We start from the raw sequence: 45,918 nt of genomic DNA, 5'->3' as shown, positions 1-45,918 counted from the left end.
CGCGACCTGGAGGGTGCACAGCCCGGCGCGAAGCCGGCCGCGGCGCCCGCACCGGCTGCGGCTGCTGCGGCCCCTGCGGCGGCGGCTCCCGCGCCCAAGGCGACGGCTGCTCTCACCGGTCCCACGGCGGATCAGGTGAAGGCCATGTTCGAGGCCGGCACCTACGAGGAAGTGCAGCTCGACGGCATGCGCAAGACCATCGCGCGTCGTCTGGTGGAGAGCGAGCAGCTCACCCCGCACTTCTACCTGACGGTGGATTGCGACCTCGACGACCTCATGGCCCTGCGCGAACAGGTCAATGCCAATGCGTCGAAGGACAAGGACGGCAAGCCGTCCTACCGCGTCTCGGTCAACGACTTCATCATCAAGGCGCTGGCGCTCGCGCTCCAGAAGGTGCCGGCGGCCAACGCCGTGTGGGCCGAGGACCGCATCCTGCGCATGAAGCACTCGGACGTGGGCGTCGCTGTCGCCATCGATGGCGGCCTCTATGCCCCCATCGTGAAGAAGGCGGAGCAGAAGACCCTCTCCACCATCTCCAACGAGATGCGCGACCTCGCCGCGCGTGCCCGCACCAAGAAGCTGAAGCCGGAGGAATATTCCGGCGGCTCCACCTCGGTGTCGAACCTCGGCATGATGGGGATGCGCAACTTCACCGCCATCATCAACGCGCCGCAGTCCTCCATCCTCGCGGTGGGTGCCTCGGAGCAGCGGGCGGTGGTGAAGGGCGGCGAAGTGAAGGTCGTCACCCAGATGACCGTCACCATGACCTGCGACCACCGGGTGATGGACGGCGCGCTCGGCGCGGAACTCCTCAGCGCGTTCAAGGGCTTCGTCGAGAAGCCCATGGCGATGCTGGTCTGAGGTCGCAGCTGACGCGACTTCGCCGGCGCGAGGCCTGCGCCTCCGCCGGCCGGACCGGGCTGCGGCAGATCAAATCCTGCCGCAGCGGAGCAGTGTAGCTGCGGGGCAGCGGCGCCTGGTGCCGTTCGACCCCAGAAAGGAAAAACAATGAGCCACACGCCCCACGAGCTCGCCGCCGACTTCCCGGAATATGCCGAGAAGATCCAGGCGCTGAAGCTCTCCGATGCTCATTTCGCCAAGCTCCACGAGGCCTATCACGAGGTGAACCGTCAGGTGCACCGGGCCGAGACCGACGTGGAGCCCACCGGCGACGAGGAGATGGAAGCCATGCGCCGCGAGCGCATGCGCCTCAAGGATGAGCTTTTCGCCATCCTCACCAAGTGAGGGGCTGAGGGGGCAGGGTTCCCGCCCCGGTGCAGCCTGACCCCTCTCCCGCTTGCGGGGGAGGGATCGAACGGGGAACGGAAGGACCAGCCCACCCGATGAAGCTCTATCTCGCCGGCCCGGAGGTGTTCCTCGACGATGCGCGCGAGATCGGCCGGCGCAAGGTGGAGTTGTGTGCCCGCCACGGGTTCACAGGCCTGTTTCCCCTCGATGGCGAGATCGCCCTCGATGCGACGGGCGGGATTTCCGCCACCGCGATCTTCTCCGCCAATGTGAGCATGATGCGGACCGCCGATGCGGTGCTCGCCAACCTCACGCCCTTTCGCGGCATTAGTGCCGATCCCGGCACGGCCTTCGAGGTGGGTTTCGCCTTCGCCCTCGGCAAGCCGGTGGCTGCCTATTCCAATCATCCCGGCGAGCTGAAGCACCGCGCCCGCGCCACCATCGGCGCCGCGCCGGAGGGGCCGGACAGCCTGATGGCGGATGGCCTCCATGTGGAAGACTTCGGCCATTTCGACAATCTCATGCTGGCCGAGGCGCTCCATGCCTGCTGCCTGCCGGTGATCCAGGCCGACGCCCCGGCCGAGGATCCCTTCCGCGACCTTTCCCTGTTCGAGGAGGCGCTTTTGCGCCTCGCCGAAGCCCACGCCGGCGGCCGCCTCGGGACGCCCCGATCCCCATCACGACCAGAGCCCGCCGCAACAGCGCGCGGCGAGGAGACCTTCCATGGCTGATACCTACGACATCATCGTCATCGGCGGCGGGCCGGGCGGCTATGTGGCCGCCATCCGCGCGGCGCAGCTCGGCTTCAAGACCGCGGTGGTGGAGAAGAGCCACCTCGGCGGCATCTGCCTGAACTGGGGCTGCATCCCCACCAAGGCGCTGCTGCGCTCCGCCGAGATCTACCACTACATGGAGCACGCCAAGGACTACGGCCTCTCCGCCGAGAAGATCGGCTTCGATGCGGCGGCCGTGGTGAAGCGCTCGCGCGGCGTCTCCTCCCAGCTCGCCACCGGCGTCGGCTTCCTGCTCAACAAGAACAAGGTGGACGTGATCTGGGGCAAGGCCACCTTCACTGCCCCCGGCAAGCTCAAGGTCGAGGCCAGCCCGAGCCCGCCCAAGAACGCCAAGGGCGGCGGCGACTACACCGCCAAGCACATCATCGTCGCCACCGGCGCCCGCCCGCGCGCGCTGCCGGGCCTCGAGCCCGACAAGAAGCTGATCTGGACCTATTTCGAGGCCATGGTGCCCGAGAAGATGCCCAAGAGCCTGCTGGTCATGGGCTCCGGCGCCATCGGCATCGAGTTCGCTTCCTTCTACCGCACCATGGGCGTGGACGTGACAGTGGTGGAGGTGCTGCCGCAAATCCTCCCCGTGGAGGACGAGGAAATCGCCGCCATCGCCCGCAAGCGCTTCGAGAAGCTGGGCATGAAGATCATGTCCGGCGCCAAGGTCACGGGTGTGACCAAGCACGCCGACAGCCTCACAGCCCATGTGGAGGATTCCAAGGGCGCCAAGCACGACATCACCGTGGACCGGATGATCTCGGCCGTGGGCGTGGTGGGCAACGTGGAGGGCCTCGGACTGGAGGCCATCGGCGTGAAGATCGAGCGCGGCATCATCGTCGCGGACGGCTATGGCCGCACCAGCGTGCCCGGCGTCTATGCCATCGGCGACATCGCCGGCCCGCCCATGCTGGCGCACAAGGCCGAGCATGAGGGCGTGATCTGCGTCGAGACCATCAAGGGACTCCACACCCACCCCATGGATAAGCTGAAGATCCCCGGCTGCACCTATTGCACGCCGCAGATCGCCTCCGTGGGCCTCACCGAGAAGAAGGCCAAGGAGGCCGGTCGCGAGATCAAGGTCGGCCGCTTCCCCTTCATCGGCAACGGCAAGGCCATCGCGCTCGGCGAGCCGGACGGCCTCGTGAAGACCATCTTCGATGCCAAGACCGGCGAACTGCTGGGCGCCCACATGGTGGGCGCGGAAGTGACCGAGCTGATCCAGGGCTTCGTCATCGCCATGAACCTCGAGACCACCGAGGAAGACCTCATCCACGCCGTGTTCCCGCACCCCACCCTGTCCGAGATGATGCACGAGAGCGTCATGGCGGCCTACGGGCGCGCGATCCACGTGTGAGGGAGTGTATCCCGGCCGAGCGCAACGGCACGTGAGTGCCGAGGAGCGAGAGCCGGGATCCAGCGCAAGGACTTCGCCGAAGGCGGCTCTTTCCTGCCGCCCACGCTTGTGTCCGCTGCGCGGGAGTCTTGCGCTGGACCCCGGCTCGGCGCTCCGGCTGCGCCGTCGCTGGTCCGGGGAACCGGAGCGGTACCGCTCGCCACGCGGAGCCGTTGGCGGCATGATCCAGACGCGCCCGCGCTTCTGCGGGCGTGTCCAAGGGGGCCATCATGGACCAGCAGACCTACGCGTTCCTGAGCCAGCCGGGCGTCGGCTTCTTCTCGCTCATCATCATCGGCATCATTGCCGGCTGGGTGGCGGAGCGGGTGACGGCCAGCAATCACGGCCTGCTGACGAACCTCCTCGTCGGCGTGGCCGGCGCCTTCATCGGCGACAAGCTGGCCGGCGTGCTGAACGTGCCGGTGCACGGCTTCTTCCGCACGCTGATTGCCGCCATCGGCGGCGCCATCATCCTTCTGTGGGTGTGGCGGGCGATCAGGTCGCGCTGACGAACGGCCCACGCCGGGGTATGCCGGCCCTGCGGCGGCCTCCCTTCCGGGGCGCCGCGCAGGATATTATGTTGCAGGATCGCAGGCACCGTCATGGCGCCCTGCCGGGTATGGAAGTTCGCACATGGTCACGGTGATCGACACGCGGGAACGGCCCCGCCATCCGGAGAAGGCGCATCGGCCGGAAACCGAGGTGCTGCGCAAGCCGGAGTGGATCCGGGTGAAGGCGCCGGGCTCGGCCGGCTGGTCGAAGACCGCCGGCATCGTGAAGGAGCACGGGCTCGTCACCGTGTGCGAGGAGGCGGGCTGCCCCAACATCGGTGAGTGCTGGGAGAAGAAGCACGCCACCTTCATGATCATGGGCGACACCTGCACCCGCGCCTGCGCCTTCTGCAACGTGCGCACCGGCCTGCCCGACGCCCTCGACCGGGACGAGCCGCAGAAGGTGGCGGATTCCATCGCCAAGCTGGGCCTCTCCCACGCCGTCATCACCTCGGTGGACCGGGACGACCTCGCCGACGGCGGTGCCGAGCATTTCGCCCGCACCATCGCCGCCATCCGCAAGGCGAGCCCGAAGACGACCATCGAGATCCTCACCCCCGACTTCCTGCGCAAGGACGGCGCGCTGGAGGTGGTGGTCGCCGCGCGGCCGGACGTGTTCAACCACAATCTGGAGACGGTGCCCTCGCGCTATCTCTCGGTGCGGCCGGGGGCGCGCTATTTCCATTCGCTGCGGCTGCTGCAGAAGGTGAAGGAGCTGGACCCGTCCATCTTCACCAAGTCCGGCATCATGGTCGGCCTCGGCGAGGAGCGGCCCGAGGTGCTCCAGCTGATGGACGACCTGCGCTCGGCGGACGTGGATTTCATCACCATCGGCCAGTATCTCCAGCCCACCCGCAAGCACCACAAGGTGGAGCGCTTCGTGACGCCGGACGAGTTCAAGGCCTATGAGACGGTGGCCTACGCGAAGGGCTTCCTGATGGTCTCGGCGAGCCCGCTCACCCGCTCGTCCCACCACGCGGGCGACGATTTCGAGAAGCTGCGCGTCAACCGCGCGGCGCGGCTCGGACGGGCCTGACGTGCCCTCCTTCTCCAACAGCCGTCGCGTCAGGCATTCCGCCGCAAACATGTTCGACCTGGTGGCGGACGTGGAGCACTATCCCGAGTTCGTGCCGCTCTGCCAGGCGCTCCGCGTGAAGCGCCGTACCAAGTCGGACGAGGGCGTGGAAATCCTCGTGGCGGACATGACGGTCGCCTACAAGCTCATCCGCGAGACCTTCACCTCGCGCGTGACGCTGGACCGGCCCCGCCTCGTCATCCACGTGGAATATCTCGACGGCCCCTTCAGCCGCCTCGACAACCGCTGGGAGTTCGTGCCCCAGGGCGACGGCGCGTGCGACGTGAAGTTCTTCATCTCCTACGAATTCCGCTCGCGCACGCTGGGCATGCTCATGGGCGCCATGTTCGACGCGGCCTTCCGCCGCTTCGCCGATGCGTTCGAGAAGCGGGCGGACGAGGTCTACAGGACGGTCGGGTAGGCGGACGGCGCCTCCAACGGCGCACCGGCCTCGCGCAACGCCTTGAAGCCGCCTTCCACATGGGCGACCGGCTTCAGCCCCATGTCCTGCGCCGTCGCGGCCGAGAGCGCGGAGCGCCAGCCGCCGGCGCAGAAGAAGACGAACGCCCGGTCCTCGCCGAACACCGGCTTGAAATAGGGGCTTTCCGGGTCGATCCAGAATTCCAGCATGCCGCGCGGGCAATGGAAGGCGCCCGGCACGCGGCCCTCGCGCTCCAGCTCGCGCGGGTCGCGCAGGTCCACCAGCAGCGCGCCCTCGGCGGCGCGGCGCAGCGCCTCCTGCGGCGTCACCGTCTCCACCTTCGCATTCGCCTCGGCGAGGAGGGCCTTGTAGCCGCGGGTGATGGTCTGGGGCATGGGCGTCCTCCGGCTAAGTCCCGCACGGCGTGTTCCCCTCTCCCCTCGCGGGAGAGGGGCCGGGGGTGAGGGGGAGGGGGCTCACCGCCCCCTCATCCGGCGCGCGGCATGCACCGCGATCCACCTTCTCCCGCGAGGGAAGAAGGGAGCAGGCGGCCTACAGCTCGCTGTAGCCGCCGTCCTTCCACTCATAGACCACGAAGTCGGGCTTGGTGATATCGCCCTTCTTGTCGAAGGAGAGCGGGCCAAGCACCGTCTGGAAGGTCATGCCGGTGTGGATCTGCGCGGCCACCTTCTGCGGGTCGAGGGATTTCGCCGCCTCGGCCGCCTGCTTGATGACCTGCATGGCGGCATAGGAATAGAGCACGTATCCCTCGGCATCGATGCCCTTCGCGGTCATGGCTGCCACGATGCCCTTAGCCGCCGGGTTCTTGCGCGGATCGGGGCCGAAGGTCATCAGCGTTCCGGTGCCGCCGGTACCGGCGATGGACCAGAATTCCTTGTCGGCCAGCGCGTCGCCGCCCATCAGCACGGTCTTCAGGCCCTGGTCGCGCATCTGGCGGACGATCAGCCCGGCCTCGGGGTGCAGGCCGCCGTAGTAGATCACGTCGACGCCGGCCGCCTTCATCTTGGAGACGAGGGCCGAATAGTCCTTCTCGCCGGGGTTGACGCCCTCATACATCACTTCCTTCACGCCGGCCTTGTTGAGGGCCTTCTGGGTCTCGTCGGCGAGGCCCTTTCCGTAGGGCGACTTGTCGTGGACGATGGCGATCTTGCCGCTCTTGAACTTCTCGGCGAGGAAGGCGCCCGCCACCGGCCCCTGCTGATCGTCGCGGCCGGCAGTGCGGAACGTGTTCCACAGCTTGCGCTCGGTGTAGGCGGGATTGGTGGAGGCGGGGCTGATCTGCAGCACGCCGGCATCGGCATAATCCGATGACGCGGCAATGGAGATGCCGGAATTGACGTGGCCGATGACGAAGGTCGCGCCGTCGGTGATGAGCTTGTTGGCCGCCGCCACGCCCTGCTCGGGTTTGCCGCCGTCGTCGGCCACCAGAAGCTCGATCTTCTGCCCGTTGATGCCGCCGGCGGCGTTGATGTCGTTCACCGCCTGCTCGACGCCGGTCTTCATCTGCGCGCCGAAGGCGGCGATGGAGCCGGTGAGCGGCCCGGCGGCCGCGATCTTCACATCGGCCCGCGCGGCGGGCGCGAGGACGAGGCCGGCGCAGACGGCAAGCGCGGCGAAGGAAAGCCTGTTCATCCCGATCCCCTCGAAATGAGTGTGAAAGTCTGGCGCGGGGCCGTTGATCCGGCCTTCGCACGCCGGGCTTCGGGCGCATGGGACGCGCCTTGCCCTTGTGGCAACATGATTGCCAAAGCGGGGTCCGAAGACAAGCGCGCCACGGAACGGCGCGATGCCGAAGTTTGGCTCAAACGAAGAAGCCTGCGCCAGGGGGGCGCAGGCTTCGGATTTTTCACGCGTCGATTGAAGTACAGGGCATCACAGCTCGCTGTAGGTGCCGTCCTTCCAGACGTAGACCACATAATCGAGCTTGGTGATGTCGCCCTTCTTGTCGAAGGTGAGCGGGCCGAGCACGGTGTCGAACTTCATGCCCGAGTGGATCTTCTCGGCCACCTTCTTGGGGTCGAGGGACTTGGCCGCCTCGGCCGCCTGCTTGATGACCTGCACGCCGGCGTAGGAGTAGAGCACGTAGCCCTCGGGATCGATGCCCTTGGCCTTGAACTTGTCCACGATGGCCTTGGCCGCCGGGTTCTTGCGCGGGTCGGGACCGAAGGTGGTCAGGGTGCCGGTGGCGCCGTCGCCGGCGATGGACCAGAACTCCTTGTCGATCATGCCGTCGCCGCCCATGAGGACGGTCTTCATGCCCTGGTCGCGCATCTGGCGCACGATCAGGCCGGCTTCCGGATAGAGGCCGCCGAAATAGACGAGGTCGGCGCCGGTCGCCTTGATCTTGGAGACCAGGGCCGAATAGTCCTTCTCCTTCGGGTTGATGCCCTCGTAGAGAACTTCCTTCATGCCGCCCTTGTTGAGGGCCTTCTGGGTCTCGTCGGCGAGGCCCTTGCCGTAGGGCGTCTTGTCGTGGACGACGGCGATCTTCTTGCCCTTGAAGTTCTTCAGGATGTAGGCGCCGGCCACCGCGCCCTGCTGGTCGTCGCGACCGCAAGTGCGGAAGGTGTTCCACATCTTGCGCTCGGTGAAGGTCGGGTTGGTGGAGGCGGGGCTGATCTGCAGCACCCCGGCCTCTTCATAGTCCTGCGAGGTCGGGATCGAGACGCCGGAATTGTAGTGGCCGATGACGAACTTGGCGCCGTCGGTGATCAGCTTGTTGGCCGCCGACTTGCCCTGCTCCGGCTTGCCGCCGTCGTCACCCACCAGGAACTCGATCTTCTGGCCGAGGATGCCGCCGGACGCGTTGATGTCGACGATGGCCTGCTCGGTGCCGTTCTTCAGCTGGGCGCCCACGGCGGCGAGATCGCCGGTGATGGGGCCGGCGACGGCGATCTTCACCTGCGCCTGGGCCGGCGCCGCCAGGGCGAGGCCGGCGCCGAGCGCCAGCGACGCCATCAAAAGCTTCTTCATGCCTTGTCTCCCCTTCTGCACCCTGCCGGCGTCACGACCGGCCGGGGTGAATCCGTTGGCGGCGCATTGTGCCGCAATCACGGGTCGAGTCGATCCCTCTCACGAGGGTAACCGCGCCCGCCGTTCAGTCTCCGTCAGGCCGGCGTGGACGCCACGCCACATGGCCCTCGCGCTCGTACATCCAGCCGTATTGCACCGTCATCTGCCGCTGCCGCATGGCGCGGAAGCCGAGCGTCGCGATGGAGGCGAGCAGCACGAATTCCACCACCAGCGGCTCCAGATCGAACAGCGTCGCCTGGAACAGCGCGAAGTGGCAGAAGCGCACCGCGCAGGCGAGCAAGGCGCAATAGGCGACGAGATGGACGTAGGATTCCCAGGAGCGCGCCACCGCCTTGCCGGTGAGCCACGCCGCCCCGCCGCCGAGGAACAGCGTCACCAGCAGGAAGTCGCCCAGCGAGGCGCCGATCAACTCGTGGGGCCAGATGAACAGGGCCGCCAGCAGCACCACCAAGGCCACCAGAGGGCCGATGAGCATGGGGGAGGTGATGCGGCCGGGATCGCGCGCGGCGTCTTGTGCGGTCACGTCAGCGCCCCCCTTCCAGATAGGCGGCGCGCACCTCCGGCCGGGCGAGCAGCTCCGCGCCGGTGCCGGACATGGTGACGAGGCCGTTCACCATCACATAGCCGCGGTGGGCGAGCTTCAGCGCGTGGAAGGCGTTCTGCTCCACCAGGAACACGGTCAGCCCCTCGGTGCGGTTGAGCATGCGGATGGCATCGAAGATCTGCCGCACCACCAAGGGCGCGAGGCCGAGGGAGGGCTCGTCCAGCAGCAGTAGGCGCGGCCGGCTCATGAGGGCGCGGGCGATGGCCAGCATCTGCTGCTCGCCGCCGGAGAGCGTGCCGCCGCGCTGCTCGATGCGCTCCTTGAGGCGCGGGAACAGCGTGAACATGCGCTCCAGATCCTCGGCGAAATGGGCGTTGCCGTCGATGGCGGCGCCCATCTGCAAATTCTCGTAGACGGTCATGCGCGGAAAGATGCGCCGACCTTCCGGAGACTGGGCGATCTTGAGCCGCATGATCTCGTGGGTTGGCAGGCTGGTGATGTCCCGTCCGGCATAGACGATACGGCCATCGCGGGCGCGGGGGCTGCCGCAGATGGTCATCATCAGGGTGGACTTGCCGGCCCCGTTGGCACCGATGAGGGTGACGATCTCCCCCTCGTTCACATCGATGTCCACGCCCTTGAGCGCGATGATGTTGCCGTAATAGGCGGTGACGCCGGACACGCTCAAGAGCGGCGCCTTGCGCGCGGCGGGAGCGGGGGCGGCGGCGGTTTCCGTGGCTGTCTGCGCGCTCATGCCCCGGCCTCCACCACGGCGACGGCCTCTTCCTCGTCCTCGACGCCGAGATAGGAGGCGATAACGCGCGGATCGTTGCGCACCTCGTCGGGCGTGCCGTCGGCGATCTTGGAGCCGTATTCCAGCACGACCACGTGGTCCGAGATTTCCATCACCACCGACATGTCATGCTCGATGAGCAGGATGGACGCCTGGTGCTCGCGCCGGATGGACAGCAGCAGCTCGTTCAGCGCCGCGGATTCGCGCGGGTTGAGGCCGGCGGCGGGTTCGTCGAGGCAGAGCAGCACCGGGTCCGTGCACATGGCACGGGCGATCTCGAGGCGCCGCTGGTCGCCATAGGGCAGGTCGCCGGCCGGATCGTCGGCGCGGTCGACGAGGCCGATCTTGTTGAGCCAGTAGAGCGCGCGGTCGACGGCGCCCTTCTGCTTCCGCTGCCAGGACGGCAGGTTCAGGATGGCGACGGGATTCATGAGGCCGGAGGTGGTCAGCGACATGTGCTGCGCCACCAGCAGGTTTTCGAGGATGGTCATGCCCGAGAACAGGCGGATGTTCTGGAAGGTGCGCGCCACCCGTGCCCAGGAGGCGACCTTGTGGTCCGGCAGGCGCTCCAGCAGATAGAGCGCGCCGGCCTGCGACTTGCCCCAGGGAAGGCCCGAGGCGGTGACGCCGTCCACTTCCGCCCCGCTCGCCGGGCCGCCATGGAACAAGGCGAGGCGGCCGGTGGTGGGTTTGTAGAAGCCGGTGATGCAATTGAAGACCGTGGTCTTGCCCGCGCCGTTGGGGCCGATCACCGCCGTCACCTCGCCGCGCCCGGCGACGAAGGAGACGTCGTTGACCGCGACGAGGCCGCCGAAGCGCATGGAGAGGTGATCGACCCTCAGGATCTGGTTGGTTTCCCAGGTCCGCGCCGGGGAGAGGGGCTCGCCGACCATCAGCCGTGCCCTTCCTTCACCAGCGACCCCGATACCGCCTTGCGCTGCTTCAGGAAAACGGTGGGCATGCGGCTGGAGACGAGGCCGCGCGGACGCCACACCATCACCGCCACCATGGCGAAGCCGAAGATGAGCATGCGGTAGAGGGAGGGGTCGAAGTCCGGACCGAACAGGAAGTCGGCCTTGAGGAAGGAGAGGTTGCGCAGAAGCTCCATGCCACCGATGAGCAGGATCGCCGCGCCGGCGACCCCCATCTGCGATCCCATGCCGCCCAGCACCACGATGGCGAGGATCACGGCCGATTCCATGAAGGTGAAGCTCTCGGGCGAGACGAAGCGGATGCGCACCGCGAAGAAGGCGCCGGCGAAGCCGCCGAACATGGCGCCGGTGGCGAAGGCGGTAAGCTTGGTCAGCGTGGTGTTGATGCCGAGCGAGCGGCAGGCGATCTCATCCTCGCGCAGCGCTTCCCACGCCCGGCCCACCGGCATCTTCCGGAGGCGGATGGTGACGACGGCGGTGAGCGCCGCGAGGCCCAGGATGACGAAATAGAGGAAGATCATCCGGTGCATGGAGTTGAACTCCAGCCCGAAAATGCTCGCGAACCCGGTGTCGGAGGAATCGAACGGCACGCCGAAGAAGGTGATGGGCGGGATGGAGGAGATGCCCGCGCCGCCGTTGGTCAGCGACACCCAGTTGATGAGCACGAGGCGGATGATCTCGCCGAAGGCCAAAGTGACGATGGCGAGATAGTCGCCCCGCAGCCGCAGCACCGGGAAGCCGAGAATGACGCCCCACATGGCGGCGAGGATGCCGGAGAGGGGCAGGCAGATCCAGAACGCCCAGGCGGTCCAGAATCCGTCGCCCAGCGTGCCGGCGAAGAAGTCGTTGATGGGCACGCTGGTGGAGAGCAAGGCGAAGGTGTAGGCGCCCACCGCATAGAAGGCGACGTAGCCAAGGTCGAGCAGGCCTGCGAGGCCCACCACGATGTTGAGGCCCCAGCCGAGCATCACGTAGGTGAGCACATAGATGCCGAGGTCCACCCAGTAGCGGCTTGGGCTCAGCCCGCCGGCCATGAGGATGGACAGGAACGGGTAGAGGATGGCGAAGCTGAAGAACACCGGCTTCACCGCCGGCGCCGCCAGAGCGCCGATCCGGGCCATGGCGCCGGGCGTGGTGGAGACGCGGCGGGGCGGGCGGTTCGGGTTCCACACCGTGACCATGAGCAGGAAACGGCCCACCATCACGATGCCGGCGAAGATGGCGACGAGGCCGAACCGGTAGGTGAGGACCAGCGAGCCGGTGCCCGATTCGCTGGCGCGAAAGCCCACCAGCGGGGTCAGCAGGAGCGCTGTCAGCAGGCCGCTGACGATGGCGTCCTTGAGGGCGCCGGTCACAGCGGAGGGGCGCGCGTCCGCAGGCGGCGCGGTGGTTTCGGCGGCCGGATCGGACGCCATCACACCTTCTCCACTTCCGGCCGGCCGAGCAGGCCCTGCGGCAGGAAGATGAGCGTGACCACAAGGATGGAGAACGCCGCCACATCCTTGTATTCAATGGAGAAATAGGCGGACCAGAAGGTCTCGATGAGGCCGATGAGGATGCCCCCCAACACCGCGCCCGGCAGCGAGCCGATGCCGCCCAGAACCGCGGCGGTGAAGGCCTTCACGCCCGGCACGAAGCCGTCCGCGAAGTTCACGACGCCGTAGTACATGAGGTACATCACGCCCGCGACGGCAGCGAGGGCGGCGCCGATGACGAAGGTGAGGGCGATGGTCTGGTCCACGTTCACGCCCAGGAGCGCCGCCATCTTGCGGTCCTGTTCGCAGGCGCGCTGGGCGCGGCCGAGGGAGGTCTTCTGGACGAGATACCAGAAGCCCGCCAGCAGCACCGCCGTCACCACCATGATGATGATCTGCTTGTAGGCGAGCGTGACCTGATAGCCGTCGTTCTCCATGACGACGATCACGTCCGTCACCATGGGCGGCAGCGGCTTGTTGCGCGGGCCCTGCGCCACCTGCACGAAATTGGAGAGCAGGATGGACATGCCGATGGCCGAGATCATCGGCGCCAGCCGGAACGAGCCGCGCAGCGGCCGGTAGGCCACCCGCTCGATGGTCCAGCTCACGAGGCCGGTGAACAGCATCGCCACCACGAGGGTGATGGCGAGAATGACGAAGATGGAACTCAGCCCGACGAGGGTGGTCAGCACCAGAACGCAGATGAGCGCGATGAAGGCGCTGACCATGAACACGTCGCCGTGGGCGAAGTTCACCATTCCGATGATGCCGAAGACCATCGTGTAGCCGATGGCGATCAGTCCGTAGATCGACCCCAGGGTCAATCCGTTGATGAGCTGCTGGAGGAAGACATCCATCCGCCGCTTGAACCCCTCTGTTCGGGCGCCTCTTATCTCATCGTGCCCGATGATTGTGCGCTGCCGTATTTGAGAGTCATAACCCGGCCCCTCGGCCGACACAATTGCGTCGCGAAGCCCGTCAACGGGAGCTTTCTGCCAAGCTTCGTCTGCCTTTATTTCGCTCTTGCAGGGGCGGGCGCAGGCAGATACCTTTCTGGTATATTGTCGACACCAAGATCGGCGCAGCCGTAGCCGGGCATCTCGGATGCTTAGGTGGCGGAAGAAGCGGAGCCTTTCCGCGCCTCAGGCGCAGCGGGTTCCGATGGGGACGGGAAGCGGCCGCGGGGAGGGGACATCATCCCCACGCCTCGTCACATGGCTCATGTTGTCACGACTGAAGCTCGATCCCTTTCTCGTCGCCCTCGCCACCACCGTCGTCCTTGCCCTCGCCTGGCCTAAACCCGGCGTCACCGGCGGCATCCTCCACGCCGACAAGGCGGCGACGTGGGGCGTGGCGGTCATCTTCCTGCTCTACGGCGTCTCGCTGTCTCCACGGCGACTGATCGAGAGCGCCGCGCGCTGGGACCTGCACCTTGTGGTGCAGGCCACAACCTTCCTCGTCTTCCCGGCCGTAGTGGCGGGCGCGCTGGCGCTGGCCGGCGGGCTGTTTCCCGAGCCGCTCGCCATCGGCTTCTTCTTCCTCGCGGCGTTGCCCTCCACGGTGTCATCCTCGGTGGCGATGACCTCGCTGGCGCGGGGCAACGTGCCGGTGGCGATCTTCAACGCCTCCATCTCCAGCCTCATCGGCGTGTTCGCCACCCCGGCCCTGATGGCGTGGTATCTCCACGCGGTGGGGGGCGGGATGGATCTCGGCGCGGTCATCCTGAAGCTGGTGACGCTGGTTCTCCTGCCGCTGGCCATCGGTCAGGCGTTGCGCCCGCTCCTGCTCAAGACGGTGGAGCGCCACCGGGCTTTCGTGAAGGCGGCGGACCGGGTGGTGATCCTCGCCATCGTCTACAACTCGTTCTGCGACAGCGTGGTCTCCGGCGTGTGGAACGGACTTAGCCCGCTGCTGCTGGCCGAAGTGATCGTCGCCGTCGTCGGCCTGTTCGCGGTGGTCTATGCGCTGACACGCGGCGTCTGCCATCTGATGGGCTTTTCCGCGCCGGACACGGTGGCGGTGGCCTTCTGCGCCTCCAAGAAGTCGCTGGCGACGGGCCTGCCCATGGCGCACGTGATGTTCGGCGCGGCGCCGGCGCTGTCGCTCATCATCACGCCCATCATGCTCTACCACTTCCTCCAGCTAGTCATTGTCGGCGTCATCGCCAACCGCTTCGCCTCCCGGACCGATGCGCTGGCGATGATCGAGGCCGAGGAGAGCGAGCCCTCGCTGATCGCCGAGGACGACGCCTTGCCCCTGCCGGAGCCCGCGCGCACGAGAGCGTGACGGGTTCCCCATCGGAGCACCCCCGTCTTGACCGCGTCACCGGCGCGGTCCCACATTGGAGGAATGAAAAACGGCCGGCCGCCGTGATAGCCGGACGCGGGGACGAACCCCGCGCCGGAGAGGCGCCGGCTCAGGGAGGTGAGGCATGTCCGAGGCGACGACCATCGTTCGCGTCCCCGTCCGTCTGACCGTGAACGGCAAGTCCGTCTCAGCCGAGATCGATCCGCGCATTCTCCTGGTGCAGTTCCTGCGCGAGACGCTGGACCTGACGGGAACGCACGTGGGCTGCGACACCAGCCAGTGCGGGGCCTGCGTCGTGCATCTCGACGGGGTGGCGGTGAAGTCCTGCACCACGCTCGCCGTGCAGGCGGACGGCGCGTCCGTCACCACCATCGAGGGGCTGGCGACCGGCGGAAAGCTGCACCCCATGCAGGAAGCCTTCCGCGAAAACCATGGCCTGCAGTGCGGCTTCTGCACGCCGGGCATGATCATGAGCGCGGTGGATCTCGTGGCCCGCTTCGGCCCGAACCTCGACGAGGCGACCATCCGCGAGAACCTCGACGGCAATATCTGCCGCTGCACGGGCTATCACAACATCGTCAAGTCGGTGGCCGCGGGCGCCGCCGCCATGGGCTCCGCCGAGGCGCCGCGCGCCGCCGAATAGGCGGCTGCCGCGCCCCGTCCGCCACGCATTTCGCAGACATTGCGCGCCCGCAAAAGGGCGGCGCCGGGAGGATCCCGATGAACGCCAGCGTTTCCAGCTCCGTCACGCCCATCGGCGCCGCGGTCCGGCGCAAGGAAGATCACCGCTTCATCACCGGCAAGGGCCGCTACACGGACGACATGGATCGTCCCGGGCAGGCCTACGCCTATTTCATCCGCTCGCCCTACGCCCACGCCCGCATCCGCCACATCGATGCCACCGCGGCCAAGGCCATGCCCGGCGTGGTGGACGTGCTGACCGGCGCTGACCTCGCGACCGACGGCCTCGGCGACCTCATCTGCGGCTGGATGATCCATTCCAAGGACGGCAGCCCCATGAAGATGGGCTCCCACCCCGCGCTGGCGAAGGAGAAGGTGCGCTATGTGGGCGACCATGTGGCCGTCGTCATCGCCGAGACGCTGAACCAGGCGAAGGACGCCGCGCTCGCGGTGGAGGTGGAATACGAGCTTCTCCCAGCCGTCGCGGACCTCGCCTCGGCCACGGACGGCGAGCAGATCCACGACTGCGCCCCGCGCAACACCGCCTTCGAGTGGGAGCTGGGCGACAAGGCCGCCACCGAGGCGGCGTTCGCCCGCGCGGCGAAGGTGACGAGTATCGACATCGTCAACAACCGCCTCGCCCCCAACGCCATCGAGCCGCGCGCGGCCATCGGCGAATATGATTCCGGCGACGAGGCCTTCACCCTCTGGACCACCAGCCAGAACCCGCACGTCGCCCGCCTCGTGCTCTCTGCCTTCGTCGGCATCGCGCCGGAGAACAAGCTGCGCGTCATCGCCCCCGATGTGGGCGGTGGCTTCGGCTCCAAGATCTTCATCTATGCGGAGGAGACGGTCTGCACCTGGGCGGCGAAGAAGGTGGGCCGGCCGGTGAAGTGGACGGGGGATCGCTCCGAGGCCTTCCTCTCCGATGCCCACGGCCGCGATCACATCACCCATGCCGAGCTGGCGATGGACGAGGCCGGGCACATCATCGGCTTCCGGGTGCACACCCGCGCCAACATGGGCGCCTATCTCTCCACCTTCGCCTCCTCCATCCCGACCTATCTCTACGCGACCCTCCTCTCGGGCCAGTACGCCATTCCCGCCATCTATTGTGAGGTGGATGCCGTCTACACCACCACCGCCCCGGTGGACGCCTATCGCGGCGCTGGGCGGCCGGAGGCGACGTTCCTTCTGGAGCGCATCGTGGAGAAGGCGGCACGCGAGCGCGGGGAGGACCCGGCCGAGTTCCGCCGCCGCAACTTCATCAAGTCCTTCCCGCACCAGACGCCCGTCATCATGTGCTACGACGCGGGCGATTACGTCGCCTCCCTCGACAAGGCGCTGGAGGTGGCGGACTATAAGGGCTTCCCGGCCCGCCGCGCGGAATCCGAGCGCAACGGCAAGCTGCGCGGCATCGGCCTGTCCGCTTATATCGAGGCCTGCGGCATCGCCCCCTCGGCAGCGGTGGGCTCGCTCGGCGCCGGTGTCGGCCTGTGGGAAAGCGCGGAAGTGCGCGTAAACCCCACGGGCAATGTGGAGGTGCTCACCGGCTCCCACAGCCACGGGCAGGGGCACGAGACCACCTTCGCCCAGCTCGTCTCCGCCCGCCTCGGCATCCCCATCGATCAGGTGAGCGTGGTGCACGGCGACACCGACAAGGTGCAGTTCGGCATGGGCACCTACGGCTCGCGCTCCGGCGCGGTGGGCATGTCGGCCATCGTGAAGGCGCTCGACAAGGTCGAGGCCAAGGCGAAGAAGATCGCCGCCCACATGCTGGAAGCGTCGGAAGGGGACATCGAGTTCAAGGACGGCAGGTTCACCGTCGCCGGCACGGACCGCTCGCTGGCCTTCGCCGAGGTGGCCCTCAACGCCTACGTGGCGCACAAATTCCCCACCTCCGAGATCGAGCCGGGGCTGAAGGAGGGGGCGTTCTACGACCCCACCAACTTCACCTTCCCCGCCGGCTGCCACATCTGCGAGCTGGAGGTGGACCCGGAGACCGGCGTCGTCGAGATCAAGTCCTTCGTCGCCATCGACGATTTCGGCGAGATCATCAATCCCATGATCGTGGAAGGACAGGTGCACGGCGGCATCGGGCAGGGCATCGGCCAGGCGCTGATGGAAGGCGTCACCTATGACGAAGACGGCCAGCTCGTGACTGGCTCCTACATGGACTACACCATGCCCCGCGCCGGCGACCTGCCCTCCTTCACCGTGGGCATGACGCAGACCCGCTGCCCCTCAAACCCGCTCGGCATCAAGGGCTGCGGCGAGGCCGGGGCCATCGGCGCGCCGCCCGCCGTCATCAACGCGCTCACCAACGCGCTCGGCACCGAGGACGTGCCCATGCCCGCGACACCCTCCAGGGTGTGGGCCATCGCGCAGGCGCGCGCTTCCCGTCTTGCTGCGGAATAGGAGGACGCCATGTACGCCTTCGACTATCAGCGTCCCGACGCCATCGCCGCCGCCGCCGCGCTGCTCTCCGCCGATCCGGAGGCCAAGGCGCTGGCCGGCGGGCAGACCCTGCTGCCGACCCTGAAGCAGCGCCTCGCCCAGCCGACCGCGCTGGTGGACCTCTCCCGCATCCCGGAGCTGTCCGGCATCTGCGCAACCACGGAAGGCGTCTCCATCGGCGCCATGACCCGCCATGCGGATGTCGCCGCTTCCGAACTGGTGCGGGCCGCCATTCCGGCGCTGGCTGACCTTGCCGGCATGATCGGCGACGTGGCGGTGCGCAACCGGGGCACCATCGGCGGTTCCCTCGCCAATGACGACCCGACCGCCGACTATCCCGCCGCCGTCCTCGCGCTCAACGCCACCGTGGTGACGGACCGCCGCTCCATCGGTGCGTCCGATTTCTTCCGCGGCCTGTTCGAGACGGCGCTGAGGGAGGGGGAGATCATCACCCGCGTGGACTTCCCCAAGGTGGAGAAGGCCGGCTACGCCAAGTTCCGCAACCCGGCTTCGCGCTATGCGATGGCCGGCGTGTTCGTGGCCAAGACGGCTGCCGAGGTGCGGGTGGCGGTGACCGGGGCCGGGCAGTCCGGCGTGTTCCTGTGGACCGAGGCGGGGGACATTCTCTCCTCCGATTTCTCGGTTCAGGCGGTGGTGGGCCTCGCGCTCGATCCGTCCAACCTCATGAGCGACCTTCACGGCAGCGCCGAATACCGGGCGCAGCTGGCGAAGGTGATGCTGAAGCGGGCGCTGGTCTCGATCACGGGGTGAGCGTGGCCGGCCCTATCGACGTCTGGCTGCCCAGAAGACGATAAATGCGGCGGCCGGAAGGGCTTTCGAGTAAAGCCAGCCCTGGGCGAAGCTCACGCCCTGGGCCCGCAGGTATTCGGCCTGGTTCTCGGTCTCCACACCCTCGGCGATGATCTGCAGTTTCAGTTCGTGCCCCATGGCGATGATATAGGGGGTCACGTCGCGCGTGGGCGCCTCTGTATTGATGGCGGTGATGAAGGACCGGTCGATCTTCAGAAGATCAATAGGCAGGTTCTGGACGTAGTTGAGGCCGGAATATCCGGTGCCGAAATCGTCGATCGCGGTCCTGTGGCCGCGGCGGCGCAGCTCCAGGAGCGTGGTGCGTGCGCCGTCCACATCGATGAAGCTGCGCTCCGTCGCTTCGAGCCATATCTGCCTCGGCTGAATGCCGGAGCCATCCAGCACACGCTCCAGCACCGGCAGGATGCGCCCGGTGGTGATGTCGGCGGCGCTGAGGTTGATGCTGACATGCGCGTGTGGATCATTGCGCAGCAGATCGCCGAGATCCTCGACGACTGCGGCGAGCATCCGGTCGGTCACGCGCCCGATCAGGCCGGTTTCCTCGGCGAGGGGGATGAACATGTCCGGTGGCGTCTGGCTGCCGTCCGCACGCGGCCAGCGCACCAGCGCCTCGGCGCCGATGCAGCGCCCCGTGGCCAGCTCGATGATGGGCTGATAGTGCGCGACCAGTTCGCCGTTCTTCAGCGCCCTCGCCAGTTCGCCGCGGGGAGAGCGTTGCTGGCGCAGCACCAGAAGCCCGGATGCGGCCGACAGCAGCGCGATCGCGGCCGAAAGGGGCAGGAGGACCGCCCGATTGGCCTGCAGATGGTCCTGGAATGTGATGCGCGGCTGACGGACGGTCACCGCCCAGTTGCGCGAGACCTTCTCGACGCTCGCATCCCCTGCCTCGGGCGGCGCGGGCCGGTCCTGGTCACGATAGCTCGCATAGATGGGCAGGCCGGCGCGGGTGCGGACGCCCGAGATCGTGTACGGGTTCGGGGTCTCCCACGCATTGAAGAACTGCCGCTGGTCCACGAGCACGCTGTAGCCATGGAGGCGCAGGATGAGGAGCGCCCGGTCGGTGCCGAAATTTGTCGGACGCCAGTTCAGGCTGAGGCCGATGCCATCCGGCTGCGCGACCTGGGTCTGGGCGCGCTCCAACCTGTAGGTCAGAGGCCCCCACGAATTGCACTCGACCACGTCTCCCGAGCCATAGCCGATGTTGACAACAGACAGCGCCTCTTCGGTGATCTGCAACATGGCGCTAATCTGCTGTGACGAGCAGGGCGGGAACGGCGTCGCAGCAATGGTCCGCAGCGCAGACTCGGCGTTGGCGTAGACCGCGTCGATATGATCAAGGACACGCAATGCATAGGCATCGAGTTGTTCTTGCTGCGCGGAAAGAGCAAGCCGCCATGAAACGTAGAGGGTCGGCGCGAGCGGCACCACCGTGCCGATAACGGTTGCAAGAACGACCAACGCCCAGGTCAACCGCCGGCTCATCTTGGCTGCCCAAAAATGTGCAGCAATCGTATCGACCAGAGAACTCCTGTCGGTATCGTGCTACATGCTCACATGATAAGAGGATTATCTTACGCCTACGCGTTGTGATTGTTTCAATAATGGCAAAATGTCATTGGCGCAAATGATGCCGACACGCGCATTTCGGGGCCATCCTGGGGCGTTGCGGCGGGTGAGACGCCCGATGACGACCGTTCCGCCCGGTCGAGTTTCCGCATGTGTCACGCCGGCGGCCCGGAGCACCTAGCATGCAACCCAGCGGCAGGAGCCTCTTCCCCAAGGCGCGCGTGGACGCCCTGAGCGACGGCATTTTCGCCTTCGCCATGACCCTGCTGGTGCTGGACATCCGCCTGCCGGACGATCTTCCGCTCACCTCGGCGGCGGACCTGACGGCGCATCTGGTCTCGCTGTCGCACCAGATGCTGACCTATGTGATTTCCTTCTTCGTCCTCGGCGCCTTCTGGCGCAGCGGCATCGAGATCCGGCCCTCAAGCGAGACCGTGGACCGGCACACGGTGCGCCTTGCGCTGCTGTTCCTGTTCTTCGTCACCACCGTGCCGTTCTCGTCGGGGCTGGTGGGGCGCTATGGCGGGCTGACGCCGGCGGTGGTGGTCTATGCGGGCAACATGACCATGCTGGCCGTGCTGACCATCGCCATCCGCTATCTGGACGTGGAGCCGCGCCGCCGTTCGCTGCGAAGTGCCGCCGGCGGGGTGCTGCCGCTGTTCATCGCGACCGCGATTCTCTCGGTGCTCATCAGTCTCGTCGCGCCGGGGCAGGGGATGTACGCCTACCTGCTCAACGCGCTGGCGCGGCTGCCCTTCTGGCCGCGCGGCGGTTACGGCGCACCGGACTGAGCACAAAAAGAAAGGCCGGCGCAGGGGATGCCCCGCGCCGGCCTCTCATTCAATCAATTGGCGATCACGTCACGCGCGGTCACTTGACGCCGATGACACCGCCCACGGCACCGCCGACTGCGCCGACAGCGCCACCGACCACCGCGCCCACGGGGCCGGCAGCCTTCTCGCCTTCCTTCGCGCCCTTCTCGGCGCCGGTGCCGGTGCCCTTGACGCCGCCGGCGACACCGCCCGCGACCGCACCGCCCACACCGCCGACCGTGCCGCCGACGCCGGCGCCCACCGGGCCAGCCGCCTTGTCACCGGCCGAAGCGCCGGCATTGGCGCCCTGCTCGGCACCCTTCACCACGCCCTGCGCGAAAGCGGCGGCGGGGGCCAGAGCCAGAGAGAGAGCGGTAGCGGCCAGAATGATCTTCTTCATGGCATTCCATCCTTCGGTTCGTCACTTCGACAGGCGACGGGAGCCGTTGCTTCCGCCGCCGAGCGCGCGACCGTGGGGCGTCGTGGTGCGCAGACCCGCCCCTACGATAATCCGCCGGTCGACCTCCCGCCAGACACGCTGACGGGAGCTTCGCCGCAGCGGTGGTATCAGGCGGTCTTGTCGAAAAGCTGGCGGCCGATGAGCATCCGCCGGATTTCGCTGGTGCCGGCGCCGATCTCGTAGAGCTTGGCGTCGCGCAGCAGGCGGCCGGTGGGATAATCGTTGATGTAGCCATTGCCGCCGAGGGTCTGGATGGCTTCGAGCGCCATCCAGGTGGCCTTTTCCGCCGCGTAGAGAATGGCGCCGGCCGCATCCTCGCGGGTGGTGGCGCCGCGGTCGCAGGCCTTGGCCACGGCATAGACGTAGGCCTTGGTGGCGTTCATGGTCACGTACATATCGGCGATCTTGCCCTGCATCAGCTGGAAGGTGCCGATGGGCTGACCGAACTGCTTGCGCTCGTGGACATAGGGCATCACCACGTCCATGCAGGCCTGCATGATGCCCGTGGGGCCACCCGCGAGGACCGCGCGCTCGTAATCGAGCCCGCTCATGAGCACGTTGACGCCCTTGCCCACGGCGCCAAGCACGTTCTCCTCCGGCACCTCGCAATCCTCGAACACCAGCTCGCCGGTGTCGGAGCCGCGCATGCCCAGCTTGTCGAGCTTCTGGGCGGTGGAGAAGCCCTTGAAGCCCTTCTCCACGAGGAAGGCCGTCATCCCCTTGGGGCCGGCGGCGGGGTCGGTCTTGGCGTAGACCACCAGCGTCTCGGCGATGGGGCCGTTGGTGATCCACATCTTCGAGCCGTTGAGGACGTAGCGGTCGCCCTTCTTCTCCGCGCGCGTGCGCATGGAGACGACATCCGAGCCCGCGCCCGGCTCGGACATGGCGAGCGCGCCCACATGCTCGCCGGAGATGAGCTTGGGCAGGTATTTCGCTTTCTGCTCCGGCGTGCCGTTGCGGCTGATCTGGTTGACGCAGAGATTGGAGTGCGCGCCGTAGGAGAGGCCCACCGAGGCGGAGGCGCGGGAAATCTCCTCCATGGCGATGACGTGCTCGAGATAGCCGAGGCCTGAGCCGCCATATTCTTCCTCCGCCGTGACGCCGAGCAGGCCCAGCGCGCCGAGCTTGGGCCACAGGTCGCGGGGGAAAAGGTTGCTCTTGTCGATCTCGGCGGCGCGCGGGGCGATCTCGGCCTGGGAGAAGTTTCGCACGGTGTCGCGCAGCATGTCGGCGGTTTCGCCGAGGTCGAAATCGAAACCCCCGGGGGCGTTCGGCAGCATAGTCACATCCTCCCTCGCTCCCCGGATTCTCATGCGCGGTCGCGGCCGCCGCCGGGAAGCGGGGCCTAGAATAAAACGGTTGTCCGTTTAATCAATGGGCCGTGCAGGGTCCGCGCCGCACAACTTTCGTCAGGCGGCGGGACGGGTGATGCGATCGGTGAGGTTGAGCCGGCCGCGGGCGATCTCCGCCACCTGAAGGCGCACGGCCTCAGAGCCGGCAAGCTGGTCCAGCATCTCGATCTGGTTGCGGGCAATCAGCAGAAGCAGGTCGTCGCGCACCGCGCCGTCCGGCCCCTTTGGGAGCGCGGGGACGATCTGGAGGTGATCGAGGTGCGGCCGGTCGGGCAGGGCGGTCGCGAGATGGGCGCGCAGGGCATCCGCCGTCACCGGCGCGGAAGACGCGACGAAGGCGTAGAGGCCCACCTTGCCGCCCAGCGTCTGGAAGTCGGACATGTGGACTTCCGCCACCGCCGGATGGCTGGCGAGGGCTTCGGCGATGCGCGGCCCCACCTGCGTCACCCGCGGGCCGCGGCCCTCGGTGTCGGAATAGGACATCAGCCGCCGCGTGACGAAGCGATAGACCTTCTTGCCGGTGGCCATCCACACGCGGGTGGGCAGGCTCTTGGTGGCCAGCACCTTCTTCTCGCGCGGGGTCAGTTGGTCCGGGCAATAGGTGCGCTTGTGCTTGAGGAGGTGGCGCAGGTCCTCATAGGCCAGCACGCGGCCGAGCTTGGAGCGCCGGCTGAAGGGCAGGGCCAGCTGAAAATCCATCAGCCACGCCTCGCCGTCCGCCCCGCGCAGCCAGTTCTGCTGCTTGGCAAGGTCGTTATGGACGTAGCCGGCGCGGTGCAGCGTCAGCAGCGCGGAGCGGGCAGAGTGGAAGAAGTGCATGTCGCCGGCCGGCCGGGCGATCTGCAGCGGCGCCCCGTCGATCCAGCCACGCACGAGGAAGCGCTTGCCGACGGCGAGCAGCGGCGTGGTGACGCCGGTGCGCGTCACCTTTTCCAGCGCATGGATCTCGTGAGCGGCGAGCTGGGTGGCGATGGGCGCGAACCACAGCGAGACGTCGTTCCAGCGCCGGCGCACGGCGGGCCATTCCCGGCCATGGCGGTCGGTCCAGGTGCCGCGCTCCACGGTGGAGAAGACATCGCGCTTCAGCACCGTATCCACGGCGAAGCGGGACGGATCGGCATCATATTCCAGAGGCGGCGGCGTGACGGACTGGCGCGGCATCCGGGCCTCTTAAGCCGCCTCTGGCGGGCTGTCGAGCCAGCCCATGATGTCGGTGAGCGCCCTTGCGGCGAGCGCCTTCTTCTTGGCGAGGGTCTTCTCCGCCCCGCGCAGGCGCTTGCCGGCCTCGCCCTTGGGGGCTTCGGTGAGCGGGGGGAACAGGCCGAAATTCACGTTCATGGGCTGGAAGGAACGGGGGCCGCCCTCGGCCTCCGCCTCGATATGCCCGCCGGTGATGTGGGCGAGCAGCGCCCCGTGGGCGGTGGTCAGCGGCGGCAGCGGAACGTCGAGCCCCAGCCGCTCGGCCGCGGCGAAGCGCCCGGCCATGAGGCCGACCGCCGCGCTCTCAACATAGCCCTCGCAGCCGGTGATCTGGCCGGCGAAGCGCAGGCGCGGATCGGCCTTCAGGCGCAGCGTCCCATCCAGGAGGCGGGGGGAGTTGAGATAGGTGTTGCGGTGGAGGCCGCCGAGCCGGGCGAACTCCGCATTCTCCAGCCCCGGGATGGTGCGGAACACGCGGGCCTGCTCGCCATGGCGCAGCTTCGTCTGGAAACCCACCATGTTGTAGAGCGTGCCCAGCTTGTTGTCCTGCCGCAGCTGGACGATGGCATAGGCCTTTACATCAGGCGCGTGGGGATTGGTGAGGCCCACCGGCTTCATGGGGCCGAAACGCAGCGTCTCGCGGCCGCGCTCGGCCATCACCTCGATGGGCAGGCAGCCGTCGAAATAGGGGGTCTTGGCCTCGAAGTCGCGCAGCGGCGCCTTGTCGCCGGCGATCAGTGCGTCGACGAAGGCGTTGTACTGCGCCTCGTCCATGGGGCAGTTGATGTAGTCCGCGCCCGTGCCGCCCGGCCCCGCCTTGTCGTAGCGCGACTGGAACCAGGCCTTGCCCATGTCGATGCTGTCGAAATGCACGATGGGCGCGATGGCATCGAAGAAGGCGAGGGCGCTTTCGCCGGTGAGGCCAAGGATAGCCTCGGCCAGAGCCGGGGAGGTGAGGGGGCCGGTGGCGAGGATCACATTGTCCCACTCGGCCAGGGGCAGGCCGGTGATCTCCTCGCGACGGATCTCGATGAGCGGGTGCGCCTCCAGTGCAGCGGTGACGGCGCGGGAGAAGCCCTCCCGGTCCACCGCCAGCGCGCCGCCGGCCGGCACCTGATTGGCATCCGCCGCCTTGAGGATCAGCGAGCCGGCGCGGCGCATCTCCGCATGGAGCACGCCGACCGCATTGCCTTGCGGATCATCCGAGCGGAAGGAATTGGAGCAGACGAGCTCGGCGAGGCCGTCGGTGAGGTGCGCCTCGGTGCCGCGCACGGGCCGCATCTCATGAAGCACCACGGGAATGCCCCGCGTGGCCAGCTGCCAGCTCGCCTCCGAGCCCGCGAGCCCTCCGCCGACCACATGGACGGGTGCGACATTGTCGCCGTTCGGACGATCGGGCCAAAAAGTGTCAGGCATCGCGGCTCCAGTGTGCCGCCGGCAATCGGGGGCACCCGGCGGGACAAGCGGTGTGCCACACGCGCCGCTGGGACTTCAACCCTCAGCGCCTGTCGCGCCCGTGGAGCGGGCCCAAAAACGAAAATGGTCCCCTGAGGGACCATTCTCCGGTGCCGGCCCGAAGGCCGGCTCAGCCATGGCAGCGGCGCCTGAAATCAGGCGGCAGCCGAAGCGTGGCGGGCGACGGCCCGGATTTCACTGCGCGACACGTTGATGTCGGCGAGAGAACGATCGTCGAGGCTGGACAGCTCGGCAACCGTGCGGTTGTAGACCTGCCAGCGGCGGAACTGGCGAGCCAGGATACCCCAGAGCAACATGTTACTTCTCCTCTTGCGGGTCCACCTTGCGGCGACTCCACTTGCTGACAGCAACATATGCCCTCATGCTGCATCGCCATAGAAGCGTCGATGCATTGCAGCAATGCAACCCGTGCATGGAGCGAGCTACTGCTCGTTAACCTGAAGGAGCGTGTTGCAATGCTGCATTGCAGGTCCTTGAGCGAGCACGCGTTCTGGGCGGTACTCATCTGCCGCCCGAATGCTATATCCAACTTGAGCGGGCGGGGGCCCTCTCAGCGCGCCGTCAGCGATGGTGCGCTGCGTGTGCGTAAGTCGCATGGGGGCATGCAATGAACATGGCGAACGCCACCGGTCTCACCGGGCAGGCGATCTATACTGCTCAGGAAGAACGCGGACTGACGTCCCGCTTCCTCGGGCCGACCGGGGTCTTTGTGGAGGTGGGGGCGTACGACCCGGTCTTTCAGAGCCAGACACTGCATCTGGAACTCACCGGCTGGACCGGCCTGCTGGTCGAGCCGGTACCGGAATTCGCCGAAAACCTGCGTCGCGCGCGTCAGGCCCAGGTGGTTCAGTGCGCCTGTGTCGCACCCGTGGCGGCGGGGACCGGTCGCGTGGCCCTGCTGGAACGCCGGGGCAGCAGCACCATCGTCTTCAATCCGCGCAAGGTGCGGCCGGAGGACATGGTGATCGAGGTGCCGGCCGCGACCCTCGACTCCGTTCTTGAGGGCGCCGGCCTCTCCACCATCGACTTCCTCTCGGTGGATGTGGAGGGGGCAGAGCCCGACGTCCTGAAGGGCGTGACGCTCAGCCGCTTCCAGCCGAAGCTCGTGGTGGTGGATGACCGCGAGCGGTTCAGCGAGACCTGCGCCGTGATGCGCCAGGGCAATTATCATCTCGTCCGGCGCACCGGCCACAACGCGTGGTTCGTGCCGCAGGAGACCGCCCGACACCTGAGCGTGCGGGCCCGGGCACAGCTGATGTGGACCTACGGCATCGGTCGCCTGCTCCGCCGCCGCATGCGCCCGGGCGCCGCCCGCTCGGCCTGAGCCGGCGGGCGAAAGGCGCGGGAGCCCTTCCTACTCGGCGGCCTGCCGACGCCGGCGTCCGCGCGCGACACGCGGCGCATCGGAGGCTTCCGCCGAGGCGGCTTCTTCCATCACGACGGCAGGGGCGTCCGCCACGGAGGCCGGCGCTCCGTCCTCGGCCTCTTCCCCGGCGGTCGGACGGCGTGCGGCTTTTCCGCGCGCGGCCCCGGCCGGCTTGGCCTCCTTTTCAGCGGCCTTGTCGGCAAGCGCCTTCCGGCTGTCCGCGAACGGACGGCGGGCCAGCACCTCGGCGAGGAAGTGGCCGGTGTGGGAGCGCTTGTCCCGCGCCACCGTCTCGGGCGTGCCCGCCACCACGATCTCGCCGCCGCCGTCGCCGCCTTCGGGTCCGAGGTCGAGGATCCAGTCGGCGGTCTTGATGACTTCGAGATTGTGCTCGATCACCACCACCGAATTGCCCTGCTCCACCAGTTCGTGCAGCACCTCCAGCAGTTTTTTCACGTCGTGGAAGTGCAGGCCGGTGGTCGGCTCGTCCAGAATATAGAGGGTGCGTCCGGTGGCGCGGCGCGACAGCTCCTTGGAGAGCTTCACCCGCTGCGCCTCGCCGCCGGAGAGCGTGGTCGCCTGCTGGCCGACCTTCACATAATCGAGGCCGACGCGGTGCAGCGTCTCCAGCTTCTCGCGCACCGAGGGCACCGCCTTGAAGAATTGCGCGCCCTCTTCCACCGTCATGTCGAGCACGTCGGCGATGGACTTGTTCTTGAAGGTGACTTCCAGCGTCTCGCGATTGTAGCGCTTGCCCTTGCAGACGTCGCAGGTGACGTACACGTCCGGCAGGAAGTGCATCTCGATCTTGATGACGCCGTCGCCCTGGCAGGCCTCGCACCGCCCGCCCTTCACGTTGAAGGAGAAGCGCCCGGCGCCATAGCCCCGCGCCTTGGCCTCCGGCAGGCCGGCGAACCACTCGCGGATGGGGGTGAAGGCGCCGGTATAGGTCGCCGGGTTGGACCGCGGCGTCCGGCCGATGGGCGACTGGTCAATGTCGATGACCTTGTCGAGGTGTTCCAGCCCCTCCAGCTTGTCGAACGGGGCAGGGGCCTCCGAGGCGCCGTTTAGCCGGCGCGCGACCGCCTTGTAGAGCGTATCGATGAGCAGCGTGGACTTGCCGCCGCCCGACACGCCGGTGATGCAGGTGAACAGGCCGAGCGGGATTTCCGCCGTGACATTCTTCAGATTGTTGCCGCGCGCGCCCGAGAGCTTGAGCATGCGCTTGGGGTTCGGCTTGCGCCGCGCCGGCACGCCCACGCTCAACTCGCCGGTGAGATAGCGGCCGGTCAGGGAGGCGGGATTGGCGAGGATTTCCGCCGGCGTGCCCTGCGCCACGATCTTCCCGCCGTGAATGCCGGCGCCCGGCCCCACGTCCACCACATGGTCGGCGGCGAGGATGGCGTCCTCGTCGTGCTCCACCACGATCACCGTGTTGCCAAGGTCGCGCAGGTGCTTCAGCGTGCCGAGCAGCCGCTCATTGTCGCGCTGGTGGAGGCCGATGGAGGGCTCGTCCAGCACGTAGAGCACGCCGGTGAGGCCGGAGCCGATCTGCGAGGCGAGGCGGATGCGCTGGCTCTCGCCGCCGGAAAGCGTGCCCGAGGACCGCGCCAGCGTGAGGTATTCCAGCCCCACGTCCAAGAGGAAGCGCAGCCGCTCGCGGATCTCCTTCAGGATGCGCCCGGCGATCTCGTTCTGCTTGTCGGTGAGCTGGGCGGGCAGGCTCTCGAACCATCCGGCCGCGGCGCGCACCGAGAGCTCGCCGATCTCGCCGATGTGCCGCCCGGCGATCTTCACCGCCAGCGCCTCGGGCTTCAGCCGGTAGCCGTTACAGACCTTGCAGGGGACGGTGGAGAAGTATTTGGAAATCTCCTCCCGCGCCCAGTCGCTGTCGGTCTCCTTCCAGCGCCGGTCGAGGTTGCGCACCACGCCCTCGAAGGTCTTCGAGGTCTCGTAGGCGCGCATGCCGTCGTCATAGTGGAAGGTGATCTTCTCGGTCCCAGAGCCGAAGAGAAGCACGTCGCGCGCCTGCTCCGGCAGATCGGCGAAGGGGACATTCAGCTTGAAGTGGTAGTGCTTCGCCAGCGCATCCAGCGTCTGCCCGTAATAGGGTGAGGTGGACTTGGCCCAGGGGGCGATGGCGCCCTGCTTCAGCGAGCGGGCCTTGTCCGGCACCACGAGGTCCGGGTCGATGGTCTGCTCCACGCCGAGGCCGTCGCAGGCCGGGCAGGCGCCGAAGGGATTGTTGAAGGAGAACAGCCGCGGCTCGATCTCGGAAATCGTGAAGCCGGACACCGGGCAGGCGAACTTCTCGGAAAAGATGATGCGCCGCGGATCGCCCGCCGCATCCTTCTCGTCGGCGAACTCGGCCACAGCGATCCCGTCGGCGAGGCCGAGCGCGGTCTCGAAGCTGTCGGCGAGCCGCTGGGCGAGGTCCGCGCGCACCACGATGCGGTCCACCACCACGTCGATGTCGTGCTTGAACTTCTTGTCGAGGGCCGGCGCCTCGGCGATCTCATGGAAGGTGCCGTCGATTTTGACCCGCTGGAAGCCCTTCTTCATCCACTCGGCGAGTTCCTTGCGGTACTCGCCCTTGCGCCCGCGCACCACCGGCGCGAGCAGGAAGAGACGCGTGCCTTCCGGCAGCGCGAGGGTGCGGTCCACCATCTGCGAGACAGTCTGGCTCTCGATGGGCAGACCCGTGGCCGGGGAGTAGGGCACGCCGGTGCGCGCCCACAGAAGGCGCATGTAGTCGTAGATCTCGGTGACGGTGCCGACCGTGGAGCGTGGATTCTTCGAGGTGGTCTTCTGCTCGATGGAAATGGCCGGCGAGAGACCGTCGATCTGGTCCACGTCCGGCTTCTGCATCATCTCCAGGAACTGGCGGGCATAGGCGGAGAGGCTTTCCACATAGCGCCGCTGGCCTTCCGCATAGATGGTGTCGAAGGCGAGCGAGCTTTTGCCCGAGCCGGACAGGCCGGTGAACACCACCAGACTGTCGCGGGGGATTTCGAGGTCCACGTTCTTGAGATTGTGCTCGCGCGCGCCGCGCACCGAGAGGGTACGGGCATCGCGGCGCGGGATGGGACGCGGGGAGGCTGCGCGATCAGACATGGACATCCGCTGGCGCCTGCGGCGCAAAAAGGGGTCGGGGCCTGAGAAACGATCGTGCCGCCCTTGCAGCGGCGAGCACGCCAGCGGCCGAAAGCCGCGTAGCGCGCCGGGGAACGTGCTCATGAACTCTCGGAAATGTAGTGAACCTTGTGCGATGCGGAAGAGAACATAATACGAACTCCGAAGGGCGCCACCCAAAAAGAGCGGGGCGACTCGGATCGAGCGCGCCGATGCTCTTGCCAGTCTGGGGGAAGTCGGTTAGGAACACAACGTGAACATTTAAGCCATGAGCTGTTACGCACGGCGGCCAGCGGCGGTTCATCATGGGGATAAAGCCGCGTCGGGGGTCGCATGGCCCGGCGGGGACGGTAGGGTGCGGGATTCGCGGCGCGTCGCAATGGCGGCCTGCGGAACGGCGGAACACGGCACGAGGGAGAGCGGGATGGCCGGCAGCGTCAACAAGGTGATCCTGGTCGGCAATCTGGGCCGCGACCCGGAGGTCAAGTCGTTCCAGAACGGCGGCCGCGTCTGCAACCTGTCCATCGCCACGTCCGAGAACTGGCGCGACAAGGCCTCGGGCGAGCGCCGCGAGCGCACCGAGTGGCACCGGGTGGTGATCTTCAACGAGAACCTCGTGGGCGTCGCCGAGCGCTTCCTGAAGAAGGGCTCCAAGGTCTACATCGAGGGCCAGCTCGAGACCCGCAAGTATGAGAAGGACGGTCGCGAGACCTACACCACCGAGGTGGTGCTGCGGCCCTATCGCGGCGAGCTGACCCTGCTCGACGGCCGTGAGGGCGGCGGTGCCGGCTCCGGCGCGGACGAATATGGCGGTGGCTCCGACTTCGGCTCGGCCAGCCCCATGGGCGGCGGAGGCGGCAGCTTCGGCGGCTACAGCGGCGGCGGTTCCGGCGGTGGGCGCCGTCCGGCACCGGCTGGCGGCGGAATGGGCGGCAGTTCGGGTGGTGGACGCCCCGCGGCCGATCTCGACGACGAAATCCCGTTCTGAGGCGCGCCTTCGGCTTTGAGGGTGGGGCGCCGCGGCCGGTCTTGGTGCTGGCCGGCCTAGCTTTGTTGCTGATTGGCTCACGGAAAGTCGCCGCCTGCGCATGGCGCGGGCGGGCTTTTGTTGTGCCATTGCAGGCCCCGTTTCCGGCCGCTTCGGGCGGCGTTCGCGGGCCCATCTGACGCAAAACCGACAAATTGTCCGGCGACCTGCGAGATGGTCTGCATAACCCATTGATTTGTATAGTATAAATTTACGTCCGCCAGAGGGGTTTTGCTGGCGTCGCAGGGGTGAATCGGATAGAAGGAAGCACCTCACCAATCCATGCGAGTGCTGACTTTTGGCCGATTCCGAAACGCCGAAGACTGGTGGCGAGCCGCCGTCCGACATCCGGCCCGTTTCCATCACGGAGGAGCTGTCCCGCTCCTATCTCGATTATGCCATGAGCGTCATCGTCGCCCGGGCCCTGCCCGACGTGCGCGACGGCCTCAAGCCCGTGCATCGGCGCATCCTGTTCTCCATGCACGAGAACGGGTACGAGTGGAACAAGCAGTACCGCAAGTCGGCCCGCGTGGTCGGCGACGTGATCGGTAAATACCATCCCCACGGCGACCAGTCGGTCTATGACGCGCTGGTGCGCATGGCCCAGACCTTCGCCATGCGGCTCCCGCTGGTGGACGGCCAGGGCAATTTCGGCTCGGTGGACGGCGATGCCCCGGCGGCCATGCGATACACCGAGGTGCGCCTCGAGAAAGTGACCAACACCCTTCTCGATGACCTCGACAAGGAAACCTTCGATTTCCAGGAGAATTACGACAATTCCGAGCGGGAGCCGACCGTTCTCCCGGCCAAGTTCCCGAACCTCCTGGTCAATGGTGCCGGCGGCATCGCGGTCGGCATGGCCACCAACATCCCGCCGCACAATCTCGGCGAGATCATCGACGTCACCGTCGCGCTGCTGGACGACCCGCTGCTGGAGCCCGAGGCGCTGCTCGACCTGCTGCCCGGCCCGGACTTCCCCACCGGCGCGCTGATTCTCGGACGCACCGGCATCCGCCAGGCCTATCTCACCGGTCGCGGCTCCATCCTGATGCGCGCGAAAGTCGCCATCGAGAACATCCGCAAGGACCGCGAAGCCCTCATCGTCACCGAGATTCCCTATCAGGTGAACAAGGCGACGATGATCGAGAAGATCGCGGAGCTGGTGCGCGACAAGCGGGTGGAGGGCATCTCCGAGATCCGCGACGAGAGCGATCGCGACGGCATGCGGGTGGTCATCGAGATCAAGCGCGACGCCCAGGCCGACGTGGTGCTGAACAACCTCTACCGGCTCACGCTGCTGCAGACCTCCTTCGGCGTGAACATGGTGGCGCTCTCCGGCGGCAAGCCGGGCCTGCTCACCCTGCACGACGTGCTGATCGCCTTCATCGCCTTCCGCGAGGAGGTCATCAGCCGGCGCACCAAATTCCTGCTGCGCAAGGCGCGCGACCGGGCGCACGTGTTGGTGGGCCTCGCCATCGCCGTCGCCAACATCGACGAGGTGATCCGCCTCATCCGCACCGCGCCGGACCCGGCGAGTGCCCGCGAATCCCTGATGGGCCGCGACTGGCCGGCTAAGGACATGGCGCCGCTCATCGCCCTCATCGCCGATCCGCGCCACAAGCTGAAGGAAGACGGCACGTATCGTCTCTCCGAGGTGCAGGCCCGCGCCATCCTCGACCTCAGGCTCCAGCGGCTCACCGCTCTCGGCCGCGATGAAATCGCCGACGAGCTGGACAAGCTCGCCGCCGAGATCGCCGATTATCTCGAAATCCTCGCCAGCCGGCCGCGTATGCGGGCGATCATCCGGGACGAGCTTCTCGCCATCAAGGCGGAGTTCGGCACGCCCCGGAAGACCGAGATCGTCGAGGGCTTCGGCGATCTGGAAGACGAGGATCTGATCCAGCGCGAGGAAATGGTCGTCACCGTTTCCCACGCCGGCTACATCAAGCGCGTGCCGCTCTCCACCTATCGGGCGCAGCGGCGCGGCGGCAAGGGCCGCTCGGCCATGCAGACGCGGGACGAGGATTTCGTCACCCGCCTGTTCGTGGCCTCGACCCACGCGCCGGTGCTGTTCTTCTCCTCCAAGGGGCAGGTCTACAAGATGAAGGTGTGGCGCCTGCCGCTGGCGGCGCCGCAGGCCCGCGGCAAGGCCCTCATCAACATCCTGCCGCTGGAGCAGGACGAGCGCATCACGTCCGTCGTTCTCCTGCCGGAGGACGAGGGCGAGAACCAGCGCCTGCAGATCATGTTCGCCACCACCGGCGGCACTGTGCGGCGCAATGCGCTCACCGATTTCCAGCAGGTGAACCGCAACGGCAAGATCGCCATGAAGCTCGCCGAGGGCGAGGCCATCGCGGATGTCGGCCTGTGCACGGAGGAGGACGACGTGCTCCTCACCACGGCGGCCGGCGCCTGCATCCGCTTCCCCGCCACCGAGGTGCGCCTGTTCAAGGGCCGCGACAGCGTGGGCGTGCGCGGCATCCGGCTGGAGGATGGCGACAGCGTCATCTCCATGGCCATCATCCGCCATGTGGATGCCGATGCCGAGCAGCGGCTCGCCTACATCAAGATGCGCCGCGCCCTGCGCGGCGAGGCGGGCGAGAGCGCCGAGGTGGAGCAGGAGGAGGGCGCGAGCGGCTCCGGCCAGCTCAGCCAGGAGCGCTACGCCGAGATGGGCGCGAAGGAGCAGTTCATCCTTACCGTGTCCGAGAACGGCTACGGCAAGCGCACCTCGTCCTACGAATATCGTGTCACCGGGCGTGGCGGTAAGGGCATCGTCGCCATGGCGGTGAACGAGCGCAACGGCCGGCTCGTCGCCTCCTTCCCCGTGGAGGATGCCGACCAGATCATGCTCGTCACCGACGGCGGCCAGCTCATCCGCTGCCCCGTGGATGGCATCCGCATCGTCGGCCGCGCCAGCCAGGGCGTCATCGTGTTCGACACGGCGGAAGGCGAGCGCGTGGTCTCGGTGGAGCACATCAGCGAGGACACCGGCGCCGAGGGCGAGGCGGGCGAAGGCGGCGCGGAAGCCGCCGGAGACGACACGCCGGAGGCCTGATCCCGCGAGCGGGTGCCTTCGGCCGGAGGAGCGCAAGTGATGATCTCGGCCGAAAGCCTCGCCCTGTTCGTGCTCGCCTGCATCGCCCTGGGGGCGACGCCGGGGCCGAACGTGGCGCTCATCGTCGGCACCAGCCTCAAGCATGGGCGACAGGCGGGCATTCTCACCGCCATGGGCGTCAATGTGGGCCTTATCGCCCAATTGGCTCTGGTTGCGGGGGGCCTCGCTTATGTGGTGGAAGCCTTCTCCCGCCACTTCGATCTCGTGCGCTATGCCGGCGCCGCCTACCTCGTTTGGCTCGCCGTGATGCAGTGGCGCAGTGCCGGCAAGGCGGTGGACGCGCCCACACCTTCCGCCCATGCCGCCTTCGGACGCGGGCTCGCGGTGGCCTTCGCCAATCCCAAGACGCTCCTGTTCCACGCGGCGTTCCTACCGCAATTCGTCACCAACACGGCTGATCCCGTGCCGCAGATCGCGCTTCTGGCGGCGATCTTCGCGGTCATCGCGCTGGTGGGCGACATGCTGTGGGCGGTGGTGGCAGACAAGGCGCGCGCCGCGCTGAAGGGTCGCTTCACGCTGGTGGCGGACCGCGTGTCCGCCGGCATCCTCGTCGGCGGTGCGGCCCTGCTGCTTGCGGCGGGGCGTCGATAGGCAAGCGCGGCTCCATCCCGCATTGCCCGGCGAGGGCAGGGGGCTATAAGGCCCCATGCTCGCTACCCTTCATGATTCCGCTCCGCTTGAGGTCCTGCGCCACGTCTTTGGCTACGAGGCGTTCCGCGGGCGGCAGCGGGATATCGTGGAGCATGTGGTCGCCGGGGGCGATGCCCTTGTGCTCATGCCCACGGGCGGCGGAAAATCCCTGTGTTATCAGGTGCCGGCCCTGGTGCGGCCGGGCACGGGCATCGTGGTCTCGCCGCTGATCGCGCTGATGCACGATCAGGTGCAGGCGCTGCGCCAGCTCGGCGTGAAGGCGGCCATGCTCAATTCGTCGCTTGCCCCCGGCGAGGGGCGGCAGGTGGAGCGGGCGCTCGCCATGGGCGACCTCGACCTCCTTTACGTGGCGCCCGAGCGGCTGCTGACGGACGGCTTCCTCCATCTGCTGGACGGCGCGCGCATCTCTCTGTTCGCCATCGACGAGGCCCATTGCGTCTCCCAGTGGGGGCACGATTTTCGGCCCGAATATCGCCAGCTCACCATTCTGCACGAGCGCTATCCCGGCGTGCCGCGCATGGCGCTCACCGCCACGGCCGACGGGCCGACCCGCCGGGAGATCGTGGAGCGGCTGAATCTGGAGGAGGGGCAGGTGTTCCTGTCCTCCTTCGACCGGCCGAACATCCGCTACCGCATCGCGCCGAAGGCCAATCCCCGCGTGCAGCTGAAGGCCTTCCTCGACGCCCATGATGGCGAGGCGGGCATCATCTATTGCATGAGCCGGGCGAAGGTGGAGGCGACCGCCGAGATGCTCTCCACCGAGGGCCGCACGGCGCTGCCCTATCATGCCGGCCTCGACGCCGACACGCGCGCCCGCCACCAGGACCGCTTCCTGAAGGAGGAAGGCGTGGTGATGGTGGCGACCATCGCCTTCGGCATGGGCATCGACAAGCCGGACGTGCGCTTCGTCGTCCATCTCGACCTGCCGAAAAGCATCGAGGCCTATTATCAGGAAACCGGCCGCGCCGGCCGCGACGGCCTGCCCTCCGAGACGCTGCTGCTGTACGGCGTGGAGGACGTGGCCAAGCTGATCCAGTTCGTGGACGGCTCGGATGCACCCGAGGCAAGGAAGCGGGTGGAGCGCAGCAAGCTCGATGCGCTGCTGGGGCTCGCCGAGACCGCCTCCTGCCGGCGGCAGGTGCTGCTGAAATATTTCGAGGAAGACCTGCCGCAACCGTGCGGCAATTGCGATACCTGCCTCGATCCGCCCCGCACCTTCGACGGCACCGAGGCCGCGCAGAAGCTGCTCTCCTGCGTCTACCGCACCGGGGAGCGGTTCGGCGCCGGCCATGTCATCGACGTGCTGCGCGGCGAGGCCAACGACAAGGTGACCAAGTTCGGCCACGACAAGCTCTCCACCTTCGGCATCGGCGGCAATTTCTCGCGCGATGAATGGCGGGCCGTGGTCCGCCAGCTGGTGGCCATGGGCTATCTCTGGGTGGATGTGGAGGGCCACGGCAGCCTCGGCCTCACCGAGAAATGCCGCCCCGTGCTGCGCGGCGAGGAGCGGGTGGAGCTGAAGGCCGAGGCGCGCCCCCGCGCCGCCCGCGTCACCGGCGGCGGGCGCGGCCCCTCCGCCGCTCTGGCCGATCCGGCGGACGAGGCCCTGTTCCAGAAATTGAAGAAGCTCAGGCTGGAGCTGGCTAGGGCGCAGGGCGTGCCGCCCTACGTCATCTTCCACGACACCACCTTGATGGCCATCGCCGAACTGAAGCCCACCTCCATGAAGGCGCTGGGCATGATCTCCGGCATCGGCGAGGCCAAGCTGATGCGCTATGGCCAGCAATTCCTGGCGGTCATCGCCGAGGGGTGAGGCCAAGATCTCCCTTCCCTCCAAGATCTCCCCTCGCCCCTTGCGGGAGAGGGGGTGGGGGGTGAGGGGATGGTCGGTTCAGGGAAGTGTTGGGACAAAGGGCGCCATACCCTTCGCCCCAGCCCTCTCCCGCGAGGGGAGAGGGGGCACGGCAGAGGTCGTCCGACGCAGGCCGCCGCCTTACGCCGCCTTCAGCGCCACGCCCAGCCGTCCGGCGAGGTCCTGCACGAACTGGTAGGCGGTGCGGCCGGAGCGGGCGCCACGGGTGGTGGCCCATTCGAGCGCCTTCGGCCGCCACTCCTCCTCCGTCGCCGGAATGCCGTGGTGCTCCACATAGGCGGCGACCATGGCGAGGTATTCGTCCTGGCTGCACTTGTGGAAGCCGAGCCACAGGCCGAACCGGTCGGAGAGGGAGACCTTCTCCTCCACGGCCTCGCCGGGATTGATGGCAGTTGAGCGCTCATTGTCCATCATGTCGCGCGGCAGCAGGTGGCGACGATTGGACGTGGCGTAGAAGATCACATTGTCCGGCCGCCCCTCGATGCCGCCTTCCAGCACCGCCTTCAGCGACTTGTAAGACGTATCGTCGGAATCGAACGAGAGGTCGTCGCAGAAGACGATGAAGCGGTGATGGGAGCCGCGCACCAGCCCCATCAGGGCCGGCAGGGTCTCGATGTCCTCGCGGTGAATCTCCACCAGCTTCAGGCGCGCGCCATCATCGGCCAGAGACCGGTTGATGGCGGCGTGGGAGGCCTTCACCAGCGAGCTTTTCCCCATGCCGCGCGCCCCCCAGAGCAGCGCATTGTTGGCCGGCAGGCCGCGGGCGAAGCGCTCGGTGTTCTCCACGAGCTGGTCGCGCACCCGGTCGATGCCCTGCAAGAGGTCCATCTCCACCCGGTTCACCCGCGGCACTGGCTCGAAGCGGATCGGGTCGGTGTGCCAGACGAAGGCGTCGGCCGCCTCGAAATCCGGTGTGGGTACCGCAGGCGGCGCCAGGCGCTCCAGCGCCCCGGCAATGCGGGTGAGCAGATCGAGGGTTGCGCTCGAAAGATCCGGCTGTGTCATTATCATCCTCCCGCGCGGGGGATTAGGACGCGGCTGGCCCGGCGGCAAGGCGGCCCGGCGCGCGTGTGGCGCAAAAGCCATGCGGCGCGCGCATGATGGGGACGACGCCGCAGTGCAACAATTCCGCCTTAACTTCTCCCCATCCATCCTCGACCAAGCAAGCTGAGAGGAACGGTAGCCGCGTGCGCGGTCCCCGTTCCGGTGCCCCACCCTCTGCCCCGGGAGGTCGAGACCCATGGCGATCCGCCGCCCCCTCACGCGCTCCGCGATTCTGCCGGCGCTGCTTTCTCCGTTCTTCGCCGCCGCGCCGGCGCTTGCCGATGGGACGGAGGCGAAGACGGCCCTGAAGGCCGACGGCTCGACCTCGCTCACCTATTCGACGCCCGTGCAGGACTATGGCGCGGTGGTCGGCCTCGACCTCTCCGCCACGGGATCGAGCGTGGCGCCCACCGTTGGCCAGAGCGCGGACGGCCTCGGCGGCACCGCCTATGCGAAGGTCACCGTCTCCCGCCTGCCGGACTGGATGGTGTGGGAGAAGGGCACGTTGAACGTCTCAGTCGATCCCAACGATGCGGCGAGCAAGCTCGCCACCACCTTCGAGCGCACCATTCCCCTGACCAGTGGCCTCGCCGCGACGTTGGCGGATACCTATCAGGTGAAGGCCGGATCGCAGGCGTGGGAGACGGACAAGTCGCTCAGCCTCAAGCTGACAGACATGGGCACCACCTTCGCCGTCTCGACCAAGGCGACGAGCAATTCGTCCCAGCTTCTGCCCACCGTGAGCGCCCAGCAGCAGCTCGCGCCGGACCTCACGGTGACTACCTCCGTGGCCGATACCGGCTCGACGCTGAACAAGAGCATCACCGCCGGCTTCACCCACCGCTGGTGAGGCGCCGCCTCAGCCTTTTATGATGGCGATGAGGAAGCGCGCGCCGATCAGCAGCAGGAACAGGCCGAAGCCGATCTCCAGATGGCGCCGGCTCAGCCGGTGCGCGAGCCGCGCCCCATAAGGCGCCACCAGCGTCGCCACCGGGGCGATGCACAGGAAGCCGATCACCGAGACATAGCCGATCGAGAGCGGCGGCAGCTCGGAGAGGTGCGGCCAGCCGGCGATGGCATAGCCGATCACGCCCGGAATGGGGATGATGACGCCGATGCCGGCCGAGGTGGCAACGGCGGCGTGGATCGGCACGCCGTAGAGCAGCAGGATGTTGGTGGAGATGCCACCACCCGAGATGCCCACCAGCGACGACGCGAGGCCGATGAAAAATCCGTAGAAACGCATCACCGCGGAAGAGGGCAGGTGGTCGGAGATACGGATGTCGTTGCGGCCGATGAGGCTCTTCAGGCCGAGCAGCGACACCACCGCCACGAAAACCGCCTGTAGCACCCAGCCGGCCGCCACCGCCGCGATGGCGCTGCCCGCTATGATGCCGATGATGGCCGGGATGCGCCATTTCGCCAGCACGCCGGGCAGCGATGCGCCCTTGGCGATGTGGGTGCGGTGGGAGGCCATGGCGGTGGGGATGATGATGGCGAGGGACGTGCCGACGCACAATTGCATCCGCACGCTGTCGTCCACCCCGAGGAAGCCGAAGACCTCGTACAGCACCGGCACGATGACGCCGCCGCCGCCAATGCCGAAGAGGCCGGCGAGCAGGCCCGTGAGCAGGCCACCGGCCAGCATGGCGGCGACGAGCAGGACGAGCTCCTGCACGGGAACGTTGGAAAACATGAGCGGAACCGAAGGCTTGCGGGCGGATAGAGGACGAGGAGTGGCCCGGAATTCGGCATATGTCCACTGTGCCGGCCGCATGACGCCGGCGAGAGCTGCGCTATTCACGCAACTCCGCAGGAATTGCCACCTCGTTAGGCCGCCTGCAGGTCGCGGCGGCGCACCTCGTCCACCGCGCCGCGCAGCACCTCGAGCCCGGCGCCGGGGATGATGGCCTCGGTGGAGAGGCGGCGGCGGAAGATGCGCGCGCCCTTCTTGCCGCCGAACAGGCCGAGCATGTGGCGGGTGATGTCGGACAGCCGGCCGCCGGCTTCGAGGTGGCGGGCGATATAGGGCTCGAACGCCTCGATGGCCGCGAACGTATCCTCGTGCGGGGCCGGGACGCCGTGGAGGGTGGGGTCCACATCCGCCAGCAGTTCCGGCGTGTGATAGGCGGCGCGGCCGAACATAATGCCGTCGAGCCCGTCCGCCTCGGCGAGTCCCTGCGCGAGGCTTTCGAGGCCTCCGTTGAGGGCCACCGGAACGTGCGGCAGGCGGGCCTTGAGGCGGCGCACGCGGTCATAGTCGAGGGGCGGGATGTCCCGGTTCTCGCGCGGGGAAAGGCCGTTCAGCCACGCCTTGCGGGCATGGACGATGAGCCCGTCGCAACCGGCCGCCAGCACGGCGTCGGCCAGGGTGTCGAGAGCTTCCTCGGGGTCCTGGTCGTCCACGCCGATGCGGCATTTCACGGTGACGGGGAGGGATACGGCGCCCTTCATGGCGGCGACGCACTCGGCCACCACCTGCGGCTCCCGCATGAGGCAGGCGCCGAAATTGCCGCCCTGAACCCGGTCGGAGGGGCAGCCCACGTTGAGGTTGATCTCGTCATAGCCGAAATCGGCGCAGATGCGCGCCGCCTGCGCCAAAAGCGCCGGATCACTGCCGCCGAGTTGCACGGCCACCGGATGCTCGACCTCCGAAAACCCGAGCAGCCGCGCCCGGTCGCCATGGATCACGGCCGGTGCCGTCACCATCTCCGTATAGAGCAGCGCATGGCGCGAGAAGGTGCGGTGGAAGGCCCGGCAATGCCGATCCGTCCAATCCATCATGGGCGCCACGGAGAGTACAATGTTCTGATTTTTAAGCATTATTTGGTAACTGGATAACATTTCGCCGTGCCGTGTGCACTTGGAGCGCACACGGATTGGCCTCCTTCACTAAACTAAAATCCGGCTTCTGGAGAGCCCGGAACCGTCGGAAGGGGCAGAACGTGAACGCAGACGTTCCTGCGCCGCATTGATCGTCAGGGAGCCGTGGCTCGGATTGCGTCCGAGGCGGTCAGGCAGAATGTCTCGCCGACGGCCCCCCTCGGCCTCCCGCTTGCGGAATTGGTCAACTGCGCCAGCGCAGCGGGCGGCGCTACGCTTTACCGAGAACCTTTAGAAGCAAGCGCCAGTCTCGGTGTCAGCGACCGCATCCGCATCCGGAGCGGCAGGAGGGTGGATGGAGAAGCACGGCACCCACCCCTCGGGGATTGGAACATTGGCGGCGTGGGTGCGCTGGTGTGCCAGAAGCCTCGGCAGAACGTGCGTGTGCGGGCCGTCGGGGCTCCGGCCGTCGGGCGGCGGGATGGGCGAGAAAACTTCAATGCGCGCGAGCGCTGAGATGAACACGCGGTGCGGCCCGTGCGCGACCAAGGCGGGCATGAGGCCGGGAACCTCGAAAACCGGACGGCCCTCCCCAGCGCGCAGGATCGCCAGGAGGTCCGGAGCACCGGTCCGTATGCACGCCTCGACGGACCCAAGTCCAATGCCGAGGTCGAACAGAACGGCATCGCGATCCTCTTCCCGGAGGGCATCGGCATCGGTCCCCACCTCGGTGAGAACGCCGCGGCCAGCGCGGCCGGCCAAGGTGGTGGGCAGGCACACGGCGCGAGCCGGAATCCGGCGCTCGGCATGGCGCGAAGGCATGCGATAGTCGACGAGGACGGCTTGCGGATGGTCGTGAAAGCGCAGCCCGCCGCGAGCCGTCAGTACCGAAAGGCTATCGGGCTCCTCCCGCACCTCCGCCGCCTCGGCGGGGTCTCGCATGAATTCCGCGATGGCCCCGAAAATGCCGAGGCTGAAGCCGCAATATGGGTCCCGGATATGTGCCGCGGTCGCGTCGAAGACGTTATCGCTCATGCTGGCTGGCCTCCTGCCTGCTGTTTTCGCGCCCGGGTCGGGACCATGGCAGGACGACACTCTCGCCCGCATGTTCGAACCGCACGCCATCGGCCCACAACGCCTCTGCGATCCGTTCTTCGTCCAGCACCGGCCTTGGGGCACCTTCGGCGATAAGAGCCCCATCCTTCATCAAGGCGACCCGATCACAGAAGCGGGCGGTGGCCGGAAGGTCGTGGACCATGGCGATCACCACTGCGTCGCGCCGGAGCAGAATGCGGCGTTTGGACATCAACGTAGGGTGCCCCCGCCGAGGTGAGCGGCCGGCCGATCTTCTCCAGACGCCCCGGCACCGGAAAGGCGCAGCCGGGCGGTGGCGAGACGCGCCGCGGCCTCGGTGAGCGCGGGACCGGCACACGTCCAAAGCCGGGGCGGCAGCGCGACGGACCGTCCGGTGGTTGCAAATGCGGCCAATACCGGGTGGTGCAGGAGCCCATCGGCGAGAGAGGGGGGCGCATCTTTCTCCGCATTGATGATGAGGAGGTCGGGGTTCGCGCGCACGATCTCCTCAAGTGTCAGTTGTCCCTTCCTGTCGGTGGACAGGCGGGCGGCAAGGTTCGATAGACCGGCCTTCTGCATCACCTCGTCAGAGATCGAGCCCCGGCCGGCCGTGAAGCCATTGGGCCGCAGGACCACCGCTGTGGGGTGGCTCGCTGCGACGGCCGGCAGCCGGGCGAACCCGACCTCCATCTCCCGCACCATCTGTTCGCCCCGCTCCGGCACGCCAAGCCGCGCGGCCACCATACGGATCTGGGCATACGCCGCGCCAAGAGTTCGGGGAATATCCAGTTCCAGCACCTCGAAGCCAAGCCGGCGCAGCATGGCCGTGGTGGTCCGCGTGGTATAGGCCCCGACAATGACCAGATCCGGTTTCAGGGGGACGATCTCCTCGGCTAAACCCCGGTTCATCGGCACGGTGCGGGCAAGGTCCGCGACGTTAGAGGCGCGGGGGTCGCGGGCGAGAAACGTGACGGATGCGACCTGTCCCGGATCGGCAAGGCGCAACACCAGTTCATCCGCGCACAGGTTGAGCGAGACGACGCGAAGCGGGGCGGCTGTGCGCCCCGCTTCGGCAAACGCCCCCTGCGCCAGCAGAAGCTGCCATACGGCGACGAGCACGCTCGCAAGGCGCCTCGCAGCTTCCCTCACCATGTGAGCTTCACACCGCCATAGGCGCCGAAGCCGGGAGCAAGGAAGCCGTTGGGATTTTCGTAGGTCTGGTCGAACAGGTTGTCGATGCGCCCAAAAAGCGTGGCGTTGGCGTTCAACTTATAGTTGGCGGCAACGTTGACCACCGTATAGCCGGGCTGGTCGATGTAGTTCGAGGTGAGACGCACGATGTCCCACCAGGAGGACGCGTAGACGAGGCTCGCCGTGAGGTCGAGTTCGTCGGTCGGCCGCCAGCCGAGGGTAAGGCTCACCTTGTTGTTGGGCCGCCGCAGGGGATTGCAGGACGTCGCGTCGATGGGCGCACAGGCGGCGCCGAACGGCAGGCCAGGGGGCACATATCCGACCACGTCGGTGTAGGTATAGTCCACGCGCGCATCAATGCGGTCGGTGACCTTGACGGCGATGAACGCCTCAACACCCTGCGACACGGCATTTGAAATGTTGATGTTCTGATACGTCACCGGATCGTAGCTGATGAGGTTGGTGATGTTGTTGTGGAAGTAGGTCACACCGAACAGCACCCGATCCCCGAATGCTTTCTGCTCAAAGCCTGCATCCCATCCGGTGCTTTCTTCCGGCAGCAGGTTCTGGTTGCCGTAATAGGGCGCATAGAGCTGGTAGAGGGTTGGCGCCTTGAAGCCCGTACCGTAGCTCGCTTTCAGCTTGGTGCCGGTCTCGTCGAACAGAAGAGCAGGGGCGAGACGGAAGGTGGTGTGGTCGCCGAAGCTGTCGTCGCTGTCGTAGCGCGCGTTGGCGGCAAAGAAGAGCCGGTTCCAGAGATTGCCCTGATACTCCGCATACACGCCCGTGTCGCCTGTCGCGGCGTCGATGGATGTGTAGGCGGTGGCGGAGGTCATGCTCTCGTTGCGCCGCTCAGCACCCACCAGCAGGTTCTGTCCCGGCGCGAAGGCGTAGTTGGACCGCAGGTAATAGATCTGCCGATCGCCCTCATAGATGCCGTTCACTGACGTGTTCGGCCCGACGGTGGGATTGGACGTGGAAAGCTCGCTCACACCGAAGGTGGTTATGAGGCGATCATCGAAAGCCTTCCACACCCCTTCGCCCTTGGTGAAGAACATGCTGGCATAGGACGTGGAACGCTGCGCGGCCGGCACGCCGGAATAGGTGGGCGGGGGATAGGTGTCCGGCGTGAAGGCGAGGCTCGAGTCGATGTAGCGCGCAACGAAGTTGACCGCGAAATTGTCCGCCGCCTGCCAGTCGAGACGCGTCGAATACGTCCAGTTTTCGTAAGCGTTGGGATTGAGCGGCCAGAAGGGGGGCGCGATGTTCTGGGGCGTCACCGGAATGTCGGTGGACGAGAAGTGGGTGACGTTGAACGAATACGACAGTTTTTCGGTCGAGCCGGACAGGCCTGCATACTGGTTGAAGGTGCCGAGCGCTCCGCCCTCCACATAGGCCGTGACCTTGGGCGGGCCTTCGCCTTTCTTTGTGGTGACCGCAATGACGCCGCCGATGGCGTCCGAGCCATAAAGGCCGGACTGCGGGCCGCGCAGCACCTCCACCCGCTCGAGATCGGAGGCCATGAGCTGCCCGAAGTCGAAGGCGCCGTTGGGCGTGGAGGGATTTCCGGCGTCAATGCCGTCAATCAACACCTTCACATGATTGGAGTTTGTGCCCCGGATGAAAACCGAGGTCTGCCCTCCGGGGCCGCCCGTCTGCACCACGTTGAGGCCGGGCAGGGACTGCAGCACGTCCGGGAGTGTGCGCTGCTGGGCGCGGGCGATGTCGTCGGCGGTGACGATGCTGACCGAACTCGCCACCTCGGTCTCGGGCGTCGGAATGCCGGTGGCGCTGACAACGAGGGTGGGCAGGTCACCGGCATTTTGGTCGTCCGCCGTCTGGGCAAAGGCACACGGAGCGGATGCGACGGAAAGGAAGGCAACGAGAGCCGTGGCCCGACCGGGGCGGCGGGGGAGGGACAGCAGAACGGACGACATGAAGACACTCGGCGGCCCGGGTGGTCCGTCACCGCGAACGAGGTCGCCCGGCCGAGAAAGGCTGGAAAACCGCCACCAGGACACCCCGCCCAATGAGCTCGCGTGTGACCACGATCGACGGCAGGTCTCCTGGCTCACGGGTCACCGCCCGTCTGCCGCCTTCCCAGATCTCGCGACCCAGTGGCTGATGGCAGAGGACTCGCCGCTTACAGTTGCGGGGGCAGCCACGGCATTTTCGGACTCACCGAATCACCGTGTTCCCTTTTGATCCCTTTCGGGAACCGTCGCTTTAACGATACGGATAGATTTTGCGGTGCGTCAATGGCTCGCCACGATAAAGACAGAAAGCGCCCGAGTTGCTGCGAAAATGCCACAATGTGGCATCGTCTGCATCGCGGCTCCCGGGCGCTCTGAAACCTGACCCGTTGATGTCACTCTGCCGCGAGCGTCGGAACCACGGTTGCAACGATCGACGCATCGAGTGCCTCGAAGGTCTTAAGGCCGATGAGATCGTAGAGTTCGGCCCGCGTCTGCATTTCGCCGACCATCGCCTGCGTGGAGCCATCGCGCGCAAGCGTCGCGTAGAGCGTTTCCTGTGCCTTGTTGGCCACCCGCAGGGATGACACGGGCCAGATCACCAGACGATAGCCCATGGCCTCGAACTCGGAAGCGGTGAAGAAGGGGGGCCGGCCAAACTCGGTCATGTTGGCGAGCAGCGGCACGCCCGGCAGGCGGCTGGCGAATGCGCGGAACATCTCCGCGTCGTTGAGCGCCTCGGGGAAGATGGCATCGGCTCCCGCTTCAACGTAAAGCTTGGCGCGGGCCACCGCCCCGTCGAGCCCCTCGCTGGCCGCCGCGTCGGTCCGCGCGATGAGGTAGAGGTGGCGCCGGGCTTTGGCGGCGGCGGCTACCTTGGCGGCCATGTCGCGGGCGTCCGCCAGCTTCTTGTCGTTCAGGTGGCCGCATTTCTTCGGAAGAAGCTGATCCTCGATGTGGACGGCCCCGACGCCGGCATCCTCGAAAGTGCGCACCATGTGCATCACGTTGAGCGCTTCGCCATAGCCGGTGTCGCCGTCCACCAGCACCGGCAAGCCGCTCGCGCGGGCCACCTGACGGATGAAGAAGGCAACTTCATCCACGGTGATGATGCCGAGGTCCGGCAGGCCCATGGACGCCGTCATGGCGGCGCCGGAGAGATAGAGGGCATTGAAGCCGGCTGCCTTCGCCTGCAGCGCAGCCATGCCGTTGTGCGTGCCGGGAATCTTCAGG

Annotated in this window: 41 protein-coding genes and 1 riboswitch; of the genes, 18 read left to right on the top strand and 23 right to left on the bottom strand. The window is 67.2% G+C overall.

What is annotated here, in order from left to right; translation table 11 throughout:
- From ACE3QW_RS14205 to ACE3QW_RS14175, 7 genes are all read left to right on the top strand, one after another.
- On the top strand, positions 1–861 hold an 861-nt coding region (locus ACE3QW_RS14205), incomplete at its 5' end, for a 2-oxo acid dehydrogenase subunit E2 (protein WP_374251974.1).
- Positions 862–1,008: 147 nt separating this feature from the next.
- Positions 1,009–1,245: a YdcH family protein gene (locus ACE3QW_RS14200; protein WP_024279097.1), complete on the top strand. Its 237-nt coding sequence runs from the start codon at positions 1,009–1,011 to the stop codon at positions 1,243–1,245.
- Between the two features lie 98 nt (positions 1,246–1,343).
- Positions 1,344–1,979, top strand: coding sequence for a nucleoside 2-deoxyribosyltransferase (locus tag ACE3QW_RS14195; RefSeq protein ID WP_374251972.1), 636 nt, complete (start codon positions 1,344–1,346; stop codon positions 1,977–1,979).
- Entirely contained in the window at positions 1,972–3,387 is a 1,416-nt protein-coding gene (gene lpdA, locus ACE3QW_RS14190) for a dihydrolipoyl dehydrogenase (RefSeq protein WP_374251970.1), read from the top strand. Before ACE3QW_RS14195 ends, lpdA begins: the two co-directional genes overlap by 8 nt.
- A gap of 269 nt (positions 3,388–3,656) precedes the next feature.
- On the top strand, positions 3,657–3,935 hold the full coding sequence (locus ACE3QW_RS14185) for a GlsB/YeaQ/YmgE family stress response membrane protein (protein ID WP_029558464.1): 279 nt from the start codon (positions 3,657–3,659) through the stop codon (positions 3,933–3,935).
- Positions 3,936–4,059: 124 nt separating this feature from the next.
- Positions 4,060–5,013, top strand: a complete 954-nt coding sequence (lipA, locus tag ACE3QW_RS14180; protein ID WP_374251968.1) for a lipoyl synthase — start codon at positions 4,060–4,062, stop codon at positions 5,011–5,013.
- 1 nt (position 5,014) lies between these two features.
- A complete protein-coding gene (locus tag ACE3QW_RS14175; protein WP_374251967.1) occupies positions 5,015–5,473 on the top strand; it encodes a type II toxin-antitoxin system RatA family toxin in 459 nt (152 codons plus the stop codon).
- Here the strand turns inward: ACE3QW_RS14175 and ACE3QW_RS14170 are convergent.
- From ACE3QW_RS14170 to ACE3QW_RS14135, 8 genes are all read right to left on the bottom strand, one after another.
- Positions 5,455–5,868, bottom strand: a complete 414-nt coding sequence (locus ACE3QW_RS14170; protein WP_374251965.1) for a rhodanese-like domain-containing protein — start codon at positions 5,866–5,868, stop codon at positions 5,455–5,457. The two genes, ACE3QW_RS14175 and ACE3QW_RS14170, sit on opposite strands and share 19 nt — an antisense overlap.
- A 157-nt stretch (positions 5,869–6,025) precedes the next feature.
- Positions 6,026–7,126: a branched-chain amino acid ABC transporter substrate-binding protein gene (locus ACE3QW_RS14165; RefSeq protein ID WP_374251963.1), complete on the bottom strand. Its 1,101-nt coding sequence runs from the start codon at positions 7,124–7,126 to the stop codon at positions 6,026–6,028.
- A gap of 240 nt (positions 7,127–7,366) precedes the next feature.
- Positions 7,367–8,467 carry a branched-chain amino acid ABC transporter substrate-binding protein gene (locus ACE3QW_RS14160; RefSeq protein ID WP_029558468.1) on the bottom strand — a complete coding sequence of 367 codons (1,101 nt, stop codon included), beginning with the start codon at positions 8,465–8,467 and terminating at the stop codon, positions 7,367–7,369.
- Between the two features lie 124 nt (positions 8,468–8,591).
- Positions 8,592–9,050, bottom strand: a complete 459-nt coding sequence (locus tag ACE3QW_RS14155; RefSeq protein ID WP_374251960.1) for a DUF6867 family protein — start codon at positions 9,048–9,050, stop codon at positions 8,592–8,594.
- 1 nt (position 9,051) lies between these two features.
- A complete protein-coding gene (locus tag ACE3QW_RS14150) occupies positions 9,052–9,825 on the bottom strand; it encodes an ABC transporter ATP-binding protein (RefSeq protein ID WP_374251958.1) in 774 nt (257 codons plus the stop codon).
- Positions 9,822–10,757 carry an ABC transporter ATP-binding protein gene (locus tag ACE3QW_RS14145; protein ID WP_374251956.1) on the bottom strand — a complete coding sequence of 312 codons (936 nt, stop codon included), beginning with the start codon at positions 10,755–10,757 and terminating at the stop codon, positions 9,822–9,824. The genes ACE3QW_RS14150 and ACE3QW_RS14145 overlap by 4 nt, the downstream gene beginning before the upstream one ends.
- Entirely contained in the window at positions 10,757–12,211 is a 1,455-nt protein-coding gene (gene livM, locus ACE3QW_RS14140) for a high-affinity branched-chain amino acid ABC transporter permease LivM (protein ID WP_374251955.1), read from the bottom strand. Before livM ends, ACE3QW_RS14145 begins: the two co-directional genes overlap by 1 nt.
- Entirely contained in the window at positions 12,211–13,128 is a 918-nt protein-coding gene (locus ACE3QW_RS14135; RefSeq protein WP_029558474.1) for a branched-chain amino acid ABC transporter permease, read from the bottom strand. Before ACE3QW_RS14135 ends, livM begins: the two co-directional genes overlap by 1 nt.
- Positions 13,129–13,492: 364 nt before the next feature.
- Between ACE3QW_RS14135 and ACE3QW_RS14130 the strand changes: the two genes are divergently transcribed.
- The 4 genes from ACE3QW_RS14130 (at position 13,493) to ACE3QW_RS14115 (ending at position 18,487) form a co-directional block, all read left to right on the top strand.
- The gene (locus ACE3QW_RS14130) at positions 13,493–14,557 is read left to right on the top strand and encodes a bile acid:sodium symporter family protein (protein ID WP_374251953.1); all 1,065 of its coding nucleotides are present in this window, start codon (positions 13,493–13,495) and stop codon (positions 14,555–14,557) included.
- Between the two features lie 145 nt (positions 14,558–14,702).
- Positions 14,703–15,221 (top strand): (2Fe-2S)-binding protein, encoded by a 519-nt coding sequence (locus ACE3QW_RS14125; RefSeq protein ID WP_374251951.1) that lies wholly within the window; start codon positions 14,703–14,705, stop codon positions 15,219–15,221.
- Positions 15,222–15,298: 77 nt separating this feature from the next.
- Positions 15,299–17,677, top strand: a complete 2,379-nt coding sequence (locus ACE3QW_RS14120; RefSeq protein ID WP_374251949.1) for a xanthine dehydrogenase family protein molybdopterin-binding subunit — start codon at positions 15,299–15,301, stop codon at positions 17,675–17,677.
- 9 nt (positions 17,678–17,686) lie between these two features.
- Entirely contained in the window at positions 17,687–18,487 is an 801-nt protein-coding gene (locus ACE3QW_RS14115) for a xanthine dehydrogenase family protein subunit M (RefSeq protein ID WP_374251947.1), read from the top strand.
- Positions 18,488–18,499: 12 nt separating this feature from the next.
- Here ACE3QW_RS14115 and ACE3QW_RS14110 read toward each other — a convergent pair whose 3' ends face one another.
- The gene (locus tag ACE3QW_RS14110) at positions 18,500–20,017 is read right to left on the bottom strand and encodes an EAL domain-containing protein (RefSeq protein WP_374251945.1); all 1,518 of its coding nucleotides are present in this window, start codon (positions 20,015–20,017) and stop codon (positions 18,500–18,502) included.
- Positions 20,018–20,295: 278 nt separating this feature from the next.
- On the opposite strand from ACE3QW_RS14110, the gene ACE3QW_RS14105 reads away from it, so the two are divergent.
- Positions 20,296–20,904 (top strand): TMEM175 family protein, encoded by a 609-nt coding sequence (locus tag ACE3QW_RS14105; protein WP_374251943.1) that lies wholly within the window; start codon positions 20,296–20,298, stop codon positions 20,902–20,904.
- Between the two features lie 79 nt (positions 20,905–20,983).
- Here the strand turns inward: ACE3QW_RS14105 and ACE3QW_RS14100 are convergent, their stop codons facing one another.
- The 5 genes from ACE3QW_RS14100 to ACE3QW_RS14080 all read right to left on the bottom strand — a co-directional run bounded on the left by ACE3QW_RS14100 (position 20,984) and on the right by ACE3QW_RS14080 (position 25,709).
- Positions 20,984–21,325, bottom strand: a complete 342-nt coding sequence (locus ACE3QW_RS14100; protein ID WP_197023024.1) for a hypothetical protein — start codon at positions 21,323–21,325, stop codon at positions 20,984–20,986.
- A 167-nt stretch (positions 21,326–21,492) separates the two neighbouring features.
- Positions 21,493–22,665: an isovaleryl-CoA dehydrogenase gene (locus ACE3QW_RS14095; RefSeq protein ID WP_374251941.1), complete on the bottom strand. Its 1,173-nt coding sequence runs from the start codon at positions 22,663–22,665 to the stop codon at positions 21,493–21,495.
- 129 nt (positions 22,666–22,794) lie between these two features.
- A complete protein-coding gene (locus ACE3QW_RS14090) occupies positions 22,795–23,898 on the bottom strand; it encodes a serine/threonine protein kinase (RefSeq protein ID WP_374251940.1) in 1,104 nt (367 codons plus the stop codon).
- A gap of 9 nt (positions 23,899–23,907) precedes the next feature.
- A complete protein-coding gene (gene trmFO, locus ACE3QW_RS14085) occupies positions 23,908–25,353 on the bottom strand; it encodes a methylenetetrahydrofolate--tRNA-(uracil(54)-C(5))-methyltransferase (FADH(2)-oxidizing) TrmFO (protein ID WP_374251937.1) in 1,446 nt (481 codons plus the stop codon).
- Between the two features lie 194 nt (positions 25,354–25,547).
- Positions 25,548–25,709, bottom strand: coding sequence for a DUF1127 domain-containing protein (locus tag ACE3QW_RS14080; protein ID WP_081762634.1), 162 nt, complete (start codon positions 25,707–25,709; stop codon positions 25,548–25,550).
- A 311-nt stretch (positions 25,710–26,020) separates the two neighbouring features.
- Between ACE3QW_RS14080 and ACE3QW_RS14075 the strand changes: the two genes are divergently transcribed.
- Complete coding sequence (locus ACE3QW_RS14075; RefSeq protein ID WP_374251935.1) at positions 26,021–26,737, top strand: FkbM family methyltransferase; 717 nt, start codon at positions 26,021–26,023, stop codon at positions 26,735–26,737.
- A 30-nt stretch (positions 26,738–26,767) separates the two neighbouring features.
- Here ACE3QW_RS14075 and uvrA read toward each other — a convergent pair whose 3' ends face one another.
- Positions 26,768–29,893, bottom strand: coding sequence for an excinuclease ABC subunit UvrA (uvrA, locus tag ACE3QW_RS14070; protein ID WP_374251933.1), 3,126 nt, complete (start codon positions 29,891–29,893; stop codon positions 26,768–26,770).
- Positions 29,894–30,335: 442 nt separating this feature from the next.
- Here uvrA and ssb point away from each other — a divergent pair, with 442 nt between their 5' ends.
- The 4 genes from ssb (at position 30,336) to recQ (ending at position 36,520) form a co-directional block, all read left to right on the top strand.
- Positions 30,336–30,899: a single-stranded DNA-binding protein gene (gene ssb / locus ACE3QW_RS14065; protein ID WP_374251931.1), complete on the top strand. Its 564-nt coding sequence runs from the start codon at positions 30,336–30,338 to the stop codon at positions 30,897–30,899.
- Between the two features lie 337 nt (positions 30,900–31,236).
- A complete protein-coding gene (gene gyrA, locus ACE3QW_RS14060) occupies positions 31,237–33,996 on the top strand; it encodes a DNA gyrase subunit A (protein WP_374251929.1) in 2,760 nt (919 codons plus the stop codon).
- 39 nt (positions 33,997–34,035) lie between these two features.
- On the top strand, positions 34,036–34,647 hold the full coding sequence (locus ACE3QW_RS14055; RefSeq protein WP_374251927.1) for a LysE family translocator: 612 nt from the start codon (positions 34,036–34,038) through the stop codon (positions 34,645–34,647).
- A 55-nt stretch (positions 34,648–34,702) separates the two neighbouring features.
- On the top strand, positions 34,703–36,520 hold the full coding sequence (recQ, locus tag ACE3QW_RS14050) for a DNA helicase RecQ (protein WP_374251926.1): 1,818 nt from the start codon (positions 34,703–34,705) through the stop codon (positions 36,518–36,520).
- Positions 36,521–36,700: 180 nt separating this feature from the next.
- Here recQ and ACE3QW_RS14045 read toward each other — a convergent pair whose 3' ends face one another.
- Complete coding sequence (locus ACE3QW_RS14045) at positions 36,701–37,585, bottom strand: ATP-binding protein (RefSeq protein ID WP_024279067.1); 885 nt, start codon at positions 37,583–37,585, stop codon at positions 36,701–36,703.
- Between the two features lie 235 nt (positions 37,586–37,820).
- Here ACE3QW_RS14045 and ACE3QW_RS14040 point away from each other — a divergent pair, with 235 nt between their 5' ends.
- A complete protein-coding gene (locus tag ACE3QW_RS14040) occupies positions 37,821–38,474 on the top strand; it encodes a hypothetical protein (protein ID WP_374251925.1) in 654 nt (217 codons plus the stop codon).
- Between the two features lie 9 nt (positions 38,475–38,483).
- On the opposite strand, the gene ACE3QW_RS14035 is transcribed toward ACE3QW_RS14040, so the two are convergent.
- The 7 genes from ACE3QW_RS14035 to prpB form a co-directional block, all read right to left on the bottom strand.
- The gene (locus ACE3QW_RS14035) at positions 38,484–39,320 is read right to left on the bottom strand and encodes a sulfite exporter TauE/SafE family protein (protein WP_024279065.1); all 837 of its coding nucleotides are present in this window, start codon (positions 39,318–39,320) and stop codon (positions 38,484–38,486) included.
- Between the two features lie 134 nt (positions 39,321–39,454).
- Positions 39,455–40,447: a tRNA dihydrouridine(20/20a) synthase DusA gene (gene dusA / locus ACE3QW_RS14030; RefSeq protein WP_374251924.1), complete on the bottom strand. Its 993-nt coding sequence runs from the start codon at positions 40,445–40,447 to the stop codon at positions 39,455–39,457.
- A gap of 291 nt (positions 40,448–40,738) precedes the next feature.
- On the bottom strand, positions 40,739–41,482 hold the full coding sequence (locus tag ACE3QW_RS14025) for a hypothetical protein (protein ID WP_374251923.1): 744 nt from the start codon (positions 41,480–41,482) through the stop codon (positions 40,739–40,741).
- Positions 41,472–41,753 (bottom strand): hypothetical protein, encoded by a 282-nt coding sequence (locus ACE3QW_RS14020; RefSeq protein ID WP_374251922.1) that lies wholly within the window; start codon positions 41,751–41,753, stop codon positions 41,472–41,474. Before ACE3QW_RS14020 ends, ACE3QW_RS14025 begins: the two co-directional genes overlap by 11 nt.
- Positions 41,753–42,640: an ABC transporter substrate-binding protein gene (locus ACE3QW_RS14015; RefSeq protein WP_374251921.1), complete on the bottom strand. Its 888-nt coding sequence runs from the start codon at positions 42,638–42,640 to the stop codon at positions 41,753–41,755. The genes ACE3QW_RS14020 and ACE3QW_RS14015 overlap by 1 nt, the downstream gene beginning before the upstream one ends.
- A 26-nt stretch (positions 42,641–42,666) precedes the next feature.
- Entirely contained in the window at positions 42,667–44,649 is a 1,983-nt protein-coding gene (locus ACE3QW_RS14010) for a TonB-dependent receptor plug domain-containing protein (protein WP_374251920.1), read from the bottom strand.
- Between the two features lie 101 nt (positions 44,650–44,750).
- Positions 44,751–44,950: riboswitch (cobalamin riboswitch) on the bottom strand.
- Positions 44,951–45,080: 130 nt separating this feature from the next.
- The coding region (prpB, locus tag ACE3QW_RS14005) for a methylisocitrate lyase (protein ID WP_374251919.1) at positions 45,081–45,918 on the bottom strand (838 nt) is incomplete at its 5' end.

Origin of the sequence: Xanthobacter sp. (assembly GCF_041911315.1) — a bacterium.
In the GTDB taxonomy this organism is placed as follows: Bacteria; Pseudomonadota; Alphaproteobacteria; order Rhizobiales; family Xanthobacteraceae; genus Xanthobacter; species Xanthobacter aminoxidans.
Note: the sequence above shows the minus strand (reverse complement) of the source record. Positions and strands in the feature narration are given on the sequence as shown.

Bases quoted from the DNA above. Each gene is read 5' to 3' on its own strand.
- ACE3QW_RS14200 (WP_024279097.1), top strand. From the start codon at position 1,009: ATGAGCCACACGCCCCACGAGCTCGCCGCCGACTTCCCGGAATATGCC.
- ACE3QW_RS14195 (WP_374251972.1), top strand. From the start codon at position 1,344: ATGAAGCTCTATCTCGCCGGCCCGGAGGTGTTCCTCGACGATGCGCGC.
- lpdA (WP_374251970.1), top strand. From the start codon at position 1,972: ATGGCTGATACCTACGACATCATCGTCATCGGCGGCGGGCCGGGCGGC.
- ACE3QW_RS14185 (WP_029558464.1), top strand. From the start codon at position 3,657: ATGGACCAGCAGACCTACGCGTTCCTGAGCCAGCCGGGCGTCGGCTTC.
- lipA (WP_374251968.1), top strand. From the start codon at position 4,060: ATGGTCACGGTGATCGACACGCGGGAACGGCCCCGCCATCCGGAGAAG.
- ACE3QW_RS14170 (WP_374251965.1), bottom strand. From the start codon at position 5,868: ATGCCCCAGACCATCACCCGCGGCTACAAGGCCCTCCTCGCCGAGGCG.
- ACE3QW_RS14165 (WP_374251963.1), bottom strand. From the start codon at position 7,126: ATGAACAGGCTTTCCTTCGCCGCGCTTGCCGTCTGCGCCGGCCTCGTC.
- ACE3QW_RS14160 (WP_029558468.1), bottom strand. From the start codon at position 8,467: ATGAAGAAGCTTTTGATGGCGTCGCTGGCGCTCGGCGCCGGCCTCGCC.
- ACE3QW_RS14150 (WP_374251958.1), bottom strand. From the start codon at position 9,825: ATGAGCGCGCAGACAGCCACGGAAACCGCCGCCGCCCCCGCTCCCGCC.
- ACE3QW_RS14145 (WP_374251956.1), bottom strand. From the start codon at position 10,757: ATGGTCGGCGAGCCCCTCTCCCCGGCGCGGACCTGGGAAACCAACCAG.
- livM (WP_374251955.1), bottom strand. From the start codon at position 12,211: ATGGCGTCCGATCCGGCCGCCGAAACCACCGCGCCGCCTGCGGACGCG.
- ACE3QW_RS14135 (WP_029558474.1), bottom strand. From the start codon at position 13,128: ATGGATGTCTTCCTCCAGCAGCTCATCAACGGATTGACCCTGGGGTCG.
- ACE3QW_RS14130 (WP_374251953.1), top strand. From the start codon at position 13,493: ATGTTGTCACGACTGAAGCTCGATCCCTTTCTCGTCGCCCTCGCCACC.
- ACE3QW_RS14125 (WP_374251951.1), top strand. From the start codon at position 14,703: ATGTCCGAGGCGACGACCATCGTTCGCGTCCCCGTCCGTCTGACCGTG.
- ACE3QW_RS14120 (WP_374251949.1), top strand. From the start codon at position 15,299: ATGAACGCCAGCGTTTCCAGCTCCGTCACGCCCATCGGCGCCGCGGTC.
- ACE3QW_RS14115 (WP_374251947.1), top strand. From the start codon at position 17,687: ATGTACGCCTTCGACTATCAGCGTCCCGACGCCATCGCCGCCGCCGCC.
- ACE3QW_RS14105 (WP_374251943.1), top strand. From the start codon at position 20,296: ATGCAACCCAGCGGCAGGAGCCTCTTCCCCAAGGCGCGCGTGGACGCC.
- ACE3QW_RS14100 (WP_197023024.1), bottom strand. From the start codon at position 21,325: ATGAAGAAGATCATTCTGGCCGCTACCGCTCTCTCTCTGGCTCTGGCC.
- ACE3QW_RS14095 (WP_374251941.1), bottom strand. From the start codon at position 22,665: ATGCTGCCGAACGCCCCCGGGGGTTTCGATTTCGACCTCGGCGAAACC.
- ACE3QW_RS14090 (WP_374251940.1), bottom strand. From the start codon at position 23,898: ATGCCGCGCCAGTCCGTCACGCCGCCGCCTCTGGAATATGATGCCGAT.
- trmFO (WP_374251937.1), bottom strand. From the start codon at position 25,353: ATGCCTGACACTTTTTGGCCCGATCGTCCGAACGGCGACAATGTCGCA.
- ACE3QW_RS14080 (WP_081762634.1), bottom strand. From the start codon at position 25,709: ATGTTGCTCTGGGGTATCCTGGCTCGCCAGTTCCGCCGCTGGCAGGTC.
- ACE3QW_RS14075 (WP_374251935.1), top strand. From the start codon at position 26,021: ATGAACATGGCGAACGCCACCGGTCTCACCGGGCAGGCGATCTATACT.
- uvrA (WP_374251933.1), bottom strand. From the start codon at position 29,893: ATGTCTGATCGCGCAGCCTCCCCGCGTCCCATCCCGCGCCGCGATGCC.
- ssb (WP_374251931.1), top strand. From the start codon at position 30,336: ATGGCCGGCAGCGTCAACAAGGTGATCCTGGTCGGCAATCTGGGCCGC.
- ACE3QW_RS14055 (WP_374251927.1), top strand. From the start codon at position 34,036: ATGATCTCGGCCGAAAGCCTCGCCCTGTTCGTGCTCGCCTGCATCGCC.
- recQ (WP_374251926.1), top strand. From the start codon at position 34,703: ATGCTCGCTACCCTTCATGATTCCGCTCCGCTTGAGGTCCTGCGCCAC.
- ACE3QW_RS14045 (WP_024279067.1), bottom strand. From the start codon at position 37,585: ATGACACAGCCGGATCTTTCGAGCGCAACCCTCGATCTGCTCACCCGC.
- ACE3QW_RS14040 (WP_374251925.1), top strand. From the start codon at position 37,821: ATGGCGATCCGCCGCCCCCTCACGCGCTCCGCGATTCTGCCGGCGCTG.
- ACE3QW_RS14035 (WP_024279065.1), bottom strand. From the start codon at position 39,320: ATGTTTTCCAACGTTCCCGTGCAGGAGCTCGTCCTGCTCGTCGCCGCC.
- dusA (WP_374251924.1), bottom strand. From the start codon at position 40,447: ATGCTTAAAAATCAGAACATTGTACTCTCCGTGGCGCCCATGATGGAT.
- ACE3QW_RS14025 (WP_374251923.1), bottom strand. From the start codon at position 41,482: ATGAGCGATAACGTCTTCGACGCGACCGCGGCACATATCCGGGACCCA.
- ACE3QW_RS14020 (WP_374251922.1), bottom strand. From the start codon at position 41,753: ATGTCCAAACGCCGCATTCTGCTCCGGCGCGACGCAGTGGTGATCGCC.
- ACE3QW_RS14010 (WP_374251920.1), bottom strand. From the start codon at position 44,649: ATGTCGTCCGTTCTGCTGTCCCTCCCCCGCCGCCCCGGTCGGGCCACG.